47 protein-coding genes and 1 pseudogene (1 of these 48 running past the window's edge) are annotated in these 57671 nt (G+C 65.7%); 29 read left to right on the forward strand and 19 right to left on the reverse strand.

The window, feature by feature from the left end; genetic code table 11:
* The coding region (locus MPARV_RS23995; protein ID WP_031279399.1) for a tyrosine-type recombinase/integrase at positions 1–477 on the forward strand (477 nt) is incomplete at its 5' end.
* Positions 478–699: 222 nt separating this feature from the next.
* Here MPARV_RS23995 and MPARV_RS0119140 read toward each other — a convergent pair.
* Positions 700–1749, reverse strand: coding sequence for an acyl-CoA dehydrogenase family protein (locus tag MPARV_RS0119140; protein WP_012227973.1), 1050 nt, complete (start codon positions 1747–1749; stop codon positions 700–702).
* Between the two features lie 58 nt (positions 1750–1807).
* Positions 1808–2971 (reverse strand): acyl-CoA dehydrogenase family protein, encoded by a 1164-nt coding sequence (locus MPARV_RS0119145; protein ID WP_012227972.1) that lies wholly within the window; start codon positions 2969–2971, stop codon positions 1808–1810.
* Positions 2972–3171: 200 nt separating this feature from the next.
* On the opposite strand from MPARV_RS0119145, the gene MPARV_RS23205 reads away from it, so the two are divergent.
* Together MPARV_RS23205 and MPARV_RS0119155 are read left to right on the forward strand one after the other, a co-directional pair.
* Positions 3172–4320 (forward strand): DUF4349 domain-containing protein, encoded by a 1149-nt coding sequence (locus tag MPARV_RS23205; protein WP_012227971.1) that lies wholly within the window; start codon positions 3172–3174, stop codon positions 4318–4320.
* Positions 4321–4377: 57 nt separating this feature from the next.
* Entirely contained in the window at positions 4378–4809 is a 432-nt protein-coding gene (locus MPARV_RS0119155; protein ID WP_157789741.1) for a hypothetical protein, read from the forward strand.
* A gap of 60 nt (positions 4810–4869) precedes the next feature.
* Here MPARV_RS0119155 and MPARV_RS0119160 read toward each other — a convergent pair whose 3' ends face one another.
* The 5 genes from MPARV_RS0119160 to MPARV_RS0119180 form a co-directional block, all read right to left on the reverse strand.
* The gene (locus tag MPARV_RS0119160; RefSeq protein ID WP_202948866.1) at positions 4870–6132 is read right to left on the reverse strand and encodes a serine hydrolase domain-containing protein; all 1263 of its coding nucleotides are present in this window, start codon (positions 6130–6132) and stop codon (positions 4870–4872) included.
* A 58-nt stretch (positions 6133–6190) separates the two neighbouring features.
* Positions 6191–7336, reverse strand: coding sequence for an NAD(P)H-dependent flavin oxidoreductase (locus tag MPARV_RS0119165; protein WP_012227967.1), 1146 nt, complete (start codon positions 7334–7336; stop codon positions 6191–6193).
* Positions 7329–8120: a CoA-transferase subunit beta gene (locus tag MPARV_RS0119170; protein WP_020379401.1), complete on the reverse strand. Its 792-nt coding sequence runs from the start codon at positions 8118–8120 to the stop codon at positions 7329–7331. Before MPARV_RS0119170 ends, MPARV_RS0119165 begins: the two co-directional genes overlap by 8 nt.
* Positions 8117–8980 carry a CoA transferase subunit A gene (locus MPARV_RS0119175; RefSeq protein WP_020379402.1) on the reverse strand — a complete coding sequence of 288 codons (864 nt, stop codon included), beginning with the start codon at positions 8978–8980 and terminating at the stop codon, positions 8117–8119. Before MPARV_RS0119175 ends, MPARV_RS0119170 begins: the two co-directional genes overlap by 4 nt.
* Before the next feature lie 84 nt (positions 8981–9064).
* Entirely contained in the window at positions 9065–9823 is a 759-nt protein-coding gene (locus MPARV_RS0119180; RefSeq protein ID WP_020379403.1) for an enoyl-CoA hydratase family protein, read from the reverse strand.
* Between the two features lie 99 nt (positions 9824–9922).
* Between MPARV_RS0119180 and MPARV_RS0119185 the strand changes: the two genes are divergently transcribed.
* The 7 genes from MPARV_RS0119185 to MPARV_RS0119215 all read left to right on the forward strand — a co-directional run bounded on the left by MPARV_RS0119185 (position 9923) and on the right by MPARV_RS0119215 (position 16597).
* Positions 9923–10741: an SDR family oxidoreductase gene (locus MPARV_RS0119185; RefSeq protein ID WP_012227961.1), complete on the forward strand. Its 819-nt coding sequence runs from the start codon at positions 9923–9925 to the stop codon at positions 10739–10741.
* Between the two features lie 95 nt (positions 10742–10836).
* Positions 10837–11586, forward strand: coding sequence for a DUF4349 domain-containing protein (locus MPARV_RS0119190; RefSeq protein WP_012227959.1), 750 nt, complete (start codon positions 10837–10839; stop codon positions 11584–11586).
* A 146-nt stretch (positions 11587–11732) separates the two neighbouring features.
* Positions 11733–12224: a Zn-ribbon domain-containing OB-fold protein gene (locus tag MPARV_RS0119195; protein ID WP_012227957.1), complete on the forward strand. Its 492-nt coding sequence runs from the start codon at positions 11733–11735 to the stop codon at positions 12222–12224.
* Entirely contained in the window at positions 12221–13417 is a 1197-nt protein-coding gene (locus tag MPARV_RS0119200; protein ID WP_012227955.1) for a lipid-transfer protein, read from the forward strand. The genes MPARV_RS0119195 and MPARV_RS0119200 overlap by 4 nt, the downstream gene beginning before the upstream one ends.
* Positions 13418–13454: 37 nt before the next feature.
* The gene (locus MPARV_RS0119205) at positions 13455–14615 is read left to right on the forward strand and encodes an aminotransferase class I/II-fold pyridoxal phosphate-dependent enzyme (protein ID WP_020379405.1); all 1161 of its coding nucleotides are present in this window, start codon (positions 13455–13457) and stop codon (positions 14613–14615) included.
* The gene (bioD, locus tag MPARV_RS23210; RefSeq protein ID WP_020379406.1) at positions 14612–15334 is read left to right on the forward strand and encodes an ATP-dependent dethiobiotin synthetase BioD; all 723 of its coding nucleotides are present in this window, start codon (positions 14612–14614) and stop codon (positions 15332–15334) included. The genes MPARV_RS0119205 and bioD overlap by 4 nt, the downstream gene beginning before the upstream one ends.
* A 24-nt stretch (positions 15335–15358) precedes the next feature.
* Positions 15359–16597, forward strand: coding sequence for a saccharopine dehydrogenase family protein (locus tag MPARV_RS0119215; protein WP_012227944.1), 1239 nt, complete (start codon positions 15359–15361; stop codon positions 16595–16597).
* A gap of 718 nt (positions 16598–17315) precedes the next feature.
* On the opposite strand, the gene MPARV_RS0119225 is transcribed toward MPARV_RS0119215, so the two are convergent.
* The 3 genes from MPARV_RS0119225 to MPARV_RS0119235 form a co-directional block, all read right to left on the reverse strand.
* The gene (locus tag MPARV_RS0119225) at positions 17316–21326 is read right to left on the reverse strand and encodes a DNA-directed RNA polymerase subunit beta' (protein WP_012227938.1); all 4011 of its coding nucleotides are present in this window, start codon (positions 21324–21326) and stop codon (positions 17316–17318) included.
* 94 nt (positions 21327–21420) lie between these two features.
* Positions 21421–25008 carry a DNA-directed RNA polymerase subunit beta gene (gene rpoB, locus MPARV_RS0119230; protein WP_020379407.1) on the reverse strand — a complete coding sequence of 1196 codons (3588 nt, stop codon included), beginning with the start codon at positions 25006–25008 and terminating at the stop codon, positions 21421–21423.
* A gap of 205 nt (positions 25009–25213) precedes the next feature.
* Positions 25214–25927 carry a class I SAM-dependent methyltransferase gene (locus MPARV_RS0119235; protein ID WP_157789742.1) on the reverse strand — a complete coding sequence of 238 codons (714 nt, stop codon included), beginning with the start codon at positions 25925–25927 and terminating at the stop codon, positions 25214–25216.
* A gap of 119 nt (positions 25928–26046) precedes the next feature.
* On the opposite strand from MPARV_RS0119235, the gene MPARV_RS0119240 reads away from it, so the two are divergent.
* Positions 26047–27690, forward strand: a complete 1644-nt coding sequence (locus MPARV_RS0119240) for a DUF2142 domain-containing protein (protein WP_020379409.1) — start codon at positions 26047–26049, stop codon at positions 27688–27690.
* A gap of 17 nt (positions 27691–27707) precedes the next feature.
* Here the strand turns inward: MPARV_RS0119240 and rplL are convergent, their stop codons facing one another.
* From rplL to secE, 6 genes and pseudogenes are all read right to left on the reverse strand, one after another.
* The gene (gene rplL / locus MPARV_RS0119245) at positions 27708–28082 is read right to left on the reverse strand and encodes a 50S ribosomal protein L7/L12 (protein ID WP_020379410.1); all 375 of its coding nucleotides are present in this window, start codon (positions 28080–28082) and stop codon (positions 27708–27710) included.
* A gap of 2 nt (positions 28083–28084) precedes the next feature.
* Complete coding sequence (gene rplJ / locus MPARV_RS23215; RefSeq protein ID WP_020379411.1) at positions 28085–28834, reverse strand: 50S ribosomal protein L10; 750 nt, start codon at positions 28832–28834, stop codon at positions 28085–28087.
* A gap of 271 nt (positions 28835–29105) precedes the next feature.
* Positions 29106–29801: a 50S ribosomal protein L1 gene (rplA, locus tag MPARV_RS0119255; RefSeq protein WP_012227926.1), complete on the reverse strand. Its 696-nt coding sequence runs from the start codon at positions 29799–29801 to the stop codon at positions 29106–29108.
* 272 nt (positions 29802–30073) lie between these two features.
* A pseudogene (gene rplK, locus MPARV_RS21770) lies at positions 30074–30493 on the reverse strand (50S ribosomal protein L11); the annotation flags it as partial.
* A 141-nt stretch (positions 30494–30634) separates the two neighbouring features.
* Positions 30635–31480 carry a transcription termination/antitermination protein NusG gene (nusG, locus tag MPARV_RS0119265; protein WP_012227920.1) on the reverse strand — a complete coding sequence of 282 codons (846 nt, stop codon included), beginning with the start codon at positions 31478–31480 and terminating at the stop codon, positions 30635–30637.
* An 80-nt stretch (positions 31481–31560) separates the two neighbouring features.
* A complete protein-coding gene (gene secE / locus MPARV_RS23220; protein WP_012227918.1) occupies positions 31561–31938 on the reverse strand; it encodes a preprotein translocase subunit SecE in 378 nt (125 codons plus the stop codon).
* Between the two features lie 255 nt (positions 31939–32193).
* Between secE and MPARV_RS0119280 the strand changes: the two genes are divergently transcribed.
* Positions 32194–32586, forward strand: coding sequence for a PPOX class F420-dependent oxidoreductase (locus MPARV_RS0119280; RefSeq protein ID WP_012227916.1), 393 nt, complete (start codon positions 32194–32196; stop codon positions 32584–32586).
* 74 nt (positions 32587–32660) lie between these two features.
* Here MPARV_RS0119280 and MPARV_RS0119285 read toward each other — a convergent pair whose 3' ends face one another.
* Positions 32661–34301, reverse strand: a complete 1641-nt coding sequence (locus MPARV_RS0119285; RefSeq protein WP_031279416.1) for an ABC transporter substrate-binding protein — start codon at positions 34299–34301, stop codon at positions 32661–32663.
* A gap of 181 nt (positions 34302–34482) precedes the next feature.
* Here MPARV_RS0119285 and MPARV_RS25040 point away from each other — a divergent pair, with 181 nt between their 5' ends.
* The 4 genes from MPARV_RS25040 (at position 34483) to MPARV_RS0119305 (ending at position 44554) form a co-directional block, all read left to right on the forward strand.
* The gene (locus MPARV_RS25040; protein ID WP_020379415.1) at positions 34483–34647 is read left to right on the forward strand and encodes a hypothetical protein; all 165 of its coding nucleotides are present in this window, start codon (positions 34483–34485) and stop codon (positions 34645–34647) included.
* Between the two features lie 212 nt (positions 34648–34859).
* Positions 34860–38021 carry a BPTD_3080 family restriction endonuclease gene (locus MPARV_RS0119295; protein ID WP_020379416.1) on the forward strand — a complete coding sequence of 1054 codons (3162 nt, stop codon included), beginning with the start codon at positions 34860–34862 and terminating at the stop codon, positions 38019–38021.
* 10 nt (positions 38022–38031) lie between these two features.
* The gene (locus MPARV_RS0119300; RefSeq protein WP_031279418.1) at positions 38032–40869 is read left to right on the forward strand and encodes a site-specific DNA-methyltransferase; all 2838 of its coding nucleotides are present in this window, start codon (positions 38032–38034) and stop codon (positions 40867–40869) included.
* Between the two features lie 97 nt (positions 40870–40966).
* Complete coding sequence (locus MPARV_RS0119305) at positions 40967–44554, forward strand: COR domain-containing protein (RefSeq protein WP_020379418.1); 3588 nt, start codon at positions 40967–40969, stop codon at positions 44552–44554.
* Positions 44555–44747: 193 nt separating this feature from the next.
* On the opposite strand, the gene MPARV_RS0119310 is transcribed toward MPARV_RS0119305, so the two are convergent.
* Positions 44748–46082, reverse strand: coding sequence for an IS1380 family transposase (locus MPARV_RS0119310; protein ID WP_040055776.1), 1335 nt, complete (start codon positions 46080–46082; stop codon positions 44748–44750).
* Positions 46083–46224: 142 nt separating this feature from the next.
* Here MPARV_RS0119310 and MPARV_RS0119315 point away from each other — a divergent pair, with 142 nt between their 5' ends.
* The 13 genes from MPARV_RS0119315 (at position 46225) to MPARV_RS0119380 (ending at position 57499) form a co-directional block, all read left to right on the forward strand.
* Positions 46225–47358 (forward strand): hypothetical protein, encoded by a 1134-nt coding sequence (locus MPARV_RS0119315; RefSeq protein ID WP_020379420.1) that lies wholly within the window; start codon positions 46225–46227, stop codon positions 47356–47358.
* The gene (locus MPARV_RS0119320) at positions 47345–49174 is read left to right on the forward strand and encodes a phospholipase D-like domain-containing protein (protein WP_020379421.1); all 1830 of its coding nucleotides are present in this window, start codon (positions 47345–47347) and stop codon (positions 49172–49174) included. Before MPARV_RS0119315 ends, MPARV_RS0119320 begins: the two co-directional genes overlap by 14 nt.
* A gap of 1 nt (position 49175) precedes the next feature.
* Positions 49176–50948 (forward strand): DEAD/DEAH box helicase, encoded by a 1773-nt coding sequence (locus MPARV_RS0119325; RefSeq protein ID WP_020379422.1) that lies wholly within the window; start codon positions 49176–49178, stop codon positions 50946–50948.
* Positions 50899–51216 (forward strand): hypothetical protein, encoded by a 318-nt coding sequence (locus tag MPARV_RS0119330; RefSeq protein WP_100221373.1) that lies wholly within the window; start codon positions 50899–50901, stop codon positions 51214–51216. The genes MPARV_RS0119325 and MPARV_RS0119330 overlap by 50 nt, the downstream gene beginning before the upstream one ends.
* Positions 51217–51232: 16 nt before the next feature.
* Positions 51233–51694, forward strand: coding sequence for a hypothetical protein (locus MPARV_RS0119335; protein WP_020379424.1), 462 nt, complete (start codon positions 51233–51235; stop codon positions 51692–51694).
* 96 nt (positions 51695–51790) lie between these two features.
* On the forward strand, positions 51791–52063 hold the full coding sequence (locus MPARV_RS25045) for a hypothetical protein (protein ID WP_172636603.1): 273 nt from the start codon (positions 51791–51793) through the stop codon (positions 52061–52063).
* The gene (locus tag MPARV_RS25195) at positions 52038–52319 is read left to right on the forward strand and encodes a leucine-rich repeat domain-containing protein (protein WP_238538903.1); all 282 of its coding nucleotides are present in this window, start codon (positions 52038–52040) and stop codon (positions 52317–52319) included. Before MPARV_RS25045 ends, MPARV_RS25195 begins: the two co-directional genes overlap by 26 nt.
* Before the next feature lie 166 nt (positions 52320–52485).
* Positions 52486–52824: a hypothetical protein gene (locus MPARV_RS0119350; protein WP_020379426.1), complete on the forward strand. Its 339-nt coding sequence runs from the start codon at positions 52486–52488 to the stop codon at positions 52822–52824.
* A 246-nt stretch (positions 52825–53070) separates the two neighbouring features.
* Positions 53071–53646 (forward strand): YdeI/OmpD-associated family protein, encoded by a 576-nt coding sequence (locus tag MPARV_RS0119360; RefSeq protein WP_031279427.1) that lies wholly within the window; start codon positions 53071–53073, stop codon positions 53644–53646.
* Between the two features lie 147 nt (positions 53647–53793).
* Positions 53794–54228, forward strand: a complete 435-nt coding sequence (locus MPARV_RS0119365) for a heme-binding domain-containing protein (RefSeq protein ID WP_034396066.1) — start codon at positions 53794–53796, stop codon at positions 54226–54228.
* 549 nt (positions 54229–54777) lie between these two features.
* Positions 54778–55158, forward strand: a complete 381-nt coding sequence (locus tag MPARV_RS0119370; RefSeq protein ID WP_031279431.1) for a glycosyltransferase — start codon at positions 54778–54780, stop codon at positions 55156–55158.
* Positions 55155–55313 (forward strand): hypothetical protein, encoded by a 159-nt coding sequence (locus MPARV_RS25450; RefSeq protein ID WP_155852510.1) that lies wholly within the window; start codon positions 55155–55157, stop codon positions 55311–55313. The genes MPARV_RS0119370 and MPARV_RS25450 overlap by 4 nt, the downstream gene beginning before the upstream one ends.
* The gene (locus MPARV_RS0119380) at positions 55310–57499 is read left to right on the forward strand and encodes a glycosyltransferase family 39 protein (protein WP_020379431.1); all 2190 of its coding nucleotides are present in this window, start codon (positions 55310–55312) and stop codon (positions 57497–57499) included. The genes MPARV_RS25450 and MPARV_RS0119380 overlap by 4 nt, the downstream gene beginning before the upstream one ends.
* A gap of 83 nt (positions 57500–57582) precedes the next feature.
* Here the strand turns inward: MPARV_RS0119380 and MPARV_RS0119385 are convergent, their stop codons facing one another.
* Positions 57583–57671, reverse strand: partial view of an ammonium transporter gene (locus MPARV_RS0119385; protein ID WP_012227899.1) — the final stretch only. Its footprint extends 1372 nt past the window's final position; the window shows 89 of its 1461 coding nt (coding positions 1373–1461); the start codon falls outside the window, past its right edge; it ends in the stop codon at positions 57583–57585.

Raw genomic sequence — 57671 nt, forward strand, 5'->3', positions numbered from 1 at the left:
GATCGGCCCGGTGCTCACATCAACATCGCCCACGGCAAAGGACGCAAACAACGAGCAGTCCCGATCTCGACCGCTGTGATCGCTGTCCTCGGAGAATGGCTCCGAGAACGCAACGGGCAACCCGACGATCCGTTGTTCCCCAGCGGACGTCGGACCCACCTCAGCCGAGACTCCATTGCCCACCTCGTCACCAAACACACCGCAACAGCCGCCGCCAGGCATCCATCCCTAACCACCAAAAATGTGACTCCGCACACCCTCCGGCACACCTGTGCCATGGCCCTCCTCCAAGCCGGCGTCGACATCACCGTCATCGCGCTCTGGCTCGGCCACGAAACAATCGAGACCACCCAGATCTACATGCACGCCGACATGGGCACCAAAGAAACCGCCCTCAACCGGACCACACCACCCAACACCAGCCCCGGCCGCTACCAGCCCGACACCGGCACCCTCGCCTTCCTCAAGAACCTGTGATTATGCCGAACACAACACCGCCGATCCCGCTCCCACCAACACATCCGCACCCCCATTCGGCATAATCACGGATTCGGCATAATGCGGCAAACACAACCGCTGGAAACAGAAGGGCTTCACCGTCCGACGCAACCCGGGGGGCACCTGGCACACCACCCGACCCGACGGCAGTCAGCTGGAGTGAGGCTCCCGCCAACCCGGCATCGAGGGCGGCCATGGTGGTCAGGCGGGCGAATCGAGGCCGAGAGATGCGGCCACACGGCGGCGGTGCCAGCGGGCGTCGCCGAAGCGGGACGCCAGGGCCCAGGTTCGCTTCAAATACAGGTGGAGGTCGTACTCGGTGGTGTACCCGATGGCCCCGTGGCACTGAAGCGCCTGTTCGCCCACGAACAATGAGGCCTCTGAGGCCATCGCCTTGGCCATCGACACGTGACGGTGGGCCTCCGGATCGCCGTTGGCCATGCTGTGGGCGGCGCGGTGCACCATCGGCGTGGCGAACGACAGCTGCAACCGGGCATCGGCCAGATGGTGCTTGACCGCCTGAAACGACCCGACAGGCACCCCGAACTGCTTGCGTTCCGACACATAGCCGACCGTCATGTCCAACATGGTCTCGCCCAGACCCAGCAGTTGCGCCGCTGTGCCCAGCGCCGCCCGGTTCCAAGCGTTGCGGATCATCGCCCGCGCCGCCTCGCCCTGGGCCAGCAGCGTGTCCGGATGTGCCTCCCAGGACAGGCGCGACAGCTTGCGCGCCCCGTCGACCGAGCGCTCCGGGCTGAGCCGCACCGAGGTGGGATCGACCACATGAAGTTCTCCGTCCGCGTAGCCCACGATCACGTCGGCCGAGTTGGCGAAGGCCACGGTCCTGGCCGCCGGAAAAGCGGGCACCGCAGTGGCCCCGCCGGGCAGCCGCTCCAGCCAGGTGCCGGCCAGCGGGGCGGCACCACTGGGCGCCGAGTCCTGTGCGATCACCTCTGCCAGCAACGGCGCCACCACCATGGCGCTCGACAGCACCGGGTCGGGCAGGCCCACCCGGCCGCACTCGGTGAGTGCCAACACCATCTCCTCCTCGGAGAATCCCAGCCCCCCGTGGGCTTCGGGCACCATCAGCCCAAGCACACCCATGTCGGCCAACTTGGCCCACACGTCGCGAAGGCGGCCGTCCTCGGACTCCCACGCCTCGCGCACCCGCTCTGCGGGCACCTCACGGCTGAGCAGGTCGCGCACCGCAGCGGCCAGTTCCAGTTGCTCGTCCTCAAAGGCAAACCTCATGAAACCCGCTCCATCTCTGTCGCTCGCAGCCGAACGCTGATCAAGGCGCTCATGGCACTCACTTCCTGGGCAGCCCGAGCACGCGCTCGGCCACGATGTTGCGTTGAATCTCGTTGGTCCCGGCATAGATGGGTCCCGACAGCGCGAACTGCCAGCCCTTCATCCAGCGTCCGTCGTCGATGGCGCCGGGCGAGCCCTCATCCAGCTCGGCCTCGGCCCCGGCCAGCTCCAAACCAAGCCGGTGCAGCTCCACGTCCAGTTCACTCCACCACAGCTTGTTGAGGCTGGACTTGGCACCGGGCGAGCGGCCCTCTGTCACGTCGGTGACATCGGCCAGGGTGTACAACTGGTAGGCCTCGGCGGCCATCCAGGCGGCGGTGATGCGGTCGGCCAGCACCGGGTCAAGGTCCTGGCGCTCACGGGCCCACGCAACGAGACGCTCGGCGGTCGCCATGAACCTGCCAGGTGATCGTAGGGTCAGGCCGCGTTCGGACGACGTGGTGGACATCGCCACCGACCAGCCCGCATGCACCTCGCCCAGCACCCACGCGTCGTCGACGAACGCGTCCTCGAGGAACACCTCGGCGAACCCCTCGTCACCGTCCAGCCGGGTGAACCCCCGCACGGTGATTCCCTCGGCGTCCAGCGGCACCATGAAGTAGGTGAGGCCGCGATGTCGCTCCTGCTGGGGGTCGGTGCGGAACAGGCCGAACATGTGGGTACTGAACGCACCGCGCGTGGTCCAGGTCTTCTGCCCGGTCAGTCGCCAACCCCCGGCCGCTTCGTCGCGCACCGCCTTGGACGTGATCCCCGCCAGGTCGCTGCCGGCGTTGGGCTCGGACCAGCCCTGGCACCACAGGTCCTCCGCTGCGGCCATGCGGGGGAGGAATCGGTCCTGCTGCTCCTGGGTGCCGTACTCGAAGATGGTTGGCGCCAGCAGGAAGATGCCGTTTTGTGTGACCCGCTGGGGAGCACCAGCGCGGTAGTACTCCTCCTCAAAGATCAGCCACTCCCACAAGGTGGCGTCGCGCCCGCCATACACCTCGGGCCACGAAACCACGGCATAACGAGCATCGAAGAGCGTCCGCTCCCAGTCGAGATGGGCGGCGAAACCCTGCTTGGTATCGCCCGATGGCAACGGGTCGGTGGGCACGTGGTCGGCCAGCCAGGCCCGCACCTCGGTGCGGAAGGCAGCCTCACTGGGGCTGTCGAGCAGTTCCATCGGTCCTCCGGCTCGGTCGAAGCAGGCAACGTACCAGCCCGGTGCGGCCAACCGGCCACCAGGCACCCTCCGCAGCCACGCCGACGCAGGACCGAACGCCCTCGATCGCAATCCTGTGGGATTTCCGGGAACTCGAGAGGTGTCGGCGGTCGTCTCATCTGAACCAACCACGATCGAGCACCCACACCCGAGGAACGACCATGACCTCCAACAACCCAGCCGAACGTTCGCCAAACATCTCCGACGAGGCGGGCAACGCGCCTTCCCTGCCCTCACGGTTGGCCGCTCTCGCAGGTCGACACCGTTGGTTGACCGTGGTCGCCATCATCGTGCTGCTCGCCGCCCTCACCGGTGTGGGCACTGCATTGCAAGGGACGGAATCCGGAGATTCTTCCAGCGCCGCCCCCTCAATTGGCATCGATTCTTCCGAGGCGGAGATCGGCAGCCGTGCCCCAAATTCTGATACCACAGCAGGCGTCCTCCCTGAGACGGGTGCAGGCAAGGCGGCCGGAAGCGCCGCGATCGTCGCACCCAGCGAGGTGTCGGGTACCGCCACCGACGCGCCCGGTGTTGTGGCCGACGGCAGCGGCGAGGCCGGCGCCGACATCGCTCCGATGGAAACCCCACAGGTCGCCGGGGTGGAACGAGACCTGGTGCGCACCGCCACCCTCGACCTCACTACGAAGGAACCCGACACCGCCTCGGCCAAGGCACGCTCCATCGTCACCGCGCTCGGCGGTCGGGTGGCCCAGGAGCAGTCCAGCTTCTCCGGGAACTCCACGGTGGTGCTCACGTTGGCGCTTCCCCCCAAGGGCTTCGACCGGGCAATGGAACAGCTCTCCGGGCTGGGCAAGGTCACCGACCGGTCGCAGTCCACCGACGACGTCACCGGGCAGGTCACCGACCTGGAGGGACGCATCACCACCTTGAAGGCCTCGATCGTTCGCCTCCAAGGGTTTCTATCCAAGGCGTCGGACGCCGGAGAGATCGGCACGCTGGAAAGCGAACTGCTTCGTCGAGAGACCGAACTGGAGGGCATCCAGGGCCAGTTGCGCACCATCGAGGCACAGGTGGCCGAGAGCACCGTCACGCTCACCATCTCTGAGCCCGGAACTCGCATTGAACCGATCGAGGAGACCGACGACGGCGTCGGCTTTATGGACGGTCTGACCCGAGGCTGGGAGGCGTTCACCGCAGTGGTCAACGCCATCGTGGTTGCCTTGGCAGCCTTTGCCCCGTTCTTTGGGATCGGCCTCTTGGTATGGCTGGTGGTGCGAGTTGCACGGCGGCGCCGCGGCGCCGCAGACGCCGATTCGTCGACCGCGGACGCCGCCCCATCGGACGACTGAGCGCGTCAACTCCGAATCGGAGTGTGGTGGCGTTATGACGGGGAATAGTGTTGCCGGATGGGGAGATCGTTGTTCGGACAACTCGTTCGATGGCCGGTGGACCTGGCCACCGAGTTGGTCAAGGTCCCCAGCACCCTCCGATCGTTACGCGAGACGCTGACCGTGCTGCCCGAGACAATCGTCCGGCTGGAAGCCCAGGTGACTGAGACCACTTCGGTGGTCAACGGCACGGTGCCCCGCATCGAGGGGATCGCCGTCCAGATCGGCGCCAACATCGACGGCGCGGTGGCCGTGGTCGACAACATCGGTGGCCAGATCGAACCGTTGCAGCAGTCGCTCGATCGGGTGCTGCCCGACGTGCTGCGCCTGGTGGAGGTGGTCGACAGCAAGGTGCAGACCATCGGCGCCGACGTCTCGGAGCTGTCCGAAGCGCTCATGGTGGCGCTGCGCCTCATCCCCGGCGTCCGCAAGTCCTCCCGCAAACCCTGACGCACCCGAAGCCGGGACGTTTGGACCGGCGCACGCGAGCCACATGCATCGTTGAAACAGTCAGTCGACGATCGCCTGGGTGACCAGTTGGGTGAGCTGGCTCCGCAACGGCCAGGTGCCGGAGGGAATCAGCTGGGTCATGAACACTGCGGTGATCTCCTCGACCGGGTTCACGAAAAACCCGGTGGAGGCGGCACCGCCCCAGGCGAAGGTGCCCTGCGAGCCCAACACCTTGTGCCTCACGGGGTCGGTCACCACCGAAAAACCCAACCCGAAGCCCACGCCGGCGAACGGGGTCTCGGCATACATCGACCGGGCAAACCCCAACAGGTCGGCGCCGCCCGGCAGGTGGTTGCAGGTCATGAAATCGACGGTTCGGGGGCTGAGCAGCCGCACACCATCCCGTTCGCCCCGCCGCAGAAGAACGTCGCAGAACCGCAGGTAATCATCGGTGGTCGACACCAACCCGCCGCCGCCGGACAGAAACGTGGGGACGCTGCGGCTGACCGGACCGAGTTCGTCGAACCGCACCGCCTTCTTGGTGGCCGGGTCCGGCACGTGCAGCGCGGCCAGCCGATGGCGCTGACCCTCCGGCAGTCCGAAGGCGGTGTCGACCATGCCCAGGGGCCCGAGGATCCGCTCGGCGAAAAACGCATCGAGTGACCGCCCGCTCAGCACCTCCACCAGCCGGCCCAGTACGTCGGTGGACACCGAATAGCACCAGGCTGTGCCGGGTTGGAACCGCAACGGCAGCGACGCCCAAGTGGCGACCGCTTCGGCGAGCGTGACGCCCTTCGGGCCGCCGAGGTCGTACCCGGCATCGCGGTAGAGGGCGTCGGTCGGGTGGCTGCGCTGGAAGCCGTAGGTGAGCCCCGAGGTGTGGGTGAGCAGGTGCCAGATGCGCAGCGGCTCGGTGATCGGCTCGGTCTCGGGCCCAGTGGTCGAGCCGCCCTTCCACACGCGAGTGTCAGCGAACTCGGGGAGGTACGCAGCGACGGGATCGTTCAGCTCGAAACAGCCCTCCTCGTAGAGCATCATGGCTGCCAGCGACGTGATCGGTTTGGTCATCGAATAGATGCGAAACACCGTGTCGTCGTTGACCTGGCGGCCGTCCTCGGGGTCGGCGAACCCGTAGTTGGAGCGATGCACCAGTCGTCCCCGGCGGGTGACCGCAAGCGACCAGCCGGGGAGCCGTCCGTCGTCCACGTAGCGACGGAAGAGGGTATCGATACGGCCAAGGCGTTCGGCGTCCATGCCGACCCCGGCCGGGTCGGCCAACTCCCGCACGTCAAGTACTGGCGCTTCGCGCTCCGGCAACATCATCTCGGAACTCTCTCATTTGGCAGGCACCGGCGCTGACTCAGCGTTCCCTCGGCGCCGGTCAGCCGGCCAGGCGCTCCAACGTGGCCTCGGCCTCGGTGACGATGTCGCCGAGCACCTCGGCCACCGTCGGCAGCGAATCGATGACACCGACCACCTGGCCGGTTGGCAGGATGCCCACCTCGGCCTGGCCGTCCACCATGGCCGCCTTGGTGAGCATCGGGGCGTTGGCCGCCATCGCCAGCTGTGCCCAGGTGAGGTCCTGGCTCTTGCGCATCGCCAGGCCGGTCTGCACGAGGTCCTTCAGCGACGTGCCGGTGAGCGCCCGGAATCTCAGCGCGTTGCGTAGCGCGTTGGCCACGCGCACCGGGGCGATGCCCGACTCGAGCGCCGAGATCACGTCGGTGGCGATCACCCGCTGCGGGGCGCCGTCGATGGCGGTGGTTCGCACGGTGCCGGTGACCGGTGTCTTCAGATAGATCGCCTTGATGTCATCGGGCACACCCGACTCGGCGGTCAGCAGAAAGCGGGTGCCCATGGCGATGCCGTCGGCACCCTGCGCCAGCGCAGTCACCAGGCCACGTCCATCCCGGTAGCCACCGGCCCCAAGCACGATCACGCCGTCACCATTTGGGCCGGCGGCGGTGCCGGCACCGACCGCGTCGGCCACGTCGGGCACCAGCAGGCTGGTTGGCACGGCGCCGGTGTGGCCGCCCCCCTCTCCGCCCTGGGCGATGATGCACTGCACGCCGATGCCCGCCATCTTCTCGGCGTGTCGTCGCGCTCCAACGGTGACCATGGTGACGATGCCCGCGTCGTTGAGCCGGGACACCACCTTGGCGGACGGCGGTCCGGCGAACGATGCCACCGCAACGCCCCGGTCCTCCATCAGACCCAACCGCTTGTCGAGGTCGGCCTGCACCGGAAGCAGGTTGACACCGAACGGTGCGTCGGTGGCACCGGCCACCTTGGCGATGGCCGCATCGAGCTCGTCGAAGGTCATCGTCGCCGAGGCCAGGATGCCGAGGCCCCCCGCATTGGCGGTGGCAGCGGTCAGCGTGGCGCCCGAGACCCAGCCCATGCCGGTCTGCACCACCGGCAGACGCACTCCGACTAGTTCACAGAACCGGGTGGTCAGGGCCGGGTGGCTCGTGGACCGGCTGATTGCGGCCTCACTCTGCGCCACCTGCTCGGCGGGCTCACTCATTCGGCACTTCCCGGGCTGCGAGGCCGTCCGGGTCGATCTCGTTGCGCAGCAGCGAGATCTCGTCGGTCGTCGGGGCCCGGGATTCGGGCACCTCGTCGGGCACGGCCAGCTCAAACCCGGTGGCGGCGACCACATCGTCGACCGACGACCATGGGTGCACCGATCGCAACCGGGCGCAGTTCACGCCGTTACCGTCGGTGGCCTCAAAGTCGATCACGCACAAGTTGGTGACCACCCGGCGGATCTCGTGAAAGCGGGAGGTCTCTGGACCCAGTTCCGCCGCCCGGTCGTAACCCACGCCGGAGACGACGTCCACCGACTCCACCAGTGCCTTCGGCGAATGGTTGCCGATGAAGTAGCTGGTGGTGTGGCTGATCGTGTTGCCCGGGGCGCCCCGGAAGCCCAGCAGCTGGGCCTTGGGCCGGTGCCAGTCGCCGATGGCGGCCAGATTCTGGTTGCCGTAGCGGTCAACCTGGCTGGCGCCCATCATCACGTGGCGGCGTCCGTTCCACAACAACTCGAACATGCGACGGTACGGGTTCCAGTGCTCCACCACCCGGTCTGTGTCGGGGCGGCCGACCGCCGGGGTATTGGCGGTCAGCGTGGCCAGACCGTCGGTGATCGCCAGGTCGGGCTCAAATCCGGCCCTGGCCAAACGTCCGCCGATGAGCGGCAGGTTGCCGATGGGGTTGCACAGACGCTCGCCGTCGCCCCTGAAGGCCTCGGCGATGGCGACGGCGCAGTAGTCGGCGCGGGTGGCGTTGGTTGCGGTCTGCTCGCTCATCGGTTGGTCTCCTCGGCGATCGCACGGCTGGGATGAGCGATGAAGGCGGCGATCCACTCGTCCCACGCCTCGTCGCTCTTGGCGGTGGCGGCGTAGGCCCGCTGGGCGTCCTCGTCGCGCTCGTAGTCGGGCAGGCACTGGGTGAACCCGGCACCTCCGGGCGCCTCGACCACCGCATCGGTGTTCAGGCGGCTGACCAGCAGGGTCTGCACCGGGCCCTCGTCGAGGAAGTTCGCCGGTTCGACCACCCGCTCGCAGCTGACGATCGCCTTGTCGGCGGCCCGCACGAACAGGTCGTCAAAGAACGGATCCTCACCCAGCAGTTGCGCGTTGCCGGCAGCGTCGGCCCTGTTGGCGTGGATCAGGGCGTAGTCGAGGTGCAGGGCAGGCACGGCCAGCAGCTCCTCGGGCTCGCCCCCGCTGCGGCCGGGATACGGACTGGTGACCATTTTCAGGTCGGGCATCACCCGGGGCACGTCAGAGCCCAGGCCGGCCCGGGTTGGCAGAAACGGCAGGTTCCAACCCGCTGCGTTCAGACCGAGCAGGATCATGCCCTCGTCCCACTCGGCGGCCTCGATCGAGCCGGTCTGGCGGGCGGCCCGGTAATGGGGCTCGAGGGCGATCGTGTCCATCGTGACGAACCCCGAGATCACCTTGGCCACCTTGCCGGCGCGGCACAGGATCCCCACTTCGGGGCCCCCGTAGGCCACCACGGTGAGGTCGGTCAGGTCGTCGCGGGCCACCAGTTCGGCGATGAGCGCCAGCGGCTTGCGCCGGGCCCCCCAACCGCCGATGCCGATGGTCATGCCCGAGACGATGTGGGAGGTCGCCTCGGCTGCGGTGGTCAGTTTGTCGGCCACGTGGCCCCTCTTTCGTGTGAATTGGATGCTGGAGAGTTGATCGGTGCAGGTCGGTTGCTCGCCGGTGGGCGACCAGTGGTTGCCTCAGCGTTCGTGGCTGGGAGCCCGCTTCTCAACGAAGGCGTCGCGGGCCTCGTCGGACACGCCGGACAGGTTCAGCTCGAACGTGAAGCCCTGCTCCATGCGGTAGCTGCGCTTCACATCCACCGGGTCGATGGCGTTCAGCGATTCTTTGGCCGCTCGGATCACCAGCCTGCTGTGCTGGGTGATCGACCGGGCGATCCGTTCTGCGGTGGGGATCACCTCGTCGCGTGGCGCCACCTCGGCCACCGATCCCCAGGCGTGCAGCATGGACACGTCGATTGGCTCGGCGGTGTAGACCATCTGACGCATTCGGTGCGGGGGGACCAGCCGGGCCAGGTGTGTGGCGGCGCCGAGTGCTCCCTGCTTGACCTCGGGCAGGCCGATCGTGGTGCCCTCTGCGGCGACGATGATGTCGGAGTTGCCCATCAGGCCGATGCCTCCGCCCAGCACGAAGTCGTGCACGACGCAGATCACCGGCACCTCGCAGTCGTAGATCGCCCCGAAGGCGGCGGCGCAGCCGCGGTTGGCGCCGATCAGCGCGTCGAAGCCCTCGGTGTTCTGCATCTCCTTGATGTCCACACCAGCATTGAAGCCCTTGCCGGCGGCCGACAGGATGACCACGCCCACCTCGGGGTCGCGTCCGGCTGCGGTGAGCAGATCGGCCAGCTCGAACCATCCGGCCACGGTCAGTGCGTTCACCGGCGGATGATCCATCACCAGGTGACAGATGCCGTCGGTTGTGGTGACCTGAAAGCCCATGGTGTGCCATCTCCAAGATGCCGGGGCGCCCACTCCGCGTTCAATCTGACGATGTGTCAGATTGGTGAGGAACGGTAGTCCAGTCACCCCAGGAGCACCATGAGCACGGCCCAGACCAACGACCACGCCACCACCGACCCGCTGGATTTCACCGGATCGGTGGTGTTGGTCACCGGCGGTTCCCGAGGCATCGGCCGAGGCATCACCGAGGCCTTCCTCAGTCATGGCGCAGCGGTGGTGATCTGTGGCCGCAGCGAGCCCGAGCAGCTTCCGGAGGCACGGGGACGCACGGCCAGGTTCGTCGCCGCCGACGTGCGCGACGCAGCCGCCGTCGATGCGCTCATCAGCGATATTGAGGCCAGCGAGGGCCACCTCGACGTGGTGATCAATAACGCGGGCGGGGCCCCACAGGTGGACGCCGCCGAGGTCAGCCCTCGGTTTCACGAGGCGATCATCGCCCTCAACCTCACCGCTCCGCTTCACGTGGCCCAGCGGGCCAACCGCGTGATGCGCACCCAGGACGCCGGTGGCTCGATCATCAACATCGCCTCGGTGTCGGGCGTCCGCCCCTCCCCGGGCACCGCCGCCTACGGCGCGGCCAAAGCCGGGCTGATCGGATTGACCACCTCGCTTGCGGTGGAGTGGGCCCCGAAGGTGCGCATGAATGCGGTGATCGCCGGGCTGATCGAAACCGAACAGGCGCACCTGCATTACGGCGATGAGGCCGGGGTCGCCGCGGTGGCGGCAACCGTCCCGCTTGGCCGCATGGGCAATCCGGCCGACCTGGCGAACGCGTGCCTGTACCTCGCGTCACCGCTGGCGTCGTACGTGTCGGGGTCCACGCTGACGTTGCACGGCGGGGGCGAACGGCCCGCGTTCCTCGACGAGGCTGAACCGACCGCACCTGGCAACGCCTGAGGCCGCAAGGCGTCGCCGGTACGCGCTTCGAGGTACCGGCTTGCGGCGGGTGACCCTCCCCCAGAAATCGACAGTCGGCAACTAGCGTCGGGGGGGTGAGCCCACCCCGACCCACCTTCGACCGGACCGTCGTCGGGCGCGTCCTGATGCTGGCCGGCCTGGCACTGCTGCTGACCTCGTGCGGGGGCAATTCAGGAGTCGGCTTGTTCGGCGACTACAACGGGCGCCTCGACTTCGCAACCAAGGATGTCGCGGCCGGCCGCCAGCAGGCGCGGCTGATCGTGGAGGAGGGCCACCAGGGACGGTTGGAGAAGGAGGAAACGAGCTTCCCTCCAAGATTCCTGGGGCTTTTCGCGGGCGATCCGCAGGCGGTGATGACCTTTCGGGTTCCGGCCAGGCAGTTCGACTCAACCATGGTGGACCTCGACACTCCTTCGGTCGGAACGGTGACCAACCGCGTCGTGACCGGCCGCGACGACATCGAACGACGAAGCGACCTGTCCGAGATCTCCCAGATCCTCAACGATCGTTTAGACGAGGTCGTCGATCAGAACGGTGACGACGAGGACGTGATCGATGCCCAGGAGCAGCTCGCCGAGCTCGCCGAGCAATCAAACCGTCCGGTGCTGGTGGTGACCCTGCAACCCGGCCGAGGTCTCGGCGGATGGTTCAGCGTCCTCTTCTTCAACCGACTCGTGTGGTTGATCCTCGGCTTGATGGTCGGCTTCGCATTCGGGCACAAGAAGGGCGAACCCAAGGTCAGCCCCGTTTACGGGAAAGACGACGACCGCCAAAACTCGCCCGAGAAAAACCCTGACGTGAACGACTGGGGCGAGCCCGCCTGAGCCTCGAGCCCAACGGTTCGACGCAGCATTGCGTATCTGGCACAGTTGCGACCGCAGATCTGACGCGGCGTCAGGTTTGACAGCGTTCACGGTCCGTCGATTCACCGGAGACGGCTCGGGACCCCATTCTGCCAGAGGAGCACGCTATGAGCGCTCAACAGTCACCCACCTCGGCGACAAGTTCGTTTGCGGTCGAGGGATGGTTCGAGACCGATCCGGCGCCCGCGCTGATCGGGTCGCGATGCATCGGTTCGGGCACGTACTTCTTCCCGCCGACCGACACCTCCAGGGCCCCCGGTTATGCCGGCGGCGCCACCGAGGAGGTGCGGCTCAGCAACCGCGGCAGGCTGTGGAGCTACACGTCGGCGGGCTATCAGCCTCCCGAGCCGTACCTCGAGCCACCCGAGGGCTTTGCGCCCTTCGCCATCGCTGCGGTGGAACTGCCCGACGAGGGGCTGGTCGTACTCGGCCAGGTGCCCAGCGACGTCAGCACCGAGGACCTGACCGTGGGCATGGAGATGGAACTGGTGATCGACACGTTGTACGCCGACGACGAAGGCACCAAGGTGATCTGGAAGTGGCGGCCGGTTGCAACCACCAACCCGGCGACTAGTGAGATGACGGAGGCAGGTCGATGAGTCACGACAACGACGTCGCAGTGCTCGGTGTGGGCATGCACCCCTGGGGCAAGTGGGGCCGCAACTTCGTCAGCTACGGCGTCCACGCCGCACTCGCAGCGCTTGAAGACGCGGGCATCCCATGGACCGACGTTGGGTTCGTGTCGGGTGCCGACACGATGCGCAACGGGTACCCCGGCTACGTGGCCGGCGCCACGTTCGCCCAGGCGCTGGGCTGGACCGGCGTGCCGGTCACCTCCAGCTACGGCGCCTGCGCCTCGGGTGCGATGGCCATCGAGGCCGCCCGGGCCCGCATCCTGTCGGGTCGCTGCGACGTGGCCCTGGTCGTGGGGGCCGACACCACCCCCAAGGGATTTCTCGCCCCGCAGGGCGGCGAGCGCACCGACGACCCGGACTGGCTTCGGTTCCGACTGCTCGGCGCGACCAACCCGACCTATTTCGGCATGTACGCCCGCCGGAGGATCGACCTCTATGGAGCCACCGTCGACGACTTCACCGCCGTCAAGGTCAAGAACGCACAACACGGCCTGAACAACCCCTACGCCCGCTACCGCAAGGCGTTCTCGGCCGAGGACGTGGCCGCATCGCCGGTCGTCGCCGACCCGCTGCACCTGCTGCACATCTGCGCCACCTCCGACGGTGGTGCAGCCATGGTGCTCACCTCAGCGGAGTACGCCCGCAAGCGCGGCCTCGACAACCCGGTGCGGGTGGCGGCGGTGTCGACGACGACGCCGACCTATCCCAACACGGTCATCGAGATGCCCCACTTCGCCACCGACTCCACCGTCGGTTACCCGCTGCCGGAACGCACCTTCAAGCAGAGCATCGGCCACGCCGCCTACGAGGAGGCCGGCCTGGGTCCGGACGATGTCGACGTCGCCGAGGTCTACGACCTGTCGGCCGCCTTGGAGTTGGACTGGTACGAGGATCTCGGATTCTGCGAACCGGGTGAGGCCGAGGGCATGATCCGTGACGGGGCGACCACCATCGGGGGTCGCCTGCCGGTGAATCCGTCCGGTGGTCTGGCCTGCTTCGGCGAGGCGGTCCCCGCCCAGGCCATCGCTCAGGCGTGCGAGCTCACCTGGCAGCTTCGGGGCCAGGCCGAAGGCCGTCAGGTTGACGGCGCCAAGGTGGGCATCACCGCCAACCAGGGTCTGTTCGGCCACGGCTCATCGGTGATCCTCACCCGCTGAGCCGCCCGGCGGCCTCGGCCCCGCTACCGTCGTTTCGGTGAGCAGGTCCCCACAGGTTGGCATCGCGGACGGTAACGGATGGCGTGATCACCTGGCCGAACGGGCCGACGCCATCAAGTCCGCCGGGCGTTGGCGCTCGACGCGAACCTACGATTCGCTCGGCCCAAGCGGCACGCTCGATCACGGTCCCGACCCCGTCGTCACGTTCGCCTCCAACGACTACCTCGGCCTCAGCTCCCATCCGGCGGTGATCGAAGCGGCGTCCGCCGCCACCCACCGCTGGGGTACCGGCGCCGGGGCCTCGCGGCTGATCTGCGGCACCCGACCGGTGCACGACGAGCTGCAGGAGGAGTTGGCCGATTGGAAGCACACCGAGGCTGCCCTGGTGTTCCCGACCGGGTTCGCCGCCAACCTCGGGGTCCTCACCGTTCTGGGCGGGCCCGGGGTTCGCATCGTGTCCGACGAACTCAACCACGCCTCAATCATCGACGGTGCCCGGCTGGCCAGCGCCGAGGTGGCCATCTATCCCCACCTCGACCTTGCTGCTGCGTCTGCGCTGATCACCGAGTGGCCGGGCCGGTCGGTGCTGGTGACCGACGCCGTGTTCTCGATGGACGGCGATGCCGTCGACATGGAAGAGGCGGTCGAGCGCTGCGCACAGCTTGGCGCGGCACTCGTCGTCGACGAGGCCCACTCGGTGTGGGGGCCCAACCTTTCTGGGCCGGCAGGACCGCTCGATGCTCCCCCGGTCGTCCGTGTCGGCACGCTGTCCAAAAGCCTCGGGGCGATGGGTGGGTTCGTTGCAGGTCCGCGCGCGGTCATCGACTTGCTGGTCAACGCAGCCCGCCCGTTCATCTTCTCGACCGGCCTCTCCCCCGGCGACGCGGCCGCCGCCCTCGCGGCGCTCCACCTCGTGCGTTCGCCGGAGGGGCGCGCTCTGGTGCGGCGGGTCCGTGCCCACACCGACCGGCTGACGCCGAACCATCCCAGCCCGATCGTTCCGGTCATCATCGGCGACGAGCATCGGGCGGTCGCCGCCTCCGAGGACCTACTCGATCTCGGCTACTGGGTGCCGGCCATCAGACCCCCGACTGTGGCGCCGGGCACCAGTCGCCTGCGCATCACGCTGTCGGCCGCCCACGACGACGAGCACATCGACGGCCTCCTCGCAGCTCTCGACCGGCTGGGCCTGCGATGAGCCAATCAACCAGCGCCGGGGCCCGACCGAAGTTGCTCGTCGCCTGCGTCGGCACCGCGACCGAGGTGGGTAAGACGTGGGTCGGCGCCCGGACGATCGAGGCGTTGCGCCGCCGGTCGATCCAGGTTGCGGCACGCAAACCCGCCGAGAGCTTCGCCATCGACGGGCATGAGCCGCTGGACTCCGAGGTGTTGGCCCACACCAGTGGCGAACCGGCGGAGCAGGTCACACCGCCCCAACGGCGTTATGCGGTCGCCCTCGCCCCGCCGATGGCGGCTCAGCGGCTCGGCTTGGCACCGCCGTTGATCGCCGAGCTGCTCGTGGAGCTCGGGTGGCCCAGCGGGTGCCGAGTGGGCTGGCTGGAGACGGTGGGCGGGGTGCGCTCCCCGGTGGCGGCCGATGCCGACTCGCTCGGGCTGTGCGCCGCGGTCGACCCTGACGTGGTCGTGTTGGTGGGTGATGCTTCGCTGGGTGCAATCGGCGCTGCGGTGTCGGCGATCGACTCGATCACGCTCGGGGCACCGGCGCTGGCCGACCGCACCATCGTGCTGATGAACCGCTTCGACCCCGACGACGATGGCCATCGCGAGAACCACCGCTGGCTGGCCGAGCACCTGTCCCAACCGGTCCTCACCGACATCGCATCGCTGGCCAACCGCCTTGCCGACGCGGTCGGGCGCGCCGACCAAACGTTCGGCGCGCCCAGGGGAAGCGCCTGAGGAGACGGTCGTTAGCCTGGGCGCATGCCCACTCCAGATCCAGCCGACCGCCCCTACGACGTGGTGCTCTTTGGAGCGACCGGCTTCGTGGGCAGGCTCACCGCCCGGCACCTGGCCGCCCACGCCGACGACTCGACCAGGATTGCGCTGGCCGGGCGCTCGTCGTCCCGCCTGGAGGAGGTCCGTGCCGAACTCGGCGGGGCGGCCGCCGATTGGCCGCTGATCGTCGCCGACGTCAACGAGCCCGACACGATCGTCGCGCTGGCCGAGCAGACCCGGGTGGTCGCCACCACGGTCGGGCCGTACGCCCGGTGGGGTCTGCCCCTCGTCGAGGCCTGCGCCGGCGCCGGCACCCACTACGCCGACCTCACCGGCGAGGTGCTGTTCGTACGCGACAGCATCGACCGGTTCCACGACGTAGCCGCCGCCTCGGGCGCACGCATCGTGCACTCGTGCGGGTTCGACTCGGTGCCCTCCGACCTGGCGGTCATGGTTGCGGCCCGCGAGGCCGACACGCGCCACGGCGACCCACTGGCCGAGGCCACGCTGGTGGTCGTGTCGGCCAAGGGTGGGGTCAGCGGCGGGACGATCGACTCGATCCGCAATCAGGTGGCGGTCATGGCCGCCGACCCGGCGAAGCGCAGCATCGGAGCGGATCCCTACGCGCTCAGCCCCGACCGCTCGTCCGAGGCCGATCTGGGCCCCCAACGCGACGTTGGCCCGCCCCGCTACGACCGTCGATTGGGCATGTGGGTGGCCCCGTTCGTCATGGCCCCCTACAACACCCGGATCGTGCGGCGCAGCAATGCCTTGCTCGACCACGCGTACGGTCGCCGCATGCGCTACTCGGAGGTGATCGGGTTCGACTCACCGATCACCGGCCCGTTCCTGGCCACCGGCGTCACCGCCGGCACCGTCGCCGGCGCAGCCGCCATGGCCTTCGGCCCCACCCGCAAGCTGCTCGACCGGGTGTTGCCGTCCCCCGGGGAAGGGCCCAACTCCAAGACCCGCAGCAACGGCCACTTCCACGTCGATGTGCACGCCACCACCGCCGGGGGCCGCAATGTGGTGGCGACCGTTGCCGCCGACGGTGATCCCGGTTACGCGGCCACCGCGGTCATGTTGGGCCAGAGCGCGCTCGCCCTCGCCCTCGATGGGGAGGCGCTTCCCGATGCGGCGGGCGTGCTCACCCCCGCCACCGGCATCGGCGAGGCGCTGGTCGACCGGCTGGTCGCCCGAGACTTCGACATCTCGGTCCGCTAACCCGGCACCCACACGACCAAGCCGCAACTCGGGAGCCCACACAACCGCCAGACAGTGGTGTGCACTCCCCAGTTGGGCAGATCGTCTGACTGAGCCGACCGAATTCCGACGACGGCGACGACGGCGACGACGACGACGACGACGGGCAGTGAGCAGCAGCCCACCGCCCACCAACTTCAGTACGGTTGCCGGCAGCATCTTGCCCGAGGTGCCGGAACCGGTCCGTGGCAACTCCGAGGCGCCACAGGCGTAGGGGTTCCTGCTCGCGCGGCGGTGCAGCGGACACCGAAAGGGCCCAGTGGTCGGAGTGGGCTCCGGCACGGACGGTGATCGTGCACGATTCCGCGCCGGGGTCGAGCACGCCGTCGGTCACCGTCGCGGACACGGGCATCTCCACCAGGTCGTCACCGCGGTACGAGAACCGCACCTTCGGTCTGCTCGGAAGGCCGGGAGTTGCACCAGGCGGGATTCAGGGTGTTCCCGTTCGACGACACGAACCCGTTGCACCGGGCCGGGTCGTCCCAAGGGGCCTTCGAGGAGTACGCAAGGCCATCGGATCAGAGACATAGTCGGCCAACCTGGTGGCCAATCCGGTGTCGGGAACGTTCCTAAAGTTCTCGCCACAGAGCACCGTCGGCGCGCCGGATACTCCCGGCGGTTTCAACCGCCGGGCGGTGTCTGTATCCAATGTGTGGCACCCGAGGGGCCACAGCCGGAACTAGCCGGCGACGTCGCCGCCCGATGCCGAGTCGGGCACCGCTCCGATCACACCGCTGCCGTCAGGCCCGGCGGCAGCAGCCCCAACCAGCGCCGGGGTCACACCGGCCTGCTGGGCGAGGAAGTCGGCGCCGCCCTGGCCCTCGTCGTCCGAGCTGAAGTACTCCATCGGCTCGTAGTCGGGGGCGTAGGTGTCGATCTCAGCGAAGCGCTCCATGCCGGTGCCGGCCGGGATGAGCTTGCCGATGATGATGTTCTCCTTCAGACCCATCAGGCCGTCGTAACGGCTCTCGATGGCGGCCTCGGTGAGCACCCGGGTGGTCTCCTGGAACGACGCGGCCGAGAGCCACGAGTCGGTGGCCAACGACGCCTTGGTAATACCCATCAGCTCGGGACGGCCGTCGGCGGGACGCTGGCCCTCCTGCAACAGGCGGGCGTTGGTGTCACGGAACGTCTGAGAATCCACACGCTCACCGGGCAGGAACGACGAGTCGCCGGGCTCCTGAATGGCCACGCGACGGGTCATCTGCCGCACGATCAGCTCGATGTGCTTGTCGTGGATCGACACGCCCTGGTCGCGGTACACCTTCTGTACCTGGTCAACCAGGTAGCGCTGCGTGGAGTACACGCCCTGAATGTCCATGAGTTCCTTGGGGTCGCGAGGACCCTCCACCATGGCGTCGCCGGCGGTGATGTCATCGCCGTCCTTGACCTCCAGGCGGGCCTCACGGGCCACGGTGTACACGTCCTCTTCACCATCATCGGAGACGATGGTGACCACGCGTCCCTTGCCATCGTCCTCACCGATGCGCACGACGCCGGAGGTGGCGGCCAGCACGGCCTTGTTCTTCGGGGTGCGAGCCTCGAACAACTCGACCACGCGGGGCAGACCACCGGTGATGTCGCCACCGGCGGAGGCGACGCCACCGGTGTGGAAGGTACGCATGGTCAGCTGCGTGCCGGGTTCGCCGATCGACTGTGCGCCGATGACGCCCACCGCCTCGCCGGGCTCGATCGTCTTGGACGTGGCCAACGACGTGCCGTAGCCCTTGGCGGTGATGCCAAAGTTCGACTCGTCGGTGAGCGGCGACAGCACCCGAATGCGGGTGATGGTCTCATCGTCGCGCAGGGCCACCATCAGTTCGAGGCCAACCTCGGTGCCCTTCGGAACCAGCCTGCCGTCACTGAGGGTGACGTCGTCGGCCAGCGTTCGGCTGAACAGGCGCGTGTCCATGTAGCTCTTCACCGCGCGATCGCTGGGGGCCGTGCGCTGGGTGCCCACGTAATTCCCGTCGGCGTCGGCGAACCCATCGGGGTGCACACCATTGATCCAGATGCCCCGCACCGGGGCACCCGTGGCAAACGGGTCTTCCTCGTTGATGATGAGTTCCTGTGCCACGTCGACCAAACGACGGGTGAGGTAGCCCGAGTCGGCGGTGCGCAGCGCGGTGTCCACCAGGCCCTTACGTGCGCCCGGCGTGGCGATGAAGTACTCCAACACGTCCAGCCCCTCACGGAAGTTGGACTTGATGGGACGAGGAATCATGTCGCCACGGGGGTTTGCCACCAGGCCGCGCATACCGGCGATCTGACGCACCTGCATCATGTTTCCTCGGGCACCCGAGCCAACCATCATGTTCAACGAGTTGAACTTCTCGTTGCCCATCGCGTCGGCGACGGCCTCGGTCACCTCTGTGGTGGCCTCCGACCAGATCTCGACCGCCTTCTGGATGCGCTCGCCGTCGGTGATGACACCTCGGCGGAAGTTCCGCTCAACCTTTTCGGTCTCGTCCTCGAACCGGTCGAGGATCGACTTCTTCGACTCCGGGGTCTTCACGTCGGAGATCGCCATGGTCAGGCCCGACTTGGTGGACCACTTCAGCGTGAGTTCCTTCAAGAGGTCCAGGCTGTGCGCCACGGTGGCGTTCGGGTAGAAGATCACCAACTGGTCGACCAGATCGGACATCTCGCCCTTGCGGATCGACTTGTTCCAATACGGGAAGTCGTCCGGCAGCACCGTGTTGAACAGCACCCGACCGGCGGTGGTCTCCAGGCGGTCGGAGCCGTCGGGGCCCGGCCGCAGGGTGATTGCGGCGTGAGCCTCCAGCAGGCCGGCTTCGATGTCGCGCTCCACCTGCTCAAGGTGACGGTAGGTGCGACCCTCGCCGATGGCCCCTTCTTCGGGCTCGGTGAGGTAGTAGGCGCCGATCAGCATTTCCTTGGTGGGCGTCACCATCGGTCGCCCGTGCGCAGGCGACAGCAGGTTGTGCGCCGACAGCATCAGCACGCGGGCCTCGGCCTGCGCCTCGGCGCTCAGCGGCAGGTGGACCGCCATCTGGTCGCCGTCGAAGTCGGCGTTGAACGCGGTGCACACCAGCGGATGGATCTGGATGGCCTTGCCCTCGACCAGCACGGGCTCGAAGGCCTGGATGCCGAGGCGGTGCAGCGTTGGTGCACGGTTCAACATCACCGGGTGTTCCCGAATGACGTCCTCGAGCACGTCGTAGACGGCGGACCGGCGGCGCTCAACCATGCGCTTGGCCGACTTGATGTTCTGGGCCAGCTCACGGTCGACCAGCGCCTTCATCACGAAGGGCTTGAACAGCTCGAGGGCCATCAGCTTTGGCAGGCCGCACTGGTGCAGCTTCAGGGTGGGGCCAACCACGATGACCGAGCGGCCGGAGTAGTCGACGCGCTTGCCCAGCAGGTTCTGGCGGAACCGGCCCTGCTTGCCCTTCAGCATGTCCGAGAGCGACTTCAGCGGGCGGTTGCCCGGCCCGGTGACGGGACGGCCACGGCGACCGTTGTCGAACAGTGCGTCAACAGCCTCCTGCAGCATGCGCTTCTCGTTGTTGACGATGATCTCGGGTGCGCCCAGGTCGAGCAGCCGCTTGAGGCGGTTGTTGCGGTTGATCACCCGGCGGTACAGGTCGTTCAGGTCGGAGGTGGCAAAGCGGCCACCGTCCAGCTGCACCATCGGGCGCAGTTCCGGCGGGATCACCGGCACCACGTCGAGGATCATGGCTCGCGGGTCGTTTTCGCGGGCGCCCTCTTCGGCGGTGCGGTTGAAGGCGGCAACGATCTTCAGGCGCTTGATGGCCTTCTGCTTGCGCTGGGCCGACAGCGGCTTCTGGCCCTCGGCCGGGTCGATCTGCGCCCGCAGCTTGACCTCTTCCTCCACCAGGTCGATCTCCTCGATCAACAACTTGATGGCCTCGGCGCCCATGCCGCCGGTGAAGTAGTCGCCGTAGCGGTCCTCCAGCTCACGCCAGAGCTCTTCGTCCTCGATGATCTGACGGGCGTGCAGGCTCTTGAACTCGTCCCACACCCGCTCGAGGAGGTCGAACTCCTCTTCGTAACGCTCGCGGATGGCGGTCAGGTCCTTCTCCGCAGCCTTCTGGCGGTTGCGGATTTCGGCGTCCTTTGCACCACCCTTTTCCAGCTTGCGAACCTCGCCCTCGAGCTCGTCGTGGCGCTCGGCCAACTCCAGCTCGAGCTCCTTGTTGATCTCGTCGCGCTCGGCCAGGTAGTCGGCCTCCAGGCTCTGGAGGTCCTCGTCGCGCTGCTCGACGTCGATCGTCACCACCAGGTTGGCGGCGAAGTAGATCACCTTCTCCAGCTGTTTGGCCTTGAACTCCTCCTTCGGCTCGGTGCCCGACAGGAGGTAGGCCAGCCACGAGCGGGTGCCGCGGAGGTACCAGATGTGAACCGACGGGGCGGCCAGCTCGATGTGCCCCATGCGCTCGCGCCGAACCTTGGAGCGGGTCACCTCAACGCCGCAGCGCTCGCAGATGATGCCGCGGAAGCGCACCCGCTTGTACTTGCCGCAGTAGCACTCCCAGTCTTTGGTGGGACCAAAGATCTTCTCGCAGAACAAGCCGTCCTTCTCTGGCTTGAGCGTGCGGTAGTTGATGGTCTCCGGCTTCTTCACCTCGCCGTTGGACCACATACGGATCTGTTCGGCGGTGGCGAGTCCGATGCGCAACTGGGAAAAGTTGTTGACGTCAAGCATGAAAGGCGCTGGCTCCTCTATCTGGGCTTGTCTGGCTTGCTGGTGTGGCGGTGCGTTCTTGAAAGGGTCTCAGGTTGCTGGCGGGCGCAACGGGTCAGCCGCGCATGGCGGGGCGACGCATGTCGTCTTCGTCAGAGCCGCGCTCGGGGCGGGACAGGTCGATGCCCAGCTCCTCGGCGGCACGGAAGAACTCCTCGTCGAGCTCCCGCATCTGGATCTCGTCGCCTTCCTCGGAGAGGACCTCGACGTTGAGGCAGAGCGCCTGCATCTCCTTGATGAGCACCTTGAAGCTCTCAGGGATGCCCGGCTCGGGGATGTTCTCACCCTTCACGATGGCCTCGTACACCTTGACCCGCCCGAGCGTGTCGTCGGACTTGATGGTGAGCAGTTCCTGCAGGCAGTAGGCGGCGCCATAGGCCTCCAGGGCCCACACCTCCATCTCACCGAAGCGCTGACCACCGAACTGGGCCTTACCACCAAGCGGCTGCTGGGTGATCATGGAGTACGGGCCGGTGGACCTGGCGTGGATCTTGTCGTCCACCAGGTGGGCCAGCTTCAGGATGTACATGTAGCCGATGGAGATCGACTGGTGGAACGGCTCGCCGGTCAGACCGTTGAACAGCGTGGTCTTGCCGGTGGTCTCGATCAGCCGCTGACCGTCGACGCCCTCGGGGTTGAGGTTCTCGAAGATCTTCTGGATGGTCGGGTGCTTACCGGCCAGCTCGGTCTCGTCCCACTTGGCGCCGTCGAACACCGGGGTGGCGATCAACGTGGCGGGCCGGGTGGTGGGCCGGGTCTTGGTCTCGGTGCCACGCAGCGGCGGCTCACCGATGAAGTCGCCCTCGTTCTGCCAACCCCAACGGGCGGCCCAACCGAGGTGGGTCTCCAGCACCTGTCCCACGTTCATGCGGGACGGAACACCCAGCGGGGTCAACACGATGTCAACCGGGGTGCCGTCGGCCAGGTAGGGCATGTCCTCGATGGGCATGATCCGGCTGATGACGCCCTTGTTGCCGTGGCGTCCGGCCAGCTTGTCGCCGACCGAGATCTTGCGCTTCTGGGCCACATAGACCCGAACCAGCTGGTTGACGCCGGGAGCCAGCTCGTGATGCTCTTCACGGCTGAACACCTTGACGTCGATCACCTTGCCCTGCTCGCCGTGGGGCACCTTCAGCGAGGTGTCACGCACTTCGCGGGCCTTCTCACCGAAGATGGCCCGCAACAGGCGCTCCTCGGGGGTCAGCTCGGTTTCGCCCTTGGGCGTCACCTTGCCCACCAGCACGTCGCCGGCGTCCACCTCGGCGCCGATGCGCACGATGCCGCGCTCGTCAAGGTCGGCCAGGATCTCTTCGGAGAGGTTCGGGATGTCCCGGGTGATCTCCTCTTCGCCCAGCTTGGTGTCGCGGGCGTCCACCTCATACTCGTGGATGTGGATCGAGGTGAGGACGTCGTCCTTCACCAGCCGCTCCGACAAGATGATGGCGTCGTCGTAGTTGTATCCCTCCCACAGCATGAAGGCGATGAGCAGGTTCTTGCCCAGTGCCAGCTCGCCGTTGTCGGTGGAGGGACCCTCCGCCAGGATGTCGCCTTCGACGATCCTCTGGCCGGCGGCCACGCGGGGCCGCTGGTTGATCGAGGTGTCCTGGTTGGAACGCTCAAACTTGTGCAGGCGGTAGCTCTTGCGACCCGTCTTGGCGTACTCCACGGTGATGGTGCGTCCATCCACCTGGGTGACGATGCCGTTTTCCTCGGCGATCACCATGTTGGCGGCGTCGCGTGCGGCCCGGGGCTCGATTCCGGTGCCGATGAACGGGGCCTCGGCACGCACCAGCGGCACGGCCTGCTTCTGCATGTTGGCGCCCATGAGCGCACGGTTGGCGTCATCGTGCTCGAGGAACGGAATGAGGGCGGCGCCGACCGACACGATCTGCTTCGGCGACACGTCCATCAGCTGAACCTCGGCGGGCTCCACCAGCTCGATGGCGGTGGTGGCACCGAGGAACACGTCGCGCTCCAGCTGCAACCTGAGGTCCTGCAGCGACGCGGCCTGCGGCGAGCGGCGAACCAGCACACGCTCGTCGAGGAAGGTGCCGTCTTCGTCAAGCCGGGCGTTGGCCTGGGCGACGGTGTAGAGCTCTTCCTCATCAGCGGGGAGCCACACGATCTCGCTGGTGGCCACGCCGTCGGTGACCTTGCGGTACGGGGTCTCGATGAAGCCGAACTCGTTGACCCGGGCGTAGGTGGCCAGGGCTCCGATCAGGCCGATGTTTGGGCCTTCCGGGGTTTCGATGGGGCACATGCGGCCGTAGTGGCTGAAGTGCACGTCCCGCACCTCGAAGCCCGCACGCTCACGGGACAGACCGCCGGGGCCGAGCGCCGAGAGACGGCGACGGTGGGTGAGGCCCGACAGCGGGTTCACCTGGTCCATGAACTGGCTCAGCTGGGACGTTCCGAAGAACTCCTTGATGGCGGCCACCACCGGGCGGATGTTGATCAGCGTCTGTGGCGTGATCGCCTCGACGTCCTGGGTGGTCATGCGTTCGCGCACCACCCGCTCCATGCGGCTCAGGCCGATGCGCACCTGGTTCTGGATCAGCTCACCCACCGAGCGAATGCGACGGTTGGCGAAGTGGTCCTGGTCGTCCAAGCGGTAGCCGGGGGTGCCCGCAGCCAGGTTGAGCAGGTAGGTGGTGGCGGCCAGCAGCTCCACGCGGGACAGCACCGACAGATCCTTGTCGGGCAGGTCGACGTGATCGGCCAGCATGGGGAACACGTCGAGGAGGTGTTGCACCTCGGGGCCCAGCTTGCGGTTGAGCTTGTAACGGCCCACCCGGCTGAGGTCGTAGCGGCGGCTCTCGAAGAATGCGTTCTGGAAGTAGTTGCGTGACGACTCGGGCGTGGCCGGCTCACCGGGCCGGGCACGCTTGTAGATCTCGATCAGCGCTTCTTCCTGGGTGGGCGCCAGGTCCTGGTCCTTCTCCCACTGGCCCTCGAGGAAGTCGAAGTGCTGCACGAAGGCGTTGAGGAAGCCGGGGACGTTGTCCTCGCCGAAGCCGAGGGCCCGGATGAGCACGAACAGGCTGAGGCGACGCTTGCGGGCGACACGGGTGCCGGCGGTGACGTCCTTGCCGGGCTTCTGCTCGACATCGAACTCGATCCATTCACCCCGGTAGGGGTGAACGGTGCCGGTGACCAACTGGTGCTTGGACAGGTTGCGCAGGCGGAAGCGTTCACCCGGCTGGAAGATGACGCCCGGCGAACGCACCAACTGCGACACCACGACACGCTCGGTGCCGTTGATCACGAACGTGCCGCGGTCGGTCATCATGGGGAAGTCGCCCATGAACACGGTTTGTTCCTTGATCTCGCCCGTGTTCTGGTTGACGAAGCGCGCCTTCACGAAGATGGGCGCCGAATAGGTCATGTCCTGTTCTTTGCACTCCTCCACCGTGAACTTGGGTGGCGGGCGCAGATCCTCATCGGTGGGATCGAAGTCCAGCTCGAGGCTGAGCGTCTCGGTGAAGTCACGAATGGGGGAGATGTCGCGGAAGGCGTTGGCCAGACCGTGGTCAACGAACCACTTGAATGACTTTCGCTGGACGGCGATGAGGTCGGGGATTTCCAAAACCTCGTTGAGGTTTGCAAATGAATAGCGTTCCCGAAGCGGTGGTGCTGACGACAAGGCCTACTCCTCGCTGGCGCGATAGGTGCGATGTGGGTTCCGTGCCTGGACGCGCAACGACCCTGGTACTGGATCCAGGGGGAAGGACGGGCGCTGGCACGGCTAAGTGAGTCTAGGGGCACGCGCAGGTGGCAGACAAGGCGCTGCCGCCAAAACTCTCAGATCCGCTCACAATTCGCTGACCTTGCGGAGCAGGATAGGAAGTTCAGGCCGTGTCGTCAACGGTTTCTGCCACACCGTCGGTTCCCTCAGGGTCCGTCGGACGTCGCAACGTGATGAGGTAGTGGGCGTACGGCGCAGCCGCATGGTCCAGTCGGCGCTTCGCCTCAACCACCAGACCGGCCGATTCGAACACCTCTGCCATCTCGTCGATGGGACGGCAGTAGATCGGTTCGGGTCCGGCCACCAGCCGGTCGTGTACCCGATTCCAGTGGTATTTCCAGCGAGGAGCCACGTCGAGGTCCTTCACGATGACCCGGCCGTCGGGCACCAGCGCCGCCGCCACCGACTGGGCCACCCGAGCGTGCATCTCGGCTGGGAAGTGATGCAGCGCATCGCAGATCAGCACCGTGTCGTACATCGCCGGCTCGTCGATGGCCGTGGCGTCACCCAGCCGAAGGGTGACCCGTGGGCTGCGGTGCCGGGTTTCGGCGATGAGGGCCACCTTGTCCTCGTCCAGGTCGATGCCGACGAATTCCAGGTTGGGGTTCTGCACGGCCAGATACCGCTCCAGCATGCAGAGGCCGCTGCCCAGCGACAGCACCCGGCCGCTCCGACCGGCCAGTTCGGCTTCCAGTGGGCCCACCGGCGCCACCACAAAACGGGCAGCGACAAACGCCCTGGTTACGGGAGGGGCGCCTCGGTAGGTGGCGATTGCCGAGCGAACGGCGGCGAGTTTCACTACTTCTGCACCGCTCACGGTCGACGACGGATGGGCCCGATTACGGTAGTTCACAGCGGCCCGGCCGATGCCACCGCCGCCGTCGACAACCCTGCCCCGGCTTTGGGTCCCGCCGCCCCTTCGGAGTCACCACGCCCGTGTCGAACACAGCCAGCAACGACAGCGGGCTCGCCCGGCGGGCGACGTGGTGGCGGCTCTTCGGCCTGCTCACGCTGGCAGGCGTCGCCTGGATGTTGGCCACACCCCCGTTGACCGGACCCGACGAGGTGTTTCAGGCTCGGCGTGCCGCGGCGCTGGCCCGCGGCCAGTTGCGGGGCAACGTCGTTGGCTCCGGCACGTTTCAGATGATCGAGGTGGATGTACCCGACACCTACGTGGCCGGGGGCGACTCTGCGTTGTGTTTCGTCGGGGCGCCGGTGCCCGAGTCGCCGCAACGAGGGTTCGCAGTCGTTGCCCAGGACTGCCCCCCCTACCGGTCGTCGTCGAAGCTCACGACCACCGAGACCGGCCAGTACCGAGGTCAGCCGTTCTACTGGGCGGTGGTCGGCCTCCCGTCGCTGATCGACACGGGCGTGAGCGGCACATACCTGATGCGCCTGGTCGGCATCGTCATGACCACCGCACTGTTGGCCTCGGCTGCGGTATCCACCATGGCGGCCGCTCGACGACGCCTGGCATCGGTGGCGTTGTTCGGGTGCGTCACGCCCATGGTGTTGTACCTGGCCGCCTCCACCAATCCCAGCTCGGTGGAGATCGCTGCGGCGATCGGCGCATGGACCACCGGCATGCTCTTGACCCAGGCCGATTCGCAGCCCTCCGGGCGCGAGGTCGCCCGCTTCGGTGTGTCGATGGTGGTGCTCGTCCTTGCCCGCGGCCTGGGGCCACTGTTCGCCGTCGGCATTCTGGCCGTGCTGGCCGTGCTCGGCGGGAAGACGAAGGTTTTTGCTCTAGTGCGGCGTCGGGATCTGCGAGCGTGGGCCGCCGGAGGGGCTGCTGCGCTCCTGATCGCCGGATGGTGGCTGTGGTTTGTCCAGCAGACCTACGCCCCGCCCGAACGGCCCGGGTCGGGCGTCGCCACCGCCATTGGGTACCTGCCGTTCTACATTCGCCAGTCGATCGGCGTGTTTGGCCAGAACGACAGCGCCATCCCGCCACTCGCAGCCTGGGTGTGGGTCGCTGCGTTGCTCGGCGTGTTTGCGGTTGGCCTCTGGCGCTCATCGGCCAAGACCATCGTCATCTCGCTCGCCACGCTGGTGGCGGGCCTCGCCCTGTCGGTTACCGCCGAGGGTTTGTCGCTACCACCCATCGGCTTCTTCTGGCAGGGCCGCTACGCGTTGCCGGTGCTGCTGGGTGCGTTCCTCCTCGCCACGTGCACCAACCCGGTGGATCGTCCGGCGTCAGCTCGCGCCGACACCCCCGACGATCGGCAGGCTGCAGGTCGCGGCGCTCCGTGGAACGTGGCGGCGTTCCTCCACACGCGACGTGCCGGCGATGGTGCCGTCGGCCTCGCCCTCGGCCTGTTCACGGCGGTGCATGCCGCCGCGTTCCTCTCGGCGGCACGCCATCACGGCGCCAAGGGTGGCGACCCGCAAACGTGGTGGCAACTCCTGAGCAACGCCCGGTGGTCTCCCCCGCTCACGTTCCCACTGCTGCTTGTGATCTACCTGGCAGCGCTCGGCGCGCTGGCGTGGCGCGTCGTCGGGCTGGACGCGACACCGCCTCCCCGCAGCATGCGGGGAGGCGGTGATCACATTGCACTTCGCTTGACGGCTCATCGCTGAGCCGTCAAGCGAATTGACTATTTGATCTCGACGGTGGCGCCGGCGGCCTCGAGGGCCTCCTTGGCCTTCTCGGCCTCGTCCTTGGGCACGCCCTCGAGGACGGCCTTCGGTGCGGCCTCAACCAGATCCTTGGCCTCCTTGAGGCCCAGGCTGGTCAGCCCACGCACCTCTTTGATGACCTGGATCTTCTTGTCGCCAGCGCCGGTGAGCACGACGTCGAAGTCGTCCTTCTCTTCCTCGGCCTCTGCGCCGGGACCGGCAGCGGCGGCCACGGCGGCCACGGGAGCGGCTGCGGTCACCTCAAACTTGTCCTCGATGGCCTTGACCAGTTCGTAGGCCTCGACCAGGGTCAAACCCGAGATCTCTTCCAGGATGTCGTCAACTTTGCTCATGTTCAGCTCTCCTCAGTGCTTTCCGCCGCGGCGGGGGGTTCTTCAGTGGTTGCATCGTCGGCGGGTGCCTCGGACGTGTCGGAGGCGGACGCCTCCTCTGGTGTGGACTCGGCTGGTGCCTCGTCAGCGGGTGCCTCGTCGGCAGGTGCCTCATCGGCCACCGGCTCGCTCGCAGCGCCGGCGTCGGCGTCGGCGAATGCTCCGCCGTCGATCGCCGCCTGCAGCACGTAGGCCAGGGAACGATGGGTTCCGTGAATGCCTGCGGCAAGACCGCGGGCCGTTCCAGCAATGCCGCCGGCCAGCTTGGAGTAGATCTCCGGACCGGTGGGCAGGTCAGCCAGTTCCTTGACGGCGCCGGCGTCCAGGACGTCGCCGCCCATCACTCCGCCCTTGAGTACCAGCAGTGGCTGGGTCTTGGCGAAGTCGGTGAGCGCCTTGGCGGCAGAACCGACGTCGGTGGCCACGAAGGCCATGGCGGTCGGTCCGACCAACAGTTCGGCCAGGTCCCAGTCGAGTTCGTCGGCTGCGCGACGCACCAGCGTGTTCTTGTACACCTTGTACACGGCGCCGGCCTCGGTCAGCGAAGCCCGAAGGCTTTGCAGTTCCTTGACCGTCAATCCGCGGTACTCGGTGAGAATCACCGCCTCGGCGTTGCTCATCCGCTCCTTCACCTCGGTCACCACGGCCACTTTGTCGGCCCTGGGTTCCTTGGCGTCGGCCTCGGCTGCAAGTTCTGTGGGGTCATCTGTCATGCACTCACACCTCCTCTCTTCATATTGGTGGGCTCGAAGCCCGGTTGGTTGTGGGTGGAGATCGCCACCCGAACCACGTCGGAGACGCGAAACGGGTGCCCGCAAGCGGACACCCGTACAAGAGAGGCGGCACCCGAGGGCGTCACCAGATCTGAGGAGTCCGCCTATTTCGGCGAGCCGAGGCTCATTGAGGAGTTGCCGGCCGGAGCCGGTTTGTCCACCGAAGGTCTTTGGCGATGTGATCTCGAAGACGAGAGCCTAGCGGACCCGCCTACTTGGAGTCGTAGGCGCCGGCGTCGACACGGACAGCGGGGCCCATGGTGGAGGACAGCGACACCTTCTTCAGGTACTTGCCCTTGGACGCCGACGGCTTGGCCCGCATGATCTCGCCCATGACGGCGGCCAGGTTGGCGTCCAGCGCGTCGGGCTCAAAGCTCACCTTGCCGACGGGCACCGCCACGTTGCCGTAGCGGTCGGTGCGGTACTCCACCTTGCCACCCTTGAACTCGCCGACGGCCTTGGCCACGTCGGGGGTCACCGTGCCGGTCTTCGGGTTGGGCATCAACCCACGAGGACCCAGCACCCGGCCCAGCTTGCCCACGGTGGGCATCATGTCGGGGGTGGCGATGGTGAGGTCAAAGTCCATCATGCCGCCTTGGATCTGTTCGGCCAGGTCGCTGCCGCCAACAAAGTCGGCGCCGGCGGCGCGTGCGGCCTCGGCCTGCTCGCCTTCTGCAAACACGGCAACGCGCACGTTCTTGCCGCTGCCCGAGGGCAGGGTCACGGTGCCGCGCACCATCTGGTCGGCCTTTCGGGGGTCGACCCCGAGACGACACACCAGGTCGACGCTCTCATCGAAGTTCTTCGACGCCAGCGACTTCACCAGCTCAAGCGCCTCGCGCGGGCCGTGCTGCAGTTCGGGGTCGTAACGCCGTGCAGCGTCGCGGTACTTTTTGCCTTTCGCCATGATGGCTCCCTCTCGTGTGTTGAATGTGATGGTGTTGCTGTTCGTCCCGGGGCGAGGTACTCCCCGCAGGATCGAATGGGGGGCGGCGCCGAAGCGCCGCCAAATCAGCTGTCGTCGCCTTCGCCGCCGGCGTCAGCGTCGGATGCCTCGGCTGGTGCCTCGGCTGCGGGGGCCTCCTCGGCGTGAAGTGCCTCGTTGGCGTCCACCATGGCGGCCATCTCGTCGGCATCCACCAGGGGGGCCAACTCGTCGCCGGCCTCGTCCTCCCACAACACCCGGATGCCCATCGAGCGGGCGGTGCCGGCCACCTGCTGCTTGGCCTGCTCCAGGTCGTCGGTGTTCAGGTCGGGCATCTTGGTGGTGGCGATCTCGGCCAACTGGGCCTCGGTGACCTCGCCCACGGCGCCACGTCCAGGCAGTTGAGAGCCCTTCTCTAGCCCGGCTGCCGCACGGATGAGCACCGACGCGGGCGGTGTCTTCAGAACGAACGTGAACGAACGATCCTCGTAGATGGTGATCTCGACGGGCACGATGGTGCCGCGCTGGTTCTCAGTTTGGGCGTTGTAGGCCTTCGTGAAATCCATGATGGCGATGCCGTGGGGGCCCAGGGCGGTACCAACGGGGGGCGCAGGGGATGCCTGACCGGCCGGGATCTGGATCTTGACGACGGCCGAGACCTTTTTCTTTGCCATGATGTGCTCTCTCGTGTGGGGCTGACGACGGTGTGCGACTCGACAGGTATGGGGGTGGATCTTCGCCCGGTTGGGGTCCGGGGCGACGTGGGCACAAACAACCAGTGTGTGCTGCAAACAGCTCACACGGCAAGGTGAGCGTTACAGCTTGGCCACCTGGGAGAACTCCAGTTCCACCGGGGTCTCTCGTCCGAAGATGTTCACCAGCACCTTCAGCTTCAGTTGGTCGGCGTTGATTTCTGCGATTTCGCCGGAGAAATCTGCAAACGGGCCCTGCTTTACCCGTACCGTTTCGTTGATCTCGTATTCCATGCGGGGGCGGCTTCGCTTGGCCGAGGCCTCGTCGCCGTCCTTCTTCACGGTGAGGAACTTCTCCACCTCTTTGCGAGGCAACGGGGACGGCTTGTTGCCGGCGCCGACAAAGCCGGTGACCCCGGGGGTGTTGCGCACCACGTACCAGGCGTCGTCGTTGAGGCGGGTGCGAACCAGCAGATAGCCCGGGAACATCTTCTTGGGCACCACCACCTTCTTGCCCTGACGAATCTCGGTGACGTCCTCCATGGGGATGACCACCTCGTAGATGCGCTCCTCCATGTTCATGGAGTGGGCACGGGCCTCGAGGTTGTGCTTCACCTTGTTCTCATAGCCCGACTGCGTGTGCAGCACGTACCACTTGCCCGGCTTCTTGAACGGGCTGATCTCCTCCGGCTCGACCGCAGCGGCGCCCTCTTCGAGCAGGGCGTCCTCGTCGAGAACCTCCGGCCCGGCGTCGGACGCTTCGGTGGCCTCGGCTTCGTCGGTTGCCTCTGGCTCAGCGGCCGTCTCAGGCTCGGCGGTGGCCTCGGGCTCGTCGCCGGTGCCCTCGTCGGCTTCGTCCGTCACGGCGTCCGCAGCAACCTCGTCGGTCACGGCTTCGTCTGCCGACGGGTCCTCGGCGGCCACCTCGGTGGCGTCCTCGGTGTCGTTGCTGGGCTCGATGTTGGTCATGTGTTGTCCTGGCTGGGGATCGAGGTGGGCGTCTCCGGCGAATTCAATGCGGACGCTGGTCGTAGCGATGAAATGGTGGCCTAACCACCGGTGAACAGGGTGACGCCCGCAGAGATCAGGCCTGCCGGGGCACCCGCCGGGGTGGGGTCGACTCCGCTGTCAAACAGGAAGTCCTGCACAAACTTCAGGAACACCCAGTCGAGGGCGGTCACAAACATGGTGAGTGCCACGATGGCCACGAACACAATAATGGAGTAGCGGGTGAGTTCTTCGCGGGTGGGCCACGCCACCTTTCGCAGCTCGCTGCGAACCTCCTTGAAGAACTGCGTCGGCGAGGTGCGTTCCTCTTTCCGAGCGGTCTTGGCGGGCTGACGACGGTCGCGGGCAACTGGCGCACCCTCGGCGTCAACCTGTCCGGCGCGCTGCATTGCACGCTTCTGTTCACGGTTCATTGCCATCGGTTCACCCTCCGGCGAAACAAGGGGGTTGGGTGCTGTCTGCTCAAGTCGGAACCCTGCTGGGCAGCACGGAGTAGAGACTCCTGCCACCGGTTTTGGAGACGGTTGACGATTGTACTCAGGTGGAGACCTTCGACACCTACCCGACGGATCGCGTGAGCATCGACACACCACCCACGACGACCGCCACCGGAACCCTCGACACTCCCAAGGTTGCGCCCATCACGGCGCCGACAACGTGGGTACCTTGGAACGATGACCATCGACGCAGACCTCAAGACCATGGCTCAGGCAAAGAACTTCGCGGCCCTCACCACGCTGATGCCCGACGGCCAACCTCAGACGCAGCTGATGTGGGTGCACGCCGACGACGATCACGTGATCATCAACACCGAGACGGGCCGTCAGAAGTTCGCCAACATCACGGTCGACCCCCGGGTGACGGTCACGGTGTTCGATGCCACCAACCCGTATCGCTACGTCGAGGCCCGAGGCCGGGTGGCCGAGACGGTCACCGGCGACGAGGCTCGAGCCGGCATCGACGAACTGGCCCAAAAGTTCACCGGCGCCGACTACGCCAACCCCATCGGCACCGAGCGGGTCATCCTGCGCATCGCGGTCGACAAGGTGCACAAGAACGGCGTGTAATCCGGCTCTCGAGACCGCAGCAGCCACCGCTCCTTTGCATGCTGGGCTTTCAACCACTCGACCAAGCCCTCCAACTACTGCTCCACCCACAGCCCGCTGACCGGATGCCCAACGGCCAGACCCTCAAACGGCGGCTCGCCATCGATGGCCGGGCCGAGGATGCCGTGCACCTTGGGTTGTGACGACACCGCCCATGCGCTCCACATCAGCCACACATTGTGCGCCTGCTGAGCGAAGCGACGGTTGAGGTCCTCGTAGATGGTCTTCCGCTTGGCCGCATCGGGCTCGGCCCGGCCTGCGGCGAGCAACCGGTCGATGGTGGGGTCCTGATACCGCCCGAAGTTCACCGGCGAATCCGAACGCCACCAGACGAACTGGCCATCGGGGTCACCGCCCGGGTGATTGCGCCAGAACACCGCATCAAACCCCCCGGCGATCACCTGGTCGATCAGGGCGGCCTGGTCTGCGGGCGTCAGCTTCATGTCGATGCCAACCTCGGCCAGTTGGCTCTGCACCAACTCCATGCTGGTGAGCGAGCCGGGGTCGCCGCCGTGGAGCATCGTAAAGCCAAGCTGCTTGCCCGTCTCGCGTTCGTAGGCCGCCACATGCTGTTTCGCCTCGTCGAGGTTGTAGGCGGGGAAGCCCGAGTTTTTGAGGTAGCCGATGCTGCCCGGAGCGAACGGCCCGGAGGCCACCGGCTGGCGACCGGCGGTGCGCAGCTTGACGAACTCGTCGCGGTCGATGGCCTGGCTCACCGCCAGCCTGGCGTCCATGTTGTCGAACGGCGGCTTCGATTCGTTGAACATCACGTATGTCACGTCGGCGAAGTCCGAGGTGGACAACACGTTGATCGTGCCGGCGTCCGCCAGCGCCTCGACGCGTTCCAGGTCTTCCCCCGTGCTGGTGTGCATCAGGTCGTAGCGCCCCATCTGCAACGACTCCACCGAGTCGCCGTCGTTCAGCATGGAGACGAACGTGATCTCGTCCAGGTAGGGCAGCCGGGTGCCATCGGCATCGGTCTGCCAGTAGTCCGCGTTCTTCTCGGCGACGAACCGGTTGTTGAGCTTCCATTCCTTTTTCCGAAACGGCCCGGTACCCACCAGGGCCTTGTCGCAGTTGGTGGCGTCGTCCAACTGCGATTGACCCATGATCCCAATGCGCCCCTCGAAGAACAGGAAGTTGGGAAACGACGGCCACGGCGTTTTGGTGGTGACCGTCACCGTCAACGGGTCGGTGGCCTTCACGGTGTCGACGTTGTCGAACACAAACGAGAACAACGTCGCAGAACGCCCCTCATATTCCCCCCGGTAGGCGTCCAGGTTGTTCTTCACCACCTCGGCGGTCAGGTCGGTGCCGTCGTGAAACTTCACGCCCTTGCGCAACTTGATCGTCCAACGATCGAACGTGTCGTTGGGAGTCACCGACGTGGCCAGGAACGGCATCATCTCGCCGGACTGCGCCGGCACCATCAGCGTGTCGTAGATGGCCCGGGCCACCTGGATGCCCGAGATGGCCAGCTGCGACTCGGGCAGGCACCAGCCACCGTTGGACTCGTTTTCGATCCCGTAGATGACGCTGCCGCCAGCTTGCGGTGTGCCCTCGTCGGCAGCGTCCGCACTCCCCTTGGCCGAGCCACCCTGACCGCCTCCGCAGGCTGCGACCAGCAGGGCAACACCGGCCACGGCGGCCGTCACCTTCAAGCGTCGATGCAACATCTCTCCACTCGCTCCCCTACTTGTCCGACCCGGTGGCCACAGTCCATCACCTCCGGCACACTTGGGTTACTCAAACCGGCTCGAACTCAGACTTTCGTTGGTTGGCCCGACCTGATGGGCAACGCTGTGGTGTGGGCGACGTCGAAGGCGCTCGCGTTGACGACCCTGGGGAGGCGTCGACTTGTTCCGCGGCGTCGTCGACACCAAGTTCGACTCCCTCGACATCAAGGTGGACGCCATTCCCACGGAGATCGACAAGAAGCAGACAGGTCTGACCCGTTGGGCAATCGCACTCTTCGTGGCGATGCCCAGCGGCCTTGTTGTCGGCCAAGCCCTGTTCCGGTGAGCACCGCTCAGGCCAATACCGGCGTGTCCAAGGTGACGCAACGTGAGATTGGCACGACATGCTGGGACGGCTGCTCATACGGCGCCGGCTGCGATCCCCATGGCTGACCGCCTCGGCGGCCGATAAGACCGAACGCATTCCGGCACGGAGGCGGCCGAGCCCGGTCGCATAGTCTTTGAGCGCTCATCACGCACCGAGGGGAGGGGGCGTCAGTGACCGATGAACCGACCGAGGCGTCGCTGGGTAATCCCATCCTCAACTCGCCCTACACCCCGCCAGAGGCCCACTTCGAGCTTGGCCCCAACGGTCCCACTGGCAAGGTGCTGACCGGTCGACGACCCAGCGAGTCGTTCATCCCCGTGCCGCCCTCCCGGAAGGGCCGCAAGCAAGACACAGCCCAGACCCAGATCGACTTCGACGTCACCGGCGAGCGTCGCGAGCAGAACTCGCTGATCAACGACATCCGCCAGCGGGTGGAGCTGTGGCGCAACCGCAGCTACCCGTGGGTGACGCCGATGAGCCGCAAGCTGCTGGAGTACTGGGCGGGCACCGACGGGCGCCGCGAGGAGCCGATGCTGTTCTGCCAGCGGGAGGCCGCCGAGACGGCGATCTATCTGGCCGAGGTGGCGGGCCGCCACGGCGAGCCAGAGATCCGCAGCCGCTTGAACGAGCACAATGCCACCCACAACGGCGGCCTCAATCGCACCGCCCTCAAGATGGCCACCGGTTCGGGCAAGACCATCGTCATGGGCATGCTGATCGCCTGGCAGACCATCAACAAGTCGGCCACGCCTCGCGACATCCGCTTCGCCAACCGGTTCCTCATCGTCACGCCCGGCATCACCATCCGCGACCGTCTGCGGGTGCTGCAGCCCTCCGAGGACGTCAACTACTACGACCAGCGCGATCTGGTGCCCTCCGAGCTGTGGCCCCTGATGCTTGAGGCGCAGATTCACGTCACCAACTACCACACCTTTCTTCTGCGTGACGCCAAGGAGATCAAGGGGGTGGCGGCCAACACCCGCAAGCTGCTGCTGGCCGGCAAGAACACCGACCCGTTCCGCGAAACCGAGGCCGACATGGTCAGCCGGGTGTTGCGCAGCTTTAGCGGGCGGGGCTCGGGCGAGGTGGTCGTGTTCAACGACGAGGCGCACCACTGCTACCAGTCGCTCGCCGCGGAGGCCGTTCAGGATCCCGCTGTGGAGCGCCCGGACCGCGAGGACAAGACACGCAACGAGAACGCCGGCGTGTGGTTCAAGGGCCTTCAGGCCATTGACGCCAAGGTGGGCATCAAGTCGGTGTTCGACCTGTCGGCCACCCCGTACTACCTGTCCGGTTCCGGCTACCCGGAGGGCTACATCTTCCCCTGGGTGGTCAGCGACTTCTCGCTGATGGACTCGATCGAGTCGGGCATCGTCAAGGTGCCCCGCATGCCGGTGGACGACGACGCAGTCGGCGACAAGCCCACCTACCTCAACCTGTGGGAGCACATCGGCAAGGAGCTGCCCAAGAAGCTTCCCAAAGGTGAGCATCCCGAGGACTGGGTACCACCGATCGTGCTGGAGGGCGCGCTCGACAGCCTGTATCGCAGCTATGCCAACCGCTTCCAGACGTGGGAGGCCACGCTGGCGTCGGCCGGCGAGCCACCGCCGGTGATGATCGTGGTGTGCCCCAACACCACGGTGTCCAAGCTGGTGTTCGAGTGGATTGCCGGCCTGGACGTGCCCGAGGACAACGGCACGTCAACGGCCCGACCCGGCAGGTTGCCGTTGTTGTCCAACGTGGTCGACGGCGAGTGGCTGGACCGGCCCCGCACGGTACTGATCGATTCGGCGGCCCTTGAGTCGGGGGACACGTTCAAACCCGAGTTCAAGGCCGCTGCGGCCACCGAGCTGGCGGCGTTCAAGAACGAGTACCGCAAGCGCAACCCCGGCGCGGATGTGTCCAAGCTGACCGACGAAGACCTCATGCGCGAGGTGATGAACACCGTCGGCAAGGCCGGCAAGCTGGGCGAGCAGATCCGCTGCGTGGTGTCGGTGTCGATGCTCACCGAGGGCTGGGATGCCAACACGGTCAGCCACATCCTGGGCGTCCGGGCTTTCCGCAGCCAGCTGCTGTGCGAGCAGGTGGTGGGCCGTGGCCTGCGCCGCCGCAGCTACGCCGTCAACGAACAGGGCCGCTTCGAGCCCGAGTATGCCGACGTGTACGGCGTGCCCTTTGCCTTCATCCCATCCGATCGGGCCACACCCAACCCCAAGCCCAGCGCGCTGGCCAACGAGGTGTACTCGGTTCCTGGCCGTGAGGACTTGGAGATCGTCTTTCCCCGCCTGCAGGGCTACCGCGTGGAGCTGCCCGAGCAGTGGGTGTTCGAGGATTTCGACGACGAGGCGCTACTCACCGTGGGCCAAAGCGAGCTTGCCACCTGGGTGCAGAACGCCGGCATCGCCGGGGTCGAGGAGGAGATCGACAACGAGGAGTACCGCAAGGCCCGCCCCCAGCGTGTGGCCTTCGAGTTGGCTGCGGTGCTGGTGCAGAAGTTCTCCAGTGGCACCTTTGGCCTCGATGTGCCAGCCACGGACGAAAGCGATGGCGAGCTCGACGACGACATCACCAAGGCCAACCGTCCGTGGTTGTTCCCGCAGTTGGTTCGTATCGCCCAGCGCTGGATCGACGAGTGCGTCACGCTGGACGATGGCGTGTCCATCGGCCACCTGCTGCCCAGCCAAAGCCTCAACGCTGCTGCCGAAAAGCTCTATGGCCAGCTCCTGCGGTCCGCAGCCGAACGCGACCCGGTGCTCTTGCCGACCTTCGAACAGCACCGGCCGGTCGGTTCCACATCCGACATTCACTTCTCCACCCGCAAGGTGACCGTTGAGGCCGCCCGCAGCCAGCTGAACGCCGTGGTGCTCGACGGCCCCAAGGGCAACTCGTGGGAGGAGTCGGTGGCGGGCATCCTCGAACGCCACCGCGACGTACACAGCTACGCCAAGAACGACCGCCTTGGCTTCGAGGTCCCGTACGTGCACCAGGGTAAGAGCCACCGCTACATCCCCGACTTCCTCGTCCGCATGACCCGGCAGGACGACGGGGTGACCCGCACCCTCATTATCGAGGTGTCCGGCGGTCAGAAGAGCCCCGGCCCCACCATGGCCAAGGCCACCACGGCTCGCGACCAGTGGTGCGTGGCGGTCAACAACCACGGCGGTTGGGGCATCTGGGCCTACCTCCAGGTCAACGACATAGCGAAGGCCTCGACCGAGATCAACGCCGCCCTCGATCAGTTGGCCCAAGCGCGCCCCAACGCCAAGCAGCTGGCGGCAAGGCCCCGCCAACCCGACGCTCACAGCAACACTCTCAAACCCGCCGCCCTCTGAGGAGCCCAGCGTGCCACCCCGCAAGAAGCAGCCCTCCGGCCCCAAGCCCGTCGTGGCCACCACCTACGACGACAAGCGCACCAACATCCCCACCGCCGACGCCCAAGAGTTTGTGGCGCCCGACGTGGAGGCGCCCCGCAAGGTGCGCTGGGATCGCGACCACAGCCTCGATCCGCAACTGGTCTGGAAGGGCAAAGACTTCGAGGCCGACGTCCTCGAAGGTGATGCACCGCCCATCTACATCCAGGAGAAGGTCGACCCCCGCGTACTCGTCGAGAACCTGCGCCGCACCGCAGCCGCCAATGAGCCAGAACCCGAGCTGACGCTGTTCGACACCTTCGATGGCCTCGATGAGCTGGACGCCGTCGACTTCTACCGTCACGACGCCAACTGGTCCAACCGCATGATCCTGGGCGACTCGCTCAACGTGATGGCCAGCCTGGCCGAGCGCGAGCGCCTGCGCGGCAAGGTGCAGATGATCTACGTCGACCCGCCCTACGGCATCAAGTTCGGGTCCAACTGGCAGGTCTCGGCCCGTAAGCGGGACGTCAAGGATGGCAAGGTCACCGACGCCAGCCGCCAGGTGGAGCAGATCAAGGCGTTCCGGGACACCTGGGAGCTGGGCATCAACAGCTACTTGGCGTATTTGCGGGATCGCCTCCTCGTCGCCCGAGATCTCCTGACCGAGAGCGGCAGCTGCTTCGTTCAGATCGGCGATGAGAACGTGCACCTGGTGAGAAGTCTGATGGACGAGGTCTTCGGTTCAGAGAACTTCGTCTCGCTCATCACCTACTCGACGACATCGAGTGCGACGGCTGACCTGCTACCTGGCACGACTGATTTCATAGTCTGGTTCGCCAAGCATCGTCCGTCGGCGAAGTATCGCTCGGTCTTGATGAACAAGCAGCTTGGTGGAGCTGGGGCCAGCAAATACGACCAGGCCGAGCTCCCGGGCGGTACCCGCATGTCCCTTGGAAAGGTCCAACCTGAGGAGGCCTCGACGGCCCGACCTTTCCGACATGACAACCTCACGAGTCAGAGCCAAGGGCGGGCCAAAGGTCTCGGAGCAGCGTCGTGGTTCGAGGTTGAGCTTGAGGGCCAGACGTTCACGCCTGGCATCCAGTCCCGCTGGAAGACAAACGAACAAGGCATGAACCGGCTCCGACTGGCGTCACGGCTAGCCGTCACCGGAAAAACCCTGGCGTACGTCAGATTCCTTGACGACTTCCCTGCATTCGGCATTTCGAACTCGTGGAATGACATCGGCGGAATTCAAAGCAGAGCTGATCCGAAGATCTACGTGGTCCAAACGGCAAGGCGGGCAATTGAGAGGTGCATGCACATGTGCACCGATCCGGGCGACTTGGTGCTGGACCCGACGTGCGGCTCCGGCACAACAGCGAACGTCGCCGAGCAATGGGGTCGCCGTTGGATCACCATCGACACCTCCCGAGTCGCACTTGCCTTGGCGCGTCAGCGGTTGATGGGCGCCAAGTTCCCCTACTACTTGTTGGCAGACTCAGCCGAGGGTCGGCTGAAAGAAGGCCAGGTCACCGGCACGGCGCTTCCAGACAGCCATCCAACAGACGACATCCGCCACGGGTTCGTCTACGAGCGTGTCCAGCACGTCACGCTGAAGTCCATCGCCAACAATCCCGACATCGTCGAGGGTATGAGCCGCTCCGAGATCGATTCTGCCATCAAGCGACATGCGGATTTCGAACTGCTCTACGACAAGCCGTACGAGAGCAACAACAAGGTGCGGGTGACCGGCCCGTTCACGGTCGAGAGCCTGTCGCCCCACCGGTCGCTCGCGTTCGCCGGTGGCCCCGACGAGGCCGACGTGAAGCCCGCTGCCGAACAGGCAGGCGAGGACGACGTCACAGGTGCCGACTTCACCCAGACCATCCTCGACAACCTGGCCGAGGCCGGTATCCAGAACGGCCAGCGCCAAGAACGCATCGAGCTCGAATCAGTAGAGCCCTACGCTGGCGAGTGGATCAACGCCGTTGGAATTCGAAAAGCACCCACCTCCGCCGCCCCCGAAGCCGCCGACTCAGCGCCCAACCCCGCCGGCGCCACCGAAGGCGACAGTTCCACCGCCGACAGCGAGCAAGACGGCGCCGCGGCGCCGCCGACCAAGGTCGGCATTTCGCTGGGCCCGCAGTACGGCACGGTGAGTGCCCGGTGGGTAAAGGATGCCGCTAGAGAGGCGATCCAGGCAGGCGACATTGATCTGCTGTGCATCCTGGCGTTCGCATTCGACCCGAATGTCCTTGGCACGAGCGTTGACGGCGCCAATGTGGAAACTGATCTCGACACGGACGACTTCGCCAGCGTGGCCGACCAGCGCCAGATGGGTCGGGTGCCCGTCCTCTTAGTCCGCATGAATGCCGACCTGGTGATGGGCGAGGAGCTGAAGAAGACAGGTGCGGGCAACCTCTTCACGGTGTTCGGCGAACCCGACATCGAGATCGTCGAGGCAGACAACCAGCTCACCGTCACCCTCCACGGGGTCGACGTGTACGACCCAAGCACCGGCGAGGTCCGCAGTCGAGACACCGATCAGATTGCGCTGTGGATGATCGACAGCGATTACGACGGCGAGAGCTTCTACGTACGGCACGCCTACTTCACGGGTGGGCAGGATCCGTACAAGAAGCTGAAACGGGCGTTGAAGGCCGAGATCGACGAGGAAGTCTGGGCTGGCCTCTACCGAACCGAGAGCCGCCCGTTTCCGAAACCCTCAACCGGCCGCATCGCGGTGAAGGTCATCAACGACTATGGCGACGAAGTCCTCCAAGTCTTCGACCTTTCCACTGTAAACGGCGGTATCAACCGTGGGTGAGATGGGAGAGCGTTCGCCATTCATACCAGCGTCATTTGATGAACTCCTAGCCATTCTTTCTTCAACCCATTTGCGAAAAGTAACGTTCTCCCGAAACATGGGCTTTTTTGATGGCGGACGAGGTGCCTCTGAGCTGTTGGATCCGAGTGTTCTGAGCGTCTCGCTCAGCGAGATTTGGCGCTCGTTTCCGCGCCATAAGATAGTAGAGGCGGTGACGAAAGGGTTTGAAACGGTTATGTGGACGCTTCCAAACTTAGACCGACTTGGTTTCGGAAATATGGCCCTGAACCAATTGGACGTCGACGCTATCGCGGAAACGCTCCCGGGGCTCTCTTCTCTCAATATGTGGAGCACCTTTATAACTGATGCTGGTGTGTTAACAATTGCCAAACGCCTTCGAAGCCTCTCCAGCCTCACGCTTTCCTACTGCAACGTAGGCGACCAGGGGGCTGCTGCCGTCGCAAGGGGCCTGACTGGTCTCGCTGCCCTCAACCTGTATGGCAGCGGGATCGGTGATGATGGTGCTATCGAAATCGCCAGGAACCTTCGTGGGCTTATCGACCTTAATCTGGGCAACAACCGCATCGGAAAGACCGGTGTCTTGGCGTTCGAGGGAGGGGGCCTCTCTCATCTCAACTTGGAGTACAACTATCTCGGCACTGATGGAGCGGTCGCTATTGCTAAGCGGGTTGGCTCTCTTCTGTCTGTCAATCTGGGCCACAATGATATCGGTGATGAAGGTGCCGTCGCACTCGCCAGACACCTCACTGATCTGAATGAACTTGATCTTGCAGGTAATGACATCGGCCGTCAGGGGGCAGGATCAATCGCCCGAGCCTTCCCCGCGCTGGCGAACCTCAACCTTCAAGACAACAGTCTCGGCGATGACGGCGCCACGGTAATCGCAGAGCGACTGGTCCAGCTTGCGGATCTCAACTTAGGCGATAACCACATCCGAACCGATGGTGCCGTAGCAATTGCCAACAATCTCCGCAACCTCACCTCGCTTAACCTCAGCCGCAACCCCATCCGGACTCAGGGCGCTACGGCCATCGCAGAGGGGTTGCCACAGCTAATGTGTCTTGAACTTGGTGAAGCTCGCGTTCACCAAGCGGGCGCTGAATCGCTAGCTCGAAAGTTGACCAACCTCAAAACACTTGGTCTGTGGAGCAACAGCATTGGGAACGAAGGCGCCAGAGCGATCGCCGAGGGCGCCCCGCAAATCACGCATCTCGACCTCGCAAACAACCTAATCGACGATGAAGGCGCTGGAGCGATCGCTCGGCATCTGGTCAATCTGACGGTACTTAACTTGTCTTTCAACAGCATCGATGACGATGGCTGTTTAGCCATCACGAGGGCGCTCCCGAATCTTCGTCGTCTCGAGTTGAGAGCCAACCGTATTGGCGATGGCGGTATTGCTGTGATCGGAAACTTGACCTTGCTAAATAGGTTGGACCTCGGACACAACCGAATTTGTTCTCGTGGCGCCATAGCGATCGCCGCTCAACTCCCGAGCCTCATCGGTCTGAATCTTACCCACAACTCAATCGGCGGCGAGGGCGCTATCGCCATCGCCAACCGATGTTTCCACCTGACAGGCCTCAACCTGGCTCACAACAATATCGAGGAGCGTGGCATATCTGGTCTCCTGGACGCACTTGGAGAGGTTTCCCACGGGTGGCTCAGGACGCTTGATCTATCGGGCAACCCTGGACTGGAACATCTGGGTATGCCTGAGCTTGTGGATTCGGTAGATGCCCAGGCCATACTGGCCACACGTTCTGAGTTACGAGAGGCCCAGTTCAGGGGCGGGGTGCCGTTTGGGGAGGCGAAGTTGGTGGTGTTGGGTGACGGGGCGGTCGGCAAGACTTCGTTGCTCAACGCCCTAATCAACCATGTCGCGTGTGACCCGACAGAGTCGAAGACTCCCGGAGTTGAACATCGAGTTTGGAACCCAAGGTGGACCATTCCATCAGGACCCGGCCAGGCTGAGGTCCGGCTGAATGTCTGGGACTTCGGCGGGCAGGTCATCCTCCAGCAAACTCACCAATACTTCCTCACCGAGCGCTGTATTTCGCTCATCGTTCATGACAGCAGGGATGAGGACGACCGCGTAGTGAGGTCGTGGCTGAACGTGGTCAAAGCACGAGCTCCGCACTCACCGGTGATCGTCGTCGTCAACAAGTGCGATGACGGGGCGCACAACATCGACTTCGACCGACTTCGGGAAGACTTCCCTGAGATTGACGAGGTTTTCGCTGTTTCCTGCAAAAGACAAGAGGACCTTCCGACCGGATTTGATGGCCCTAACGAGACCATTTGTGCGGTGAGAGACCAGATTGTCGAGCTCCTTCGGACTGATTCGCGCCTGAAGTCGGTACAGACTCCGGTGCCTCCAAGCTGGGTGCGAGTTAGGGACGAGATTCGCAAACGCGCTGCTGACCAAGAGGTCATGGCAGCCTCGGAGTTCGTCACCATCTGCGCCAGCGCCGATCATCCCGACGCTCGCGTTGACAACCCGGACAGTCAACGTGGTTTGCTACGAATGCTGCATCAAATGGGCGGACTCGTGGCGCATGGGCTTACCGACGAGACGAGGTCCCTTGATGGGCTCACGCTGTTGGATCCCAACTGGCTCACGACGGCGATTTACGCCCTGCTGGCCGATAGCGAACTCCGAGAGCGGGATGGCGTTTTTGATCGCGACATCATGATGAAGGTCCTACTTAGACGAGACAACGTAGATCCCGCTTCTTATGGACAGGATCGGATCGACTACATCATCGGCATGATCCAGCGTCCAGAGTTCACGCTCGCATTCCGCTTGCCTGGGTCGGATGAGCCTCCGCAATACCTGCTGGCCGAGGCGCTTCCTTCTGCGACCCCTGCAGTTGCCAAGGGCTGGGAGAAGGACTCGCTTCGCTTTCGATACAGGTACCCCGAGTATCGCCAGAGCCTGATTCCGACCTTCCTCGTGGTTGCCCATGAGCATTTCGGACCTGACCCAAGCCGGTGGCGATTCGGATGCACCTTGGAGATCATCGGGTGCCCGATACTCATCACCGCCGACCGCGAGGCTAAGACAATCGATGTCGCCGTTGCAGGCGATGGTCACCGGCGCGAAGCGCTTGCTGTCGTTCGCAGCCTCTTTGAAGCTGTGCACAAGCGGCTCCCTGAGGCTGATCCAAAGGAGCGCGTGCCGTTGCCGGATAACCCGGTATCTGACGTCGGATACCAGCACCTGCTTGAAATTGTTAATAAGGACAGTCCCGATGAGATGATTCGCCCGGAGGGCGGTGCTGGCAAGTACCGGGCGGGAGACCTCCTATACGGAGTGCACAAAGGGGTAGTCAGCAACCCGGCAGGTCCCAGAGGGCAATGCCGGGATATCAGCATTAATATCGAGAACAGGAACACGAACACCAACGGCGAGACACCTCCAGCGGGCGATGAGGCAGTCCGAACAGCAATGCTTCCGAGGGGTGTGGGCAGATCATGGGCTGACAGGATCGGCATCTTGTCGATAGCTGGGGGTCTTTTGGGCGCACTCCTCGGTCTGGCCGTGCTGTTTGGCCGAGACAAGGGTTGGCCTCTCGATGAGGTACTTCGACTTGTCACTCTCGGGGCTTTGTTGGGGGGAGCAGCCGGCCTGCTTCTTGGTTGGATCCGAGGCGACCACTAGCCCAGACCTTTCAGTTGTTGGGTGGGGTGGGTGCTGACCGCTGGTGAGGGCTCGACGGCGCCCATCCTGGCTAGTTGAACGTCGGTCAGCGGGTGGTGGGGCGCGTCGGGGCAGGGCTCGTGGGGTGGTGGGTGTTGTGTGCCGGCGGGGACGGTGTGGGGGGTGCTGAGGGCGGCAGGGCTCAGCGGCCTGTTCAGGTGAGGGTCCGGATCTTGTGGGCCCGGTCGAACGCGTCGATGAGCTGGTCGGTCCATCGCCAGCTGTCGGAGAGGTTGACGGTGTTCTGGCGGCTGTTCCGGCTGATGACCCCGGCGGTGTGGAACAGGCAGTAGCGGAGCCGTTTCGGCTGGGCGCCGGCGAGTTCACCGTCGAGACACAGCAGTTGGGTCCAGGCGATGATGTCCTGGGCGCACAACATGACGGTCACCCACGCCTGGTTGATCGCGAACGACGCCGACGGGAGGTTCGCCAGGCCGGTGTCCTTCGCGTCCGCGATGGTCTGTTCGACACGGCCACGGCCACGGTAAAGCGCTTCGAGGTAGGAGATGTCGGTGTCGGCCAGGTCGGTGACACACACCTGGAACCGGTGGCCTTCCTCGTCGGTGAACGTGAGCTGGGCGCCGGGGTGACACGGTTCGCGTCGGGCGATCATCCGGGTCCCGTCGGGCCAGGCCGACAGGTCGACCTTGTCGGTCACCTCACAGACCACCGCGTGGTCGCGTTCGGTGGTGCCGTCGGAGGTGACCGCCTGGATCCAATCGTCCTCCGGGATCGAAACGAGGACTTTGGCGATACCGATGTTGAGTTCGTGGCCGACCACGAAGCGGACATCACGCTGTCTGCACGTCTTGAGGAACTCGTGGGTGCACCCGGCCGAATCGGCCCGCATGATCACCTCGGTCTCGGTCGGGTCGACCGGCAACTGGAACAACGCGTCATCGAGAACGGTGATGTGATCGGCTGCGGTGTTCGACCCGGCGTTCCCAGGACGCAGCATCCCGGCCAACGCCTCGCCGGTCGCATCGAGGTAGGCCATCAGCGGATGGAACCCGAACCCACGCTTGTAAGTCGGTTTGGCGTCTTCCTTCTCCGAGTGCGCACCGACGAGGGTGGCGTCGATGTCGATCACATAGAACCCCGGGTCCGCGCCGGCAGCCCATGCCCTCGCTCGTGCTGTGGCGCGGGCTTCGTTGATCCGATCGATCACCGATCCGTCCACGGCCTCCAAGGTCCGCCATGCGGTCGGGGTCGATGCGACCTCACCGAAGAGGCGGGGCTGGTCCCGCAACGTGCACAGGTCGGAGATCGACTTGCCGTCGTCGGCCAGCATGACTGCCAGATCGGTGAGGACCTTGCCCCGGTCATGGCCGCCCTTGCGTCGGCGGGTCACCGCCATGGCGTCGGAGAGCGCATCGGTCAGTCCGACCCCCTCGGCCACATCGGCCAGCAGCCTGGCCCCGGCGTGGTTGACGACCCCCTTGCCAGTGGGGGCGTATTTCAGGTTCGGACGGGCGCAGCTACGCTTCACCATGGACATGCCTTTCTGTGCCTGGACACTGGATGGACTTCAACACCCAGTATTCCAGACCAGGAAGGCATTTCCGCGGAAAACGGGCCCCTCACACCCCCGAACTACTGAAAAGTCTGGGCTAGCTCATGGGCGCACTCACATGGCGCTGAAGACTGCCTGGACCGCTCCGCTCGCCGATGATCGGCCTGGTGAGCGCGACGGTGGAGACCCACTCGGACTTCGCTCCTACGCCAACCGGCTCGCACGGCAGTTGGTACCCGGGCTGACGCAGGCAACGTTTCAGACCAGAGGCTTCTCGATGCTGTGCCTTGGAGCCCACCTGGCTGCAGCCACCAAAACCGAGGCTGAAGCTCAACGAACGTTCCAGCACTTGGAACGCCTGTGGGTGGCAGCATCGGTGTACCACCACGGAGACGAGGCCGGTGTAGCCGGGAAGCGACGCGCCAAGCGTCTGCTGATGGGGGCGGGGGTAACGGGTGAGTACCCTCTCGATCGACCGTTGCTCGCTAGGCCGTTTCCTGCCGGAACTCTTGCTACCTACCGGCGAGCAGCGGCTGCGTTCGGGCTGGTCAAGGGTGCGACTGGGCGACGCACTCGACTTCTCGACGTTCGGCTGACTTCCGAGGGCAAGGACCTGGCAGCGGCCTTCAGATCAGCGGCGTTCGCAGGGACCAGAGCCGGCCACTGGGCCCGTCAGGATTCGGTTTCGTCGCACCGAGTGCTTGCAGCAATCGGTGCCGACCCTCAGCCTTCTCGTGCCGAGATTGAAGCACTGTCCGCTGGCATGGAGGCCTACGACGGGTTCCACGATCGACCGATCAGCAGGTTGCGCAGCGAATACGACCGCAACAACGGAGTGCTCGATCTCGATGCCATTGATGCTGCCTCGCTCACCGCCGCACAGGCCGGTGCTCTTGAACAAGCACGTGCACTGGTGGATGCCATCGACCAACTCGAGTTTCCACTTCGTCAGTGGGTCACTACTGGGGGTCCCCCCGAGATACAGCAGACGGTGCTGGCGCTACCGATCTGGGAACTGGGCGCTCACGAGCCGGAAATCTCGCGGCTGTATCGCCGGCTCTTGAGCGCAGCGGATGGGTTGGATGCGGCAGTGCTGCAGTTCCATCAGGAGCGAGCCAGGATGCGCGGCGCGACTGCTTGGGAGCCTGGGTCGGAACTTCCGACTGCCAACCAGTACGTGCTTCCCGACTTCACGTTGGGCTCACTCAGCGCTCTATTCGACGAGGGGGTGTCTCCACGTGTCAATCGCTGAGCCGACCAACGTGCTCGACCTGGTCGGGCCGCCCGAAGGATTCGGGTTCTACGCCGGGGTATGGCTCACGCACGATCTGAGCTGGCCAGTCCTCTGTGATCTCGTCGCGCCAGCGCTGACCGGGGTGATTACCAGCGGAGCGCGTCGGATACAGGAGACCCGGGCCGCAGTGGCGCCTGGCGCGCCCGGGCTGGTCGTCCTCCATGCTGCCGACCGGTTCGCCGGCGGTCCGGTGATGCCGTGGGCACATCAGTGCGCCGTCACCGGTCGCCGCCAACACGCGAAGGCAGCGCTCCTCCAGTATCGGGCCGAGCGGGGAACTCGAACGAAGACGCGGGTGCTGATCGGGTCGGGCAACCTCACGCGCAGCGGGCTGAACTCGAATCTTGAAGTGATCAACTGGGACGAGCGGAGCAGAGGGTCGGGTGAGTTTCTCGGGGTCGACCTACTGAACGAGTTGCGTGCGCTCGCCGGTTCGTTGCCCGATCTACCGCACCTGACCAGGAGCCTGGAAGCGCTCGCCTCTGGTTTGGGCGCCATGAAGCCGACGGGCGTGCTGGTGTCGTCTTTGGTTGAGCAGCGAGCCATGTTGGCCGAGCCCCATGCGGCTGAGCCACCTGCGACGTCGATCGACGTGGTCTCCCCTGCGTTCGCCGGAGACAGCGACGTTCTGGCAGCCAAGGCGCTTGCACCCTGGTGCGGTCCGGGCACCGAGGTGCGAATCCACACCGGGTTCGAGGGCACCCGGGCGACGGCCGCTGCGGGCGGCGGCGTGCTGCGTCTCTCGACCGGACTGCTGGCGGGCCTGCGAGCGACAGGCGCATCGGTGCGTGTCCATGCCATCCCCGAAGTGGACGACGACGGTGCCAACTCGGGCCGGGTTCACGCCAAACTCGTTGCCCTCACAAAAGTCGACGGGTCGGCACTGGTGCTGAGCGGGTCGGCAAACTGCACGGGACCAGGGCTCTTGGGCAAGAACCGAGAGATGATGCTGCGCCGAGAGCTGCGCTCCTACCAGGCTCTCGACATCGTCGAAGGGCTCGACTCCATTGAGTATCCGGGCGAAACCACACCTCCTCCACCCCGTGTTCCGGCAGTGGAGATTGCAAAACTGCCTACTCTGGTGCCGTCGATGGTCATCGACGAGGCGTCGCGAGCCGACGGCACTCACCTCACCGGCGTGCTGACCATCACATCCGAGGGCCCTGTTGATGGCGCCGTGGTGTCCTGCAACGGCCAACCCATCAAGCTGGGTGTGCCGACCCTGGTGCAGCTTGACCCCAGCCAGGGGTGCGTGGTGGTGATGGTCGGCGACGTCACTCAGTACCTCCAGATTGAGGTAATCGCTCCGGAGTCAGCGATCGACTTTTGGGGCGGGCTGACCCCAGAACAGCAAGTCGATCGACCCGGTCGCGATCTGCAGCGCCTGTTGGGTGACATTGACCAAGTCACAGCCTCGACACCACAGAAGCCGATCCGCCTGCGGGTGCGAAAGGGCTCGGCCGCCGACGATGGGTTCTCGATTCCCCTCAGCCAGCGGTTGGTGGTGCTTGCCCGCGGTCGCCGTCGGGTGGCCGACCATGGAGAGGCGTCGATGGCCCGAATCGTCGATGAATACCTAGACGGCCGCACCGAGGCCGAGATTGCGCAGAAGGTGCGAGTCGACGAGGTAGCGGCCTCGAAGAAGACGGCCCTGGCGATCCATGCTGGCTACGACCGGACCGCCACCCGCGATGTCGATCCGCTATTGACGGCCTTGAGTGAGTCGATCGTGGCATTCGATAGGCACATTGGCCCCAGCGACAAGGATTCGTGACGTGGCCAGCCGGAAACATCACGCACTCACGGTGCTGCGTGAGATGCGCGAGCACTTCGGTGCCGAGATCAGCGAAGAAGACCTCGGCCACCAAGCAGCGCAGGTTGCTGAGGCGGTCAAGCGATTGACCCGGTCCCACGAACTCGCTCAGATCCTCCGGGATCCGGTGGGCACCGGTAAGACGGCGGTGGCGCTGACCGCCGCCCGGCTGCTTCTTGATGAAGGAGCGGTGGATTACGTACTGGTCATCGCTCCAAACTCGACCGTGGGTGACCAGTGGCGCAAGCGGGCCGAGCCCATCTTTGGGGAGCGCATCGCCGAGGGGCACGACGCCTGGGCCAAGAATAAGGTGGTAGTGGGCACCCACAAGACAGGGCCCTCGTGGCGGAGTCCCAAACCAGCGCGCTCCCTTGTAATCGTGGATGAGGCTCATCGAGGTCTTCAGAACGAGAACTCGGAGGCCTTCCAAGGTGTCTCGGCCGCCGCAGCCGGTGCCAAGACCCTGCTGGTCACCGCTACCCCCTACCAACTGACCACCACCGGGTTCACCCGAATGCTCGGGGTCTCGAGCGGCGCTGCGGCGCCGCCAGACGCCGATCTCGATTTGGTTCGTCGCTACGGACAGGCCACTTCCAAGCTGCTTCGACGCTGGGAACCCGATGTCGACACGTCCGACATTGAACCGTTGATCGCTGAGGCGGAACGCTGTCGGGATAAGGCCGCTGGTGTCCTCAGCGGACGGCTCCTGCCCGTGACAGGCATACGGGTGCCTCCGGCACCCGCCCCGTCGCCGACGATCCTCCCGCTTGGTGACTGGGCTGTGCCTTACACGGTGGCCCGAGTGCTGCCCGAGATGATTGGCGTCGGCAGGACCGACGCTTTCCAGCGCAGCTTGGCGTCCAGCAGCGAGACGCTGACCTCGTCGGATCGGGTGGTGGGGAGAAGGATCGACGAACTGATGGCCTCCGGCGAGCCCGAGGTGCGTGCGTTCCTCGAACAACTCGTTGACCGGATGGGCACTGGTACCGATCATCCCAAAGTGGCTGCGACCGTAAAGTGGGTGAAGTCGCAGGTTGCCGATGGGCACCACGTGGTGGTCTTCACCTCCTGGTTGCCCACTCGTGACGCCATCGGACAGGCACTCACCGAGGCAGGCATGGAAGACGTGGCGGCCCCTACCGGGAGCACCGTCCCCGTTGCGCTGGAGCGCCGTTTCAAGGCTGACGCCGAAGGTCGGCCCGTGGTGTTGGTTCTGTCGGACCGGTTCTCTGAGAGCATCGACCTGGACGGAGGCAACCCCTCGATCGTCCATCATGACCTCACCTGGAATCCCATACGGCTCACCCAGCGGTGGGGACGCGTCGTGCGGATCCGCACGGGCTTTCAGCCGGTTCCACCCGATCGCATCTTCCTGCCGATCCTCGACGTCGAGGTAGACCATCGCTTGGCCCGGGTGGTGACCGGACGACGCGACCTGGCCGGTCTCGTCGTGCCAGAATCATCGGAGCTCGACGCTGACGCATGGACGATGCCCGACACGATACTGAAGCGAATCGCCACCAACTTCGCTAAGCAGGCCTGCGGGTCAACCCGCCGCCCAGTGTCACAGCCCGGGAATATCTTGGGTCGTGTGAGACGCGACGTCGCCCTTCTTGGCGAGGTCGCTCGGTCAGTGGCCCCGACGGCCGCCTCGTTCCATTCATCACGATCGCGGGAGACATGCGATGACCGTCACCGAACAAGCCCGGTACCATCTCCACCAGCAACTCGATGACTCCGTGGGGGAGAAGGGGGCCAACACCATAATGGAACTGCTTCCACCAGTTGGCTGGGCCGACGTCGCCACCAAACGAGACCTTGACCAACAGAGCGAACGGCTGGAGCACAAGATCGAGCGGGTCGAACTGCGGTTACAGGCCGACATCGCTGGGGTTCGCTTCAACTTCGAGAATTCGCTGCGACACATGCAAACGGTGGTTCTCAGCACAGTCATTTCTGGCGTAGGTCTCCTCAGTGCTCTTGTGATCTTCGGGCCCCACTGAAATCGGGGTGCCGCTCATGTCTGATACCGCCGGCGCTCAGATCGTGAGCCCGACGTCGACCGAGGAGGCACTCCAACTCCTGACGTCGACCCAGCATCGCAAGGTGACGTTGGGAGCCAACCTTGCCAACTTCCAACGTGGAATGGGGGCTTCAGACCTGCTCGACCCGGACCGGTTGTGCATATCGCTGCAAGAGCTGATGGTCGCCCTGCCGCTTGGCTCCCGCAACGAGGAGTGGGATTTCGCCACCCAGAACATCCTCGCAGCGTTGGTCGGGCTCACCAGCCTGACCGTGCTTGGAATCCCCTTGGGCAAGGACGGCCCGGGTGCGATTGCCCAACGCCTTCCCAACCTCACGAGCCTTAGTCTCAGCGCAAGCGGCATCGGTGATGAAGGCGCTGCTGCGATTGCTGAGCGGCTTCCCAGACTCAGATGCTCAACCTCTGGCACAACCAGCTCGGCACCGCAGGCGCCCTAGCGATTGCAGAGAACCTGTCCCCCCCTCACCAGCCTCAACCTGGAGAACAACGTCCACTTCCTCACCGGAACCTTGATTGGGGACGAGGGGGCGGTTGTGATTGCCGGACGCCTGCCCGGACTCGCCAGCCTCAACCTCGTCGGCAACGGGGTCGGTGACATGGGCGCAGTTTCCGTCGCATCACATTTGACCAATCTGACCAAACTCGACCTTGGCCGCACCGGCATCAGCCCCGAGGGCCTGGCTGCACTTACGGAAGGCTTGCCCAATCTCACCAGCCTCAGCCTCGACTGCATTCATGTGGACAACGAGGGGGGCGGCAATTGCCGCGCACCTCCCCAACTTGACCGACCTCAACCTCAACTTTAATGCCGTGGGTGACGCCGGGTCGGCTGCGCTTGCCGAGGTCTTGTCCAAACTCACCCGCCTCGACCTTTGCTGTGACGCCGGCGACAACGGTGTAGCCGCGATTGCTACCCACCTGCCCAACATCAACACGCTCCTTCTCAGCGAATGCGGAATCGGCGATGAGGGTGCTGGTGCGATCGGCGCCCGCTTGCGCAACCTCTCGATCCTCGACCTGAGCGGCAACGACATCACCGACAAGGGGCTACAGGGGTACTGACCAAAGTTGCCGACGTCCGGGCGTTGGTGCCGCCCGCAGCAGAATGTCACTGCCGCGAATACCTTGGAAGCCGTGAGACGCGACATCGCCCTTCGGGTGAGGTCGCTCGGTCAGTGGCCCCGACGGCCGCCTTGGTTCTATCCGTCACGATCGCGGGAGCTATGCGATGACCGTCACCGAAGAAGCCCGGTACCATCGCCTCCAGCAACTCGATGACTCCGTGGGGGAGAAGGGGGCCAACACCATGATGGAACTGCTTCCACCAGTTGGCTGGGCCGACGTCGCCACCAAACGAGACCTCGACCAGCAGAGCGAACGGCTTGGACTCATGGTTCGCGCTGAGATCTCTGGAGTGCACGCTGAGATCGCTGGGGTGCGGGCCGAGATCGCTGGGGTGCGCGGGGACTTCCAGAATTCGCTGCGGCGCATGCAGACGGTGCTACTCAGCGCCGTGGTGTCGGTTGCGGGCGTCGTCATCGCCATGGCGATCTACCGACCCAATTGAGGCCACTGCTTTGCCGTCACTTGCGCACCACCGAACTGAAGCTTGCGCCGCAATCGGTTGGGACCCCGCCCACGTCTGAGGGACCTGGTGCACAGATCCAGAGTCCGAAGTCAGCCGAGCAGGCGGTTCAACTGCTGGGGGCGTCTCACCACCGCAGGGTGACCTTGGGAGCCAATCTTGGCAACTTCCGACGGGGACCGGGTGCTTCGGACCTGCTCGACCCGGACCGGTTCGTGTGGAGCGACATTGAACGCAAAGGTTGACGCCCACATCGACCGGTCGACGAAATGGCCAGAAGTGATGACGCGGTTGCGTCCCATACTGGCGGGCTGCGGCCTGACCGAGGAGATCAAGTGGGGCAAGCCCTGCTTTAGCCAGGATGGACACAACATCGTCATCTTCCAGGAGATGAAGGAGTTCCTGGCGCTGATGTTCTTCAAAGGGGCCTTGCTCAGTGACCCCGACGGGATCCTTGAAGAGCAGGGCCCCAACTCACGGTCGGCACTTCGTATCTGCTTCAGATCGATCGACGATGCGAACCGGCTGGCCGACACCGTCAAGGCCTACGTCGAAGAGGCGATCGATGTGGAGGAAGCCGGGCTGCAGGTCGCTCCGGCGTCGGTACTGCCACCCCCCGAGGAACTCCAGAACCGGCTCGAAACCGACCCTGCGTTCAAGGCCGCGTTCGAGGCGCTCACCCCAGGTCGGCAGCGGGAGTACAACCTCTATTTCTCCGATGCGAAGCAGTCGAAGACCCGCACCGCGCGGGTGGACAAGTACGCGCCCAAAATCCTTGCAGGCAAGGGTTTCCGCGACCGCTGACCCTCCCCTCAGCGCTACCGGCGCTGTCTGGACGTCCCGGGTCCTTTGCCCCTGTTCCCGTCTTTTCGGAGCATGCGATGCTGAGGCGGTTGCCGATGACGTGAGGTCCAAAACATGGCCGCATTCCTGCGAGCGTGGTGGTGGAAGATGCTGGTCGCCGGCGCCGTGGTGTTCGTTGCGATCCAATTCGTTCCGTACAGCGTCGACAACCCGAAGACAGGCGACGAACCGGCGTGGGACAGCGCGCAGACCCGCGAATTGTTCATGACCGCCTGCGCCGACTGCCACAGCAACGAGACAGAGGTCCTGTGGTTCGAGAACGTCGCCCCAATCAAGTGGTACGTCGCCAACCACGTGAAAGAGGGACGCGACGAACTCAACATCAGCGAATGGCACACTGCTGCGGGTGATGAAGCTGACGACTCCGCCGAGACGATCGAGGAGGGGTCGATGCCGCCCGGCTACTACACATACTTCGGGCTGCATGGCGACTCGAAGCTGACTCCGGCACAGAAACAGCAGCTGATTGATGGCTTCAACGCGACGATGGCAGCCGACCCGCCCAAAGGCGGAGAAGGCTGACCGACACGGTGCGGTCACGAGCAGTGCGATCGCGGCGATGCAGGCTGCGGAGAGCAGGGCGTAGCCGACCCCGAGGTAGGGCACCTCGCTGAACTTGCCGGAGAACTCGGCGAGGTGGATGTAGGCCGTGCCGGCGAGGCCGATGACGGCACCGACCTCGGCAGCGATCACTGCCGGTGTGCGCTCGAAGCGGCCCATTCCTTCGATCAGCGACGGTGGTGTCGTGGTCGGGACGGACAGGGCCTGCCCTCCTGGTGTGATGCCGGCTTGCGTGCGGTTGGTCATCCTTTTCTCCTCTGGTCCGCCTCGACGCGAGGCGGGGGTTGGTGATGACTCGATTGGACACCCGCCGCCTGAGGCCCAGCCGAGGTGCTGCTGTGCATTGGCTGAGAATCGTTCACCCGTGAGTTCGAGGTGGGAACCCCCCCAGCCCGGGCTCGGCGAGGCCGGCAACGCCGCCGCTGGGGCCAACCTCCGGGTTGGCTGAGTGTTTCCGCACAGTCGCCCGTTTCTCACGCTCCTCTTATCTGAGCCCCGAATACTCTGCTCATGGACAACGAAGCGGCGCGTTCCAACCCACCGGTGCCTGACCTGGCTCAGCCACCGGTGCTGGAGATCGCCGTCCCCGTGTTCAACGAGGCGCACGTGCTGGAACGGTCGGTGACCACGCTGGTTGACCACGTTCGACAGCACGTGCCGTGTCCCACCCGACTCACCATCGCCGACAACGCCAGCAGCGACGACACCCTGGCGGTGACCCGGCGACTCGCGGCGAACACAGCCCGGGTGCAAGCCCTTCACCTCGGCATCAAGGGCCGGGGCAATGCCCTGGCAACAGCCTGGGGCCGCTCCGATGCTGCGGTGTTGGGGCACAATCAGGCCGACGAGGCGATCGGCAGTCGGGCCTGCGGATCCATGAGGTGCCCGTGACCTGGGTGGAGGACCCCGACAGCCGGGTTGCCCTCATCGCAACAGCGCCGGCCGACCTCGACGGCATCCACCGACTGCGTGCCGACCGCCGACGGGCCGCCCGCCATCAGCTCGAACATCCCCCACTGCCTGCGCACCATGGAGCACTCTCGTGACCATCGACGTGTCCGAAGCTCGCCCGCCCACCGGGATTGCGGCGCCCACCGAGGCCGGACCCCCCACCAAGGCCGCTCCTCCAGCCGAAGCCGGTCCCCCGACCAAGGAGACGCAGCGCCCTGACGTGTCGCACGCCAAGCCGCAACGCTGGGAGCGCCCGGCGCTCGGCGCACTACTGGTCGCAACCGCCGTGTTGTACATGTGGGGGCTCGGCCAGGCGGGCTGGGCCAACTCGTTCTACTCCGCCGCCTCGCAGGCCGGATCCGCCAGCTGGAAGGCGTGGTTCTTCGGCGCATCCGACGCGGCGGGGTCGATCACGGTGGACAAGCCCCCGGCCTCCCTGTGGCTGACCGGCCTGTCGGTTCGGGCGTTTGGCCTGAATTCGTGGAGCCTGCTGGTGCCCCAGGCGCTGATGGGGGTGGGCACGGTGGCCCTGGTGTGGGCGACGGTGCGCCGGTGGGCGTCGGCTCACGCTGCGCTGCTTGCCGGGCTGGTGATGGCCACCACCCCGGTGGCCACGCTGATGTTTCGGTTCAACAACCCCGACGCCCTGCTGACCCTGCTGCTCGTCGCGTCGGCCTACACGACGCTTCGGGGCATCGAGGACGGCCGCCGCCGCTGGGTGATCGCCACCGGCGTGATGCTGGGGTTCGCCTTCCTCACCAAGCAACTTCAGATGATGCTGGTGGTGCCCGTGTTCGGCGGGGCGTGGCTGATCGCAGCCCCGAAGCGGTTTGGTCGGCGCCTGCTGGACCTGCTCATCGGCGGCGCCGCCATGGTGATGTCAGCCGGATGGTGGATCGCCATCGTCCAGCTGTGGCCGACGAACTCACGCCCCTACATCGGCGGCAGCCAAACCAACTCGATCCTCGAACTTACGTTGGGCTACAACGGCCTGGGCCGCCTGACCGGCAACGAAACCGGCAGCGTCGGCGGGGGCGGTCCAGGCGGAGGGGCCGGCGGTTCCATGTGGGGCGCCACCGGCTTCAGTCGCCTGCTCGACGGTGCCGCCGGCGGTCAGATCGCCTGGTTGATCCCGGCCGCCTGCGTTGGGCTCGTGGCCGGGCTGTGGCTGACGAGATCGGCCAAGCGAACCGATGTCCGCCGGGCTGCGCTGCTGGTGTGGGGTGGCTGGCTGGTGGTCACCTTCCTGACCTTCTCGTTCATGGCCGGGATCTTTCACGACTACTACACCGTGGCCCTGGCCCCGGCCATTGCGGTGCTGATCGGTCTGGGCGTCCAACTGCTTTGGGACGTCCGCCACAGCCTCACCGCACGCATCACGTTGGCGCTCACCATCGCCGGTTCGGCCGGTTGGGCCATCGTCCTGCTACGACGTGCGCCCGGGTGGAACAGCTGGCTGATCCCGGTGATCGGCGCGCTCGGCTTGGGCTCGGCCATCGTCATCATGCTGCCGACCGTGCCCCGGCGGGTGCTCGTTGGTGCGGGCGCCGCGGGGGCCATCGCAGTGCTGGCCGGGCCGCTGGCCTGGAGCATCGAAACGGCCGCCCACCCTCGAACAGGCTCGATCGTCACCGCCGGACCCAACGTGCAGGGATCACAGTTCAGGTTTCCCGGCGGCGCGGCAGGACGCGGTTCCCCACCACCCGGACGGGGCGCCGCACCCGACGGTCGGGCCGGACTTCCGCCCGGCGGCCCAGGCGCACGACCAGGTGGACAGGCCGCGCCACCACCTGGTGGGCAAGGAGCCCTACCGGGAGCAGGCGGCCGGCCAGGCCGTACCAACGAGGCCACCGGTAAGTTGCCGGCCGGATTCCCCGGCGGGATCTCCCTTAGAGGATTGGGTGGAGCGGGCGGCCTGCTGGACAGCGCCAAGGTCAGCGCCGAGGTCGCCGCGGTTCTCCTCGAGAACGCCGATCACTACACCTGGGTGGCGGCCGGGGTCGGCTCCAACCGTGCCGCCGGGTTTCAGCTGGCCACCGAACGGCCCGTGATGCCCATCGGAGGCTTCAACGGCTCCGACCCCTCCCCCACGCTGGCCCAGTTCCAGCGATATGTCGCCAACGGCGACATCCACTGGTTCATCAGCGGAGGTGGGCGAGTCGGCGGCTTCAACAACCAACAGGGCGGCAGCGAGGAATCGTCAGCCATCGCCTCCTGGGTGACCACCCATTTTGAGCCCACGACCATCGACGGGGTCACCCTCTACAACCTCAACCCCTGACCCAAACCGTCCCTCCGGTGGGACGACCGCTCGGCCGGGCCGGGGCACGAATCCAACATCGTGCCCCGGCCCGGCCACTCCGCTCAGATGTGGGATTGCCGGCCGAACTCCGGATAGCCGGTGACGCCCATTTCCGGAACGTCAAGACCCAGTTGCTCGTCCTCCCGCGAGG

Origin of the sequence: Candidatus Microthrix parvicella Bio17-1, from assembly GCF_000299415.1 — a bacterium.
In the GTDB taxonomy this organism is placed as follows: Bacteria; Actinomycetota; Acidimicrobiia; order Acidimicrobiales; family Microtrichaceae; genus Microthrix; species Microthrix parvicella.

Coding starts and splice junctions, on each gene's coding strand:
- MPARV_RS0119140 (WP_012227973.1), bottom strand. CDS start 1,749: ATGAGGTTTGCCTTTGAGGACGAGCAACTGGAACTGGCCGCTGCGGTG.
- MPARV_RS0119145 (WP_012227972.1), bottom strand. CDS start 2,971: ATGGAACTGCTCGACAGCCCCAGTGAGGCTGCCTTCCGCACCGAGGTG.
- MPARV_RS23205 (WP_012227971.1), top strand. CDS start 3,172: ATGACCTCCAACAACCCAGCCGAACGTTCGCCAAACATCTCCGACGAG.
- MPARV_RS0119155 (WP_157789741.1), top strand. CDS start 4,378: ATGGGGAGATCGTTGTTCGGACAACTCGTTCGATGGCCGGTGGACCTG.
- MPARV_RS0119160 (WP_202948866.1), bottom strand. CDS start 6,132: ATGATGTTGCCGGAGCGCGAAGCGCCAGTACTTGACGTGCGGGAGTTG.
- MPARV_RS0119165 (WP_012227967.1), bottom strand. CDS start 7,336: ATGAGTGAGCCCGCCGAGCAGGTGGCGCAGAGTGAGGCCGCAATCAGC.
- MPARV_RS0119170 (WP_020379401.1), bottom strand. CDS start 8,120: ATGAGCGAGCAGACCGCAACCAACGCCACCCGCGCCGACTACTGCGCC.
- MPARV_RS0119180 (WP_020379403.1), bottom strand. CDS start 9,823: ATGGGCTTTCAGGTCACCACAACCGACGGCATCTGTCACCTGGTGATG.
- MPARV_RS0119185 (WP_012227961.1), top strand. CDS start 9,923: ATGAGCACGGCCCAGACCAACGACCACGCCACCACCGACCCGCTGGAT.
- MPARV_RS0119195 (WP_012227957.1), top strand. CDS start 11,733: ATGAGCGCTCAACAGTCACCCACCTCGGCGACAAGTTCGTTTGCGGTC.
- MPARV_RS0119200 (WP_012227955.1), top strand. CDS start 12,221: ATGAGTCACGACAACGACGTCGCAGTGCTCGGTGTGGGCATGCACCCC.
- bioD (WP_020379406.1), top strand. CDS start 14,612: ATGAGCCAATCAACCAGCGCCGGGGCCCGACCGAAGTTGCTCGTCGCC.
- MPARV_RS0119215 (WP_012227944.1), top strand. CDS start 15,359: ATGCCCACTCCAGATCCAGCCGACCGCCCCTACGACGTGGTGCTCTTT.
- MPARV_RS0119225 (WP_012227938.1), bottom strand. CDS start 21,326: ATGCTTGACGTCAACAACTTTTCCCAGTTGCGCATCGGACTCGCCACC.
- rplL (WP_020379410.1), bottom strand. CDS start 28,082: ATGAGCAAAGTTGACGACATCCTGGAAGAGATCTCGGGTTTGACCCTG.
- rplJ (WP_020379411.1), bottom strand. CDS start 28,834: ATGACAGATGACCCCACAGAACTTGCAGCCGAGGCCGACGCCAAGGAA.
- rplA (WP_012227926.1), bottom strand. CDS start 29,801: ATGGCGAAAGGCAAAAAGTACCGCGACGCTGCACGGCGTTACGACCCC.
- nusG (WP_012227920.1), bottom strand. CDS start 31,480: ATGACCAACATCGAGCCCAGCAACGACACCGAGGACGCCACCGAGGTG.
- secE (WP_012227918.1), bottom strand. CDS start 31,938: ATGGCAATGAACCGTGAACAGAAGCGTGCAATGCAGCGCGCCGGACAG.
- MPARV_RS0119280 (WP_012227916.1), top strand. CDS start 32,194: ATGACCATCGACGCAGACCTCAAGACCATGGCTCAGGCAAAGAACTTC.
- MPARV_RS0119285 (WP_031279416.1), bottom strand. CDS start 34,301: ATGTTGCATCGACGCTTGAAGGTGACGGCCGCCGTGGCCGGTGTTGCC.
- MPARV_RS0119305 (WP_020379418.1), top strand. CDS start 40,967: ATGGGCTTTTTTGATGGCGGACGAGGTGCCTCTGAGCTGTTGGATCCG.
- MPARV_RS0119315 (WP_020379420.1), top strand. CDS start 46,225: ATGGCGCTGAAGACTGCCTGGACCGCTCCGCTCGCCGATGATCGGCCT.
- MPARV_RS0119330 (WP_100221373.1), top strand. CDS start 50,899: ATGACCGTCACCGAACAAGCCCGGTACCATCTCCACCAGCAACTCGAT.
- MPARV_RS0119335 (WP_020379424.1), top strand. CDS start 51,233: ATGTCTGATACCGCCGGCGCTCAGATCGTGAGCCCGACGTCGACCGAG.
- MPARV_RS0119350 (WP_020379426.1), top strand. CDS start 52,486: ATGACCGTCACCGAAGAAGCCCGGTACCATCGCCTCCAGCAACTCGAT.
- MPARV_RS0119365 (WP_034396066.1), top strand. CDS start 53,794: ATGCTGGTCGCCGGCGCCGTGGTGTTCGTTGCGATCCAATTCGTTCCG.
- MPARV_RS0119370 (WP_031279431.1), top strand. CDS start 54,778: ATGGACAACGAAGCGGCGCGTTCCAACCCACCGGTGCCTGACCTGGCT.